General features: G+C 47.9%; 54 protein-coding genes, 1 tRNA gene, 1 other RNA gene, 2 pseudogenes and 1 riboswitch (1 of these 59 running past the window's edge). Of the genes and pseudogenes, 19 read left to right on the top strand and 39 right to left on the bottom strand.

What is annotated here, in order from left to right; all coding sequences use genetic code 11:
- From ffs to rpoE, 9 genes are all read right to left on the bottom strand, one after another.
- An RNA gene (gene ffs / locus ABIA61_RS25865) (signal recognition particle sRNA large type) lies at positions 1-187 on the bottom strand (it extends 80 nt beyond the left edge of the window).
- A gap of 107 nt (positions 188-294) precedes the next feature.
- A complete protein-coding gene (rpmE, locus tag ABIA61_RS25860) occupies positions 295-492 on the bottom strand; it encodes a 50S ribosomal protein L31 (protein WP_044646880.1) in 198 nt (65 codons plus the stop codon).
- A 157-nt stretch (positions 493-649) separates the two neighbouring features.
- Positions 650-1,921, bottom strand: coding sequence for a radical SAM family protein (locus ABIA61_RS25855; protein ID WP_283654122.1), 1,272 nt, complete (start codon positions 1,919-1,921; stop codon positions 650-652).
- A gap of 150 nt (positions 1,922-2,071) precedes the next feature.
- Positions 2,072-3,406: a transcription termination factor Rho gene (gene rho, locus ABIA61_RS25850; RefSeq protein ID WP_044646878.1), complete on the bottom strand. Its 1,335-nt coding sequence runs from the start codon at positions 3,404-3,406 to the stop codon at positions 2,072-2,074.
- A gap of 257 nt (positions 3,407-3,663) precedes the next feature.
- Positions 3,664-4,917 (bottom strand): UDP-N-acetylglucosamine 1-carboxyvinyltransferase, encoded by a 1,254-nt coding sequence (locus tag ABIA61_RS25845; protein WP_025683194.1) that lies wholly within the window; start codon positions 4,915-4,917, stop codon positions 3,664-3,666.
- A gap of 208 nt (positions 4,918-5,125) precedes the next feature.
- Positions 5,126-5,980, bottom strand: coding sequence for a class II fructose-1,6-bisphosphate aldolase (gene fba / locus ABIA61_RS25840; RefSeq protein ID WP_404521611.1), 855 nt, complete (start codon positions 5,978-5,980; stop codon positions 5,126-5,128).
- A gap of 229 nt (positions 5,981-6,209) precedes the next feature.
- A complete protein-coding gene (locus ABIA61_RS25835) occupies positions 6,210-6,596 on the bottom strand; it encodes a response regulator (RefSeq protein ID WP_283654121.1) in 387 nt (128 codons plus the stop codon).
- A gap of 213 nt (positions 6,597-6,809) precedes the next feature.
- On the bottom strand, positions 6,810-8,411 hold the full coding sequence (locus tag ABIA61_RS25830) for a CTP synthase (protein WP_014279132.1): 1,602 nt from the start codon (positions 8,409-8,411) through the stop codon (positions 6,810-6,812).
- A gap of 401 nt (positions 8,412-8,812) precedes the next feature.
- Positions 8,813-9,361: a DNA-directed RNA polymerase subunit delta gene (gene rpoE / locus ABIA61_RS25825; RefSeq protein WP_044646873.1), complete on the bottom strand. Its 549-nt coding sequence runs from the start codon at positions 9,359-9,361 to the stop codon at positions 8,813-8,815.
- A gap of 405 nt (positions 9,362-9,766) precedes the next feature.
- On the opposite strand from rpoE, the gene ABIA61_RS25820 reads away from it, so the two are divergent.
- On the top strand, positions 9,767-10,927 hold the full coding sequence (locus ABIA61_RS25820; protein WP_283654120.1) for a S8 family peptidase: 1,161 nt from the start codon (positions 9,767-9,769) through the stop codon (positions 10,925-10,927).
- A 23-nt stretch (positions 10,928-10,950) separates the two neighbouring features.
- Here the strand turns inward: ABIA61_RS25820 and ABIA61_RS25815 are convergent, their stop codons facing one another.
- Genes ABIA61_RS25815 through ABIA61_RS25800 form a run of 4 tightly spaced genes read right to left on the bottom strand, consistent with a single transcriptional unit; the run spans position 10,951 to position 16,131 of the window.
- Positions 10,951-12,363 carry an MBL fold metallo-hydrolase gene (locus tag ABIA61_RS25815; protein ID WP_404521608.1) on the bottom strand — a complete coding sequence of 471 codons (1,413 nt, stop codon included), beginning with the start codon at positions 12,361-12,363 and terminating at the stop codon, positions 10,951-10,953.
- On the bottom strand, positions 12,360-14,030 hold the full coding sequence (locus ABIA61_RS25810) for an ABC transporter permease (RefSeq protein WP_404521606.1): 1,671 nt from the start codon (positions 14,028-14,030) through the stop codon (positions 12,360-12,362). The genes ABIA61_RS25815 and ABIA61_RS25810 overlap by 4 nt, the downstream gene beginning before the upstream one ends.
- 4 nt (positions 14,031-14,034) lie before the next feature.
- Complete coding sequence (locus ABIA61_RS25805; RefSeq protein ID WP_404521604.1) at positions 14,035-15,105, bottom strand: ABC transporter substrate-binding protein; 1,071 nt, start codon at positions 15,103-15,105, stop codon at positions 14,035-14,037.
- Positions 15,106-15,126: 21 nt separating this feature from the next.
- Positions 15,127-16,131 (bottom strand): ABC transporter ATP-binding protein, encoded by a 1,005-nt coding sequence (locus ABIA61_RS25800; RefSeq protein ID WP_404521602.1) that lies wholly within the window; start codon positions 16,129-16,131, stop codon positions 15,127-15,129.
- 201 nt (positions 16,132-16,332) lie between these two features.
- Between ABIA61_RS25800 and ABIA61_RS25795 the strand changes: the two genes are divergently transcribed.
- Positions 16,333-17,226, top strand: coding sequence for a LysR family transcriptional regulator (locus tag ABIA61_RS25795; protein WP_404521600.1), 894 nt, complete (start codon positions 16,333-16,335; stop codon positions 17,224-17,226).
- A gap of 127 nt (positions 17,227-17,353) precedes the next feature.
- Positions 17,354-18,214 (top strand): hypothetical protein, encoded by an 861-nt coding sequence (locus tag ABIA61_RS25790; RefSeq protein WP_283654114.1) that lies wholly within the window; start codon positions 17,354-17,356, stop codon positions 18,212-18,214.
- An 84-nt stretch (positions 18,215-18,298) separates the two neighbouring features.
- On the opposite strand, the gene argS is transcribed toward ABIA61_RS25790, so the two are convergent.
- The 3 genes from argS to ABIA61_RS25775 form a co-directional block, all read right to left on the bottom strand.
- On the bottom strand, positions 18,299-19,978 hold the full coding sequence (gene argS, locus ABIA61_RS25785; RefSeq protein ID WP_283654113.1) for an arginine--tRNA ligase: 1,680 nt from the start codon (positions 19,976-19,978) through the stop codon (positions 18,299-18,301).
- Positions 19,975-20,415 carry a YwiB family protein gene (locus ABIA61_RS25780; RefSeq protein ID WP_014279122.1) on the bottom strand — a complete coding sequence of 147 codons (441 nt, stop codon included), beginning with the start codon at positions 20,413-20,415 and terminating at the stop codon, positions 19,975-19,977. Before ABIA61_RS25780 ends, argS begins: the two co-directional genes overlap by 4 nt.
- Before the next feature lie 94 nt (positions 20,416-20,509).
- The gene (locus ABIA61_RS25775) at positions 20,510-21,400 is read right to left on the bottom strand and encodes a LysR family transcriptional regulator (protein ID WP_404521598.1); all 891 of its coding nucleotides are present in this window, start codon (positions 21,398-21,400) and stop codon (positions 20,510-20,512) included.
- A gap of 150 nt (positions 21,401-21,550) precedes the next feature.
- Between ABIA61_RS25775 and ABIA61_RS25770 the strand changes: the two genes are divergently transcribed.
- The 4 genes from ABIA61_RS25770 (at position 21,551) to ABIA61_RS25755 (ending at position 26,396) form a co-directional block, all read left to right on the top strand.
- Positions 21,551-23,296: an ABC transporter ATP-binding protein gene (locus ABIA61_RS25770; RefSeq protein ID WP_283654112.1), complete on the top strand. Its 1,746-nt coding sequence runs from the start codon at positions 21,551-21,553 to the stop codon at positions 23,294-23,296.
- Positions 23,293-25,032, top strand: a complete 1,740-nt coding sequence (locus tag ABIA61_RS25765; RefSeq protein ID WP_283654111.1) for an ABC transporter ATP-binding protein — start codon at positions 23,293-23,295, stop codon at positions 25,030-25,032. Before ABIA61_RS25770 ends, ABIA61_RS25765 begins: the two co-directional genes overlap by 4 nt.
- A 455-nt stretch (positions 25,033-25,487) precedes the next feature.
- Entirely contained in the window at positions 25,488-25,802 is a 315-nt protein-coding gene (locus tag ABIA61_RS25760) for a MazG nucleotide pyrophosphohydrolase domain-containing protein (RefSeq protein WP_014279118.1), read from the top strand.
- A gap of 12 nt (positions 25,803-25,814) precedes the next feature.
- Positions 25,815-26,396, top strand: coding sequence for an LOG family protein (locus ABIA61_RS25755; RefSeq protein WP_283654110.1), 582 nt, complete (start codon positions 25,815-25,817; stop codon positions 26,394-26,396).
- Positions 26,397-26,576: 180 nt separating this feature from the next.
- Here the strand turns inward: ABIA61_RS25755 and ABIA61_RS25750 are convergent, their stop codons facing one another.
- Together ABIA61_RS25750 and speE are read right to left on the bottom strand one after the other, a co-directional pair.
- On the bottom strand, positions 26,577-27,869 hold the full coding sequence (locus ABIA61_RS25750; protein WP_283654109.1) for an MFS transporter: 1,293 nt from the start codon (positions 27,867-27,869) through the stop codon (positions 26,577-26,579).
- A gap of 334 nt (positions 27,870-28,203) precedes the next feature.
- Positions 28,204-29,031, bottom strand: coding sequence for a polyamine aminopropyltransferase (gene speE, locus ABIA61_RS25745; RefSeq protein WP_404521619.1), 828 nt, complete (start codon positions 29,029-29,031; stop codon positions 28,204-28,206).
- A gap of 317 nt (positions 29,032-29,348) precedes the next feature.
- Here speE and ABIA61_RS25740 point away from each other — a divergent pair, with 317 nt between their 5' ends.
- A complete protein-coding gene (locus ABIA61_RS25740) occupies positions 29,349-31,406 on the top strand; it encodes a transglycosylase domain-containing protein (protein ID WP_404521594.1) in 2,058 nt (685 codons plus the stop codon).
- A 145-nt stretch (positions 31,407-31,551) separates the two neighbouring features.
- Here the strand turns inward: ABIA61_RS25740 and ABIA61_RS25735 are convergent, their stop codons facing one another.
- The 3 genes from ABIA61_RS25735 to ABIA61_RS25725 form a co-directional block, all read right to left on the bottom strand.
- Positions 31,552-32,049 carry a transporter gene (locus ABIA61_RS25735; RefSeq protein WP_404521592.1) on the bottom strand — a complete coding sequence of 166 codons (498 nt, stop codon included), beginning with the start codon at positions 32,047-32,049 and terminating at the stop codon, positions 31,552-31,554.
- A gap of 132 nt (positions 32,050-32,181) precedes the next feature.
- Positions 32,182-32,304, bottom strand: coding sequence for a hypothetical protein (locus ABIA61_RS25730; protein WP_404529721.1), 123 nt, complete (start codon positions 32,302-32,304; stop codon positions 32,182-32,184).
- A gap of 102 nt (positions 32,305-32,406) precedes the next feature.
- Positions 32,407-32,541, bottom strand: a complete 135-nt coding sequence (locus ABIA61_RS25725) for a hypothetical protein (protein WP_283654106.1) — start codon at positions 32,539-32,541, stop codon at positions 32,407-32,409.
- 122 nt (positions 32,542-32,663) lie between these two features.
- On the opposite strand from ABIA61_RS25725, the gene ABIA61_RS25720 reads away from it, so the two are divergent.
- Both ABIA61_RS25720 and ABIA61_RS25715 read left to right on the top strand, forming a co-directional pair.
- Complete coding sequence (locus tag ABIA61_RS25720; protein WP_283654105.1) at positions 32,664-33,056, top strand: VOC family protein; 393 nt, start codon at positions 32,664-32,666, stop codon at positions 33,054-33,056.
- A 1-nt stretch (position 33,057) separates the two neighbouring features.
- Positions 33,058-33,372 (top strand): annotated as a pseudogene (locus tag ABIA61_RS25715) (WYL domain-containing protein); the annotation flags it as partial.
- Between the two features lie 36 nt (positions 33,373-33,408).
- Here the strand turns inward: ABIA61_RS25715 and ABIA61_RS25710 are convergent.
- On the bottom strand, positions 33,409-33,954 hold the full coding sequence (locus ABIA61_RS25710) for a histidine phosphatase family protein (protein WP_404521590.1): 546 nt from the start codon (positions 33,952-33,954) through the stop codon (positions 33,409-33,411).
- A 225-nt stretch (positions 33,955-34,179) separates the two neighbouring features.
- On the opposite strand from ABIA61_RS25710, the gene ABIA61_RS25705 reads away from it, so the two are divergent.
- Positions 34,180-34,929: an MBL fold metallo-hydrolase gene (locus ABIA61_RS25705; RefSeq protein WP_404521588.1), complete on the top strand. Its 750-nt coding sequence runs from the start codon at positions 34,180-34,182 to the stop codon at positions 34,927-34,929.
- Positions 34,930-35,047: 118 nt separating this feature from the next.
- Here ABIA61_RS25705 and ABIA61_RS25700 read toward each other — a convergent pair whose 3' ends face one another.
- From ABIA61_RS25700 to ABIA61_RS25690, 3 genes and pseudogenes are all read right to left on the bottom strand, one after another.
- Positions 35,048-35,554, bottom strand: a complete 507-nt coding sequence (locus ABIA61_RS25700; RefSeq protein ID WP_404521586.1) for a PTS sugar transporter subunit IIA — start codon at positions 35,552-35,554, stop codon at positions 35,048-35,050.
- Positions 35,555-36,054: 500 nt separating this feature from the next.
- A pseudogene (locus ABIA61_RS25695) lies at positions 36,055-36,231 on the bottom strand (helix-turn-helix domain-containing protein); the annotation flags it as partial.
- A 7-nt stretch (positions 36,232-36,238) separates the two neighbouring features.
- A complete protein-coding gene (locus ABIA61_RS25690) occupies positions 36,239-36,745 on the bottom strand; it encodes a YwhD family protein (protein ID WP_283654101.1) in 507 nt (168 codons plus the stop codon).
- A 124-nt stretch (positions 36,746-36,869) separates the two neighbouring features.
- Here ABIA61_RS25690 and ABIA61_RS25685 point away from each other — a divergent pair, with 124 nt between their 5' ends.
- The 4 genes from ABIA61_RS25685 to ABIA61_RS25670 all read left to right on the top strand — a co-directional run bounded on the left by ABIA61_RS25685 (position 36,870) and on the right by ABIA61_RS25670 (position 41,460).
- On the top strand, positions 36,870-38,882 hold the full coding sequence (locus ABIA61_RS25685; RefSeq protein WP_404521584.1) for a M1 family metallopeptidase: 2,013 nt from the start codon (positions 36,870-36,872) through the stop codon (positions 38,880-38,882).
- Positions 38,883-38,893: 11 nt separating this feature from the next.
- The gene (locus ABIA61_RS25680; RefSeq protein WP_283654099.1) at positions 38,894-39,721 is read left to right on the top strand and encodes a hypothetical protein; all 828 of its coding nucleotides are present in this window, start codon (positions 38,894-38,896) and stop codon (positions 39,719-39,721) included.
- A 285-nt stretch (positions 39,722-40,006) separates the two neighbouring features.
- Positions 40,007-40,144, top strand: a riboswitch (cyclic di-AMP (ydaO/yuaA leader).
- Between the two features lie 4 nt (positions 40,145-40,148).
- Entirely contained in the window at positions 40,149-40,649 is a 501-nt protein-coding gene (locus ABIA61_RS25675) for a C40 family peptidase (RefSeq protein WP_044646841.1), read from the top strand.
- Positions 40,650-40,953: 304 nt separating this feature from the next.
- Positions 40,954-41,460 carry a GNAT family N-acetyltransferase gene (locus tag ABIA61_RS25670; RefSeq protein WP_283654098.1) on the top strand — a complete coding sequence of 169 codons (507 nt, stop codon included), beginning with the start codon at positions 40,954-40,956 and terminating at the stop codon, positions 41,458-41,460.
- Between the two features lie 75 nt (positions 41,461-41,535).
- Here ABIA61_RS25670 and ABIA61_RS25665 read toward each other — a convergent pair whose 3' ends face one another.
- Both ABIA61_RS25665 and ABIA61_RS25660 read right to left on the bottom strand, forming a co-directional pair.
- Entirely contained in the window at positions 41,536-41,835 is a 300-nt protein-coding gene (locus ABIA61_RS25665) for a 4a-hydroxytetrahydrobiopterin dehydratase (RefSeq protein ID WP_007428083.1), read from the bottom strand.
- A 118-nt stretch (positions 41,836-41,953) separates the two neighbouring features.
- Positions 41,954-42,247, bottom strand: a complete 294-nt coding sequence (locus tag ABIA61_RS25660) for a hypothetical protein (RefSeq protein WP_404521617.1) — start codon at positions 42,245-42,247, stop codon at positions 41,954-41,956.
- A 187-nt stretch (positions 42,248-42,434) separates the two neighbouring features.
- On the opposite strand from ABIA61_RS25660, the gene motA reads away from it, so the two are divergent.
- Both motA and motB read left to right on the top strand, forming a co-directional pair.
- Positions 42,435-43,229: a flagellar motor stator protein MotA gene (motA, locus tag ABIA61_RS25655; protein WP_044646838.1), complete on the top strand. Its 795-nt coding sequence runs from the start codon at positions 42,435-42,437 to the stop codon at positions 43,227-43,229.
- A complete protein-coding gene (gene motB, locus ABIA61_RS25650; protein WP_283654097.1) occupies positions 43,222-44,049 on the top strand; it encodes a flagellar motor protein MotB in 828 nt (275 codons plus the stop codon). The genes motA and motB overlap by 8 nt, the downstream gene beginning before the upstream one ends.
- A 134-nt stretch (positions 44,050-44,183) precedes the next feature.
- On the opposite strand, the gene rluF is transcribed toward motB, so the two are convergent.
- On the bottom strand, positions 44,184-44,885 hold the full coding sequence (rluF, locus tag ABIA61_RS25645) for a 23S rRNA pseudouridine(2604) synthase RluF (protein WP_044646836.1): 702 nt from the start codon (positions 44,883-44,885) through the stop codon (positions 44,184-44,186).
- Positions 44,886-44,909: 24 nt separating this feature from the next.
- Positions 44,910-47,213, bottom strand: coding sequence for a PAS domain S-box protein (locus ABIA61_RS25640; RefSeq protein ID WP_404521580.1), 2,304 nt, complete (start codon positions 47,211-47,213; stop codon positions 44,910-44,912).
- 328 nt (positions 47,214-47,541) lie between these two features.
- Between ABIA61_RS25640 and tadA the strand changes: the two genes are divergently transcribed.
- The gene (tadA, locus tag ABIA61_RS25635) at positions 47,542-48,042 is read left to right on the top strand and encodes a tRNA adenosine(34) deaminase TadA (RefSeq protein WP_283654094.1); all 501 of its coding nucleotides are present in this window, start codon (positions 47,542-47,544) and stop codon (positions 48,040-48,042) included.
- Positions 48,043-48,133: 91 nt separating this feature from the next.
- The gene (locus ABIA61_RS25630) at positions 48,134-48,733 is read left to right on the top strand and encodes a GNAT family N-acetyltransferase (protein WP_283654093.1); all 600 of its coding nucleotides are present in this window, start codon (positions 48,134-48,136) and stop codon (positions 48,731-48,733) included.
- Between the two features lie 86 nt (positions 48,734-48,819).
- Here the strand turns inward: ABIA61_RS25630 and ABIA61_RS25625 are convergent, their stop codons facing one another.
- The 10 genes from ABIA61_RS25625 to guaB form a co-directional block, all read right to left on the bottom strand.
- Positions 48,820-49,896 carry a hypothetical protein gene (locus ABIA61_RS25625; protein WP_283654092.1) on the bottom strand — a complete coding sequence of 359 codons (1,077 nt, stop codon included), beginning with the start codon at positions 49,894-49,896 and terminating at the stop codon, positions 48,820-48,822.
- 197 nt (positions 49,897-50,093) lie between these two features.
- Entirely contained in the window at positions 50,094-50,249 is a 156-nt protein-coding gene (locus ABIA61_RS25620; protein ID WP_137061028.1) for a small acid-soluble spore protein P, read from the bottom strand.
- A 71-nt stretch (positions 50,250-50,320) separates the two neighbouring features.
- Positions 50,321-50,491 (bottom strand): hypothetical protein, encoded by a 171-nt coding sequence (locus ABIA61_RS25615; protein ID WP_283654091.1) that lies wholly within the window; start codon positions 50,489-50,491, stop codon positions 50,321-50,323.
- Between the two features lie 27 nt (positions 50,492-50,518).
- Complete coding sequence (locus ABIA61_RS25610) at positions 50,519-50,860, bottom strand: hypothetical protein (RefSeq protein ID WP_283654090.1); 342 nt, start codon at positions 50,858-50,860, stop codon at positions 50,519-50,521.
- Positions 50,861-51,005: 145 nt separating this feature from the next.
- Positions 51,006-51,094: transfer RNA gene (locus ABIA61_RS25605), tRNA-Ser, on the bottom strand.
- 90 nt (positions 51,095-51,184) lie between these two features.
- Positions 51,185-52,468 carry a serine--tRNA ligase gene (gene serS, locus ABIA61_RS25600; RefSeq protein WP_149096305.1) on the bottom strand — a complete coding sequence of 428 codons (1,284 nt, stop codon included), beginning with the start codon at positions 52,466-52,468 and terminating at the stop codon, positions 51,185-51,187.
- A 36-nt stretch (positions 52,469-52,504) separates the two neighbouring features.
- Complete coding sequence (gene pdxT / locus ABIA61_RS25595) at positions 52,505-53,071, bottom strand: pyridoxal 5'-phosphate synthase glutaminase subunit PdxT (RefSeq protein WP_283654089.1); 567 nt, start codon at positions 53,069-53,071, stop codon at positions 52,505-52,507.
- A gap of 16 nt (positions 53,072-53,087) precedes the next feature.
- Positions 53,088-53,969 (bottom strand): pyridoxal 5'-phosphate synthase lyase subunit PdxS, encoded by an 882-nt coding sequence (pdxS, locus tag ABIA61_RS25590; protein WP_014279080.1) that lies wholly within the window; start codon positions 53,967-53,969, stop codon positions 53,088-53,090.
- A gap of 142 nt (positions 53,970-54,111) precedes the next feature.
- Positions 54,112-55,500, bottom strand: coding sequence for a D-alanyl-D-alanine carboxypeptidase family protein (locus ABIA61_RS25585; protein ID WP_283654088.1), 1,389 nt, complete (start codon positions 55,498-55,500; stop codon positions 54,112-54,114).
- Between the two features lie 319 nt (positions 55,501-55,819).
- The gene (gene guaB / locus ABIA61_RS25580; RefSeq protein ID WP_283654087.1) at positions 55,820-57,277 is read right to left on the bottom strand and encodes an IMP dehydrogenase; all 1,458 of its coding nucleotides are present in this window, start codon (positions 57,275-57,277) and stop codon (positions 55,820-55,822) included.
- Positions 57,278-57,671 lie beyond the last annotated feature (394 nt).

The following is a 57,671-nucleotide window of genomic DNA, read 5'->3' as shown; positions in this document are numbered from 1 at the left end:
AGTGCTCTTGCTTATGGCTGCTTCCTTCCGGACCTGACCAGGTTCACAAGTACTCATTGCGGAGGACCCAACCGTCAACATTGTGCGCAGGGACCAGCCTCACATCAACAACACCTCTAACAGGAATTCAACCTCGCTATAGCGGATTGCGAGTTACAGGGCACCGCTACCTCCCCATCTAGCACGGTGAAAATAAGTATATCTCAAGGCCGCACAAAAAGCAAACATCCACAACAAAAAGAGCCCTCTGCAATAGCAGAAGGCTCTAATAACTTTATAACCTGCGGTAATCGATTAGATACCGTATTTCTTCTTGAAACGATCTACACGGCCGCCAACATCAAGGAATTTCTGCTTCCCTGTGAAGAATGGGTGGCAAGCGGAGCAAATCTCCACGCGCAGAGAACCTTTCACAGAACCGGTTTCGAACGTATTTCCGCAAGCACAAGTGACATTAGTTACGTTAAATTTCGGTTGAATAGCTTGTTGCATTGAACTTTCACCTCTTTCCGCCCTGAACATCCTATCAGCCCAGAGTTGTATGAACACATGTTCACATTATAGCACCTGGATATGAGCGTTTCAACAACTCTTTTGTGTATCCAAAAATGGTGTAAAACAGGTGCAGTTCAACCCACTATTGACCGTTCTAGGCCTTGGCAAATTTGGGACGCGCCAGCCCTTGGGGCGGTACGTGGGTGTAAGACCCGATAACGACATCAGGCAGTTCCTCACGGTAAATCTCAAGCATTTGCTTCATGCCAAGGAGCTCCCCTTGGGCAGGTGGAATCAGCTCCAGATAGCTTTCAGGATCAATATTCAGGTTGCGCATCTGAATAAGCTTGAGCTTTGTGCGTTTGGCAAACTCAATCATCGCTTCGATTTCTTCCTCGCGGTCTGTCACGCCCGGAAAAATCAAATAGTTAATCGACGTATATACTCCCTGCTCGGAAGCATAACGAAGTGATTTTTCCACATTGGCTAACGTGTAACCACGCGGCTTGTAATAAGCATTGTAATGGTCGTCCAGCGCGCTAATCGTGCTGACCCGCATCAGATCAAGTCCAGCATCTACGATTCCCCGGATATGATCGTTCAAACCTGCATTCGTATTAATATTGATGTATCCCATATCTGTAACGGAACGGACCTCTTTGATCGAATCTATAATCAATTTGGCCTGAGTAGAAGGCTCACCTTCACACCCTTGACCAAAACTAATGATGGACTCCGGTGTTTTCAAATGCTCCAACATGACTTCCACAATCTCATCGACACGAGGACGGAAGTTCATTCTCGTCTGAGGGGATACAAAACCACTGTCATCCGGCTGTTCCGATATGCAACCAAAGCATCCGGCATTACAAGAATAAGATACCGGAACTCCGCCCTCCCAGCGATTCAGGAACGTGTTCGAGGAAGTAAGACACTCATAGCCTAATGCACAGTTGGACAAATGTTGGTACAGCCGATTTTCCGGGTACTGCTCTGTCATCCGCTGCACGCCCTGCTTTACCTCGTGGCGGTCACAGTTTTCCGGATTCCATTTGGACGGATTATCACTCCGCTCTGCCGTTACATAGAAAGCTCCATCTTTCCAGACCACGGCCGAATAGCCGAACAAGGGGAGCTTATACTCCTTATCGGTCTTCACATACCCTGGCAGGCACAAGCGTGTAAAGCCTTGAGGTAACAAAGCCCCCACTGCCTGCATATCGCCTGGCAAGGAAACCATTTCTCCGGATTCAGGGTTCATACCGACCGGGCGTGTGTTGGGCAGACTTACCAGCGTAGCTCCTTCCGGTAGCGGAATAAGCTCATCTTCCATGATTTCGACAATCATGTCTGCACTGCGGGCAAGCCCATACAAAGAAGCATGATCGTATACATTGCCTTTTTCGTCGGCATACACCAAATACATTGTGGAGCTCCTTTCGTTCCGTCAAGCGCACGCCTTAAACCAATCGAACCTTGACGGCTGCGTGCTTGAGGAACAGATAAATACCTATCATGGAAATGACGATTATCCATAGGCTGATCATTGTTATTCAGGGTAGCTATACTGCTGTTTTTAGTTGGTTGAAGCTGGAACCGATGCTGCGGTGGAACGCGTGGTTCTCCGTTGCGGAGTGCTTGAAGTGCTTTGTGACCCGCCGGACGGTGCCGTTGTATCAAACGAGGCCAAAAACTCTGCGTTATTGCTGCTGTTCCGCAATTTCTTTAGGAAGCCTTCCACAAAATCGTGGCTTTCCGTCATATTTTTACGAATAGCCCAAATGGTATCCAATTCTTCCTTGCCTAACAACATTTCCTCACGCCGGGTACCGGAGCGACGAATATCAATAGCCGGGAATATGCGGCGTTCCGCAAGCTTGCGGTCCAAATGAAGCTCCATATTGCCTGTACTTTTAAACTCTTCATAGATAATGTCATCCATCCGCGATCCTGTATCAATGAGCGCTGTGGCCAAAATAGTAAGACTTCCGCCCTCTTCCACATTCCGCGCCGCACCAAAAAAGCGTTTCGGACGGTGGAAGGCCCCTGGATCAATCCCCCCACTAAGCGTACGACCAGATGCTGGAATAACCAAGTTGTAGGCACGTGCAAGACGAGTAATGCTATCCAGCAGAATAACCACGTCTTTTTTATGCTCTACAAGGCGAAGGGCACGCTCTAGAACCAATTCCACTACCTTGATATGGTTCTCAGGCAGTTCATCAAAAGTGGAAGCAACAACTTCACCTTTAACAGAACGCTGCATGTCAGTCACTTCTTCCGGACGTTCATCAATCAGCAAGACAAACAGCTCAATCTCGGGATTGTTGGTAGAAATGCTATTGGCAATTTCTTTGAGGAGAAGTGTTTTACCAGCTTTGGGAGGTGCCACAATGAGTCCACGCTGTCCAAGTCCGACAGGGGCCAATATATCCATTATTCTCGTAGACAAATTATTGGGGGTAGTTTCAAGGACTAATTTAGTTTGCGGATACAGTGGAGTCAGTGCTGGAAAGTGTAGCCGCTCAGCAGCTTGTTCAGGACTTCTTCCATTGACAGCGTTAACTTGAAGCAATCCAAAATATCGTTCATTCTCTTTCGGAGTCCGGCATTTACCGGATACTAGATCGCCTGTTCTCAAGTCAAACTTGCGGATTTGTGAAGCAGAGATGTAAATATCTTCGGTACTCGGGAGGTAATTGATCGGCCTCAGAAAGCCGTAACCTTCAGGAAGTATTTCCAGAACGCCCTGCATAAACATCAATCCGCTCTTCTCGGCTTGTGCACGCAGGATGGCAAAAATTAATTCTTTTTTCTTGAGCGTTCCGTAGTACGGGATCTGGTATTGCTTGGCCAGCTTGTACAGATCGGTCAGCTTCATTTCTTCCAGATCGGAAATTTGCAGATCCATATAATAACCACCTATTCAATTATTAAGTCCATTCAAAACTAAATGATAGACAATGATATCATAAACGCCATCAACATAATTTTAACCAAAACAAATAAAGTTATGCAGCCATCTGCTTGGATTATACCGAATTATTCCGGTTTTCCGATAAAAGATTGTTAGGTATGGACCTATATCTTGTATCATGCAGCGGCTGCATAGAGCCTATCCATTCTATTGTTCATCCGTTCCGGGAGTCCCAAAATGTACGAAGTTTGTTATTCTGTCTGCCGCCATACGTCCGCGCCCAAAAGACGCAGATTGGAGACGAGATGGTCATAACCACGGTCGATGTATTCGACACCTGACACCTCGGTTACGCCTTCACTTACTGTAAGTCCGGCAATGACAAGCGCTGCACCAGCACGCAGATCGGCCGCTTTGACTTTAGCCGCATTTAGCTTGCCACCTTCAATAATAGCCGAACGACCTTCCACGCGGATTTTAGCCCCCATTCGCACAAGTTCCGGGACGTGTTTAAAACGATTGCTATAAACAAAATCGCTCAGTACACTAACCCCTTGCGCCTGAGTAAGCAAACTGGTCATAGGAGATTGCAAGTCTGTGGCGAATCCGGGGTAAATTAAGGCTTTAACATCAACATGCTCATATGAAGGTGAACCCAGAACACGAATACTTTCGTCATATTCCTCTATACCAATACCCATTTCCTGCATTTTTGCAGTCAGGGCCTCCATATGCTTGGGAATTACGTTGTCAATCAAAACATTACCACGAGTAGCCGCAGCAGCAATCATATATGTGCCCGCTTGTATGCGGTCAGGTATGATGGAGTGACGGCAGCCATGCAGCTCGGACACACCTTCAATCCGGATCGTTTCCGTTCCGGCCCCCTTAATAATGGCCCCCATGGAGTTTAACAAGGTTGCTACATCTATAATCTCAGGCTCTTTAGCCGCATTTTCGATAATTGTGGCGCCTTTGGCACGTGCGGCCGCCAGCATAATGTTAATCGTAGCTCCTACACTGCTGACATCCAAATAAATCTTGGTACCACGCAGCTCTTTGGCATGCAAATGAATAGCACCGTGCTCGTTCGTAACCGTAGCACCCAGTGCTTCAAAACCTTTGATATGCTGATCAATGGGCCGAGGTTCAAAATTACACCCTCCTGGCAAACCGATGATCGCTTCCTTGAAGCGGCCTAGCATGGCTCCCATCATATAATAGGATGCTCGTAATTTCTTAACAGGTCCATTCGGCATGGGAATGGATTTAATGGAGGATGGATCTATTCTCATCTGGCTGCCTTCCCAGGCAACGGTTGCACCAAGCTCCTCCAGTATTTCGGAATACACCGCCACATCACTCAACAGCGGCAAATTGTCCAAAATGACTTCCGACTCTGCCAGAATGGCGGCGGGAATCAAGGCGATGGCACTGTTTTTGGCACCGCTGATGGAAACTGTACCTTGAAGCGGCCGTCCACCGGTGATCATCAATTTTTCCATAAGCTTGAGGGTCCCCCTACTTGTTTTGCAGTCGGTCAAATAATAAACTTTCAACTTTTTGGTGGTTAAAATGGAAAGACACCGGCTAAGCGGTGTGCTTTCCAAGTCAAACTATTCAACTGAACAGATTCAAATCTTCTGTGCAGAACTACTATTACAATCAAGAGATACATTGAACCATGCAGACGCACGGTACATCAACTTATTCTTATGCTTGGTTGTTGGAACCGAACTCACGGATTTTACCGATAACGGTTTGTTTAATCGCTTCACGACCTGGAGCGATAAATGTACGTGGGTCATAAGCATCCGGTTTCTCAGCAAGCACTTCACGAACCACTTTCGCGAACACGATTTGGTTCTCTGTGTTTACATTGATTTTGGAAGTTCCCAGCGAGATTGCTTTTTTGATATCATGCGTTGGGATACCAGTACCACCATGCAGAACGAGTGGAAGTTTGATTGCAGCGCAGATCTCTTCCATTTCTTTGAATCCGAGGTTTGGCTCGCCTTTGTAAGGTCCGTGAACGGAACCCAGTGCAGGAGCCAATGTGTCGATACCTGTTTCGTTAACGATACGCAGACAGTCGTCAAGCTTCGCGTACATTACGTCACCTACAACATCATCCTCTTGACCGCCAACCATTCCAACTTCAGCTTCAACGGAAACGCCTTTGGAATGTGCATAATCAACAACTTTTTTCGTTGTTGCAATGTTCGTGTCGATCGGGCTGTGGGAATCATCGATCATAACAGATGTGAAACCAGCATCGATAGCTTCTTTACATTTTTCAAAGCTGGAACCGTGATCCAAATGGATCGCAACCGGAACCGTAATTTTCATATCATGAATAAGACCTTCTACCATTTTAACAACAGTGTAGAAACCGCCCATGTGGCGTGCTGCACCTTCAGATACGCCCAGGATTACCGGGGATTTTTCTTCTTCAGCAGCGCCCAGAATAGCTTGAGTCCACTCCAGGTTATTAATGTTGTATTGACCTACCGCGTATTTTCCTTCAAGTGCTTTGTTCAACATGTCTGTCATAGATACCAATGGCATGGTTACAGTCCTCCTAAGGGTGTTTGGGTTTGTCTATATTTTAGCCGACATCACATACGGGCTTATTATACCACAACCCATGTTAAATACTAAACAAGCTTTTGCACATCAACACATACGAAAATCACGCCCAGGACGCCGTTTTTTCATAGAATTGTATAAGGAGAGGATTTACTTTCAGTATTTCCCATAAACACAAACAAAAAACCCTGTTGTGTTAACAGAGTTTTCAACTAAAGTGATTCGCTTCGTCACTCCTGAGTTGCTTGTTTACGGCGATTCGCATTTCATCAATATCAAAGGGCTTGGTAAAGTGCATGAGTGCTCCCAGCTCCGTCGCCTCTTTAATCATGTCCAGTTCTCCATAAGCTGTCATCATAATAACCTTGATATCGGGATTCATGGTCTTTAGATGCTTCAAGATTTCAAGTCCGTCCATACCCGGAATTTTCATATCGAGCAGAACCAGATCAGGCGGTTCCTTTTCAACAATTTCAAGTGCAATTTTTCCGTTTGCTGCCTGAAAGGTCTCGTAACCCTCACTTCCGAACACTTCCATCAGCAAAATTCGTATTCCATTCTGGTCATCGACGATTAACACTTTTTTCTTTTCCAATGTTTTAACCTCCTAAGATCTTAAAACGAGGATCATGCAGCTATTGCCATAACAGCGTCCGATGACGTACAATATCCGTCCCATACCCTAAACTATATTCGCTCCTGCAAAAAGAAAATCCTTCTCTTATACATAATTGTGGAATATTCTTTCATAATCAGGAAGCGTGGAATAAAAAAAGACCTCCCTGAGGAGGTCTTACAGGCCACAGCATTAGCCTTGAAGCTGCAATGCCGCCTTAACAAATTCACGGAACAACGGCTGTGGACGGTTCGGACGGGAAGTGAATTCCGGATGGAATTGTACCGCCAGGAACCATGGATGCTCAGGCAGTTCCACAATTTCCACCAAACGTCCGTCCGGTGAAGTACCGGAAATGCGAAGACCTGCCTTTTCAATAACTTCACGATATTCGTTATTGAATTCATACCGATGACGGTGTCTTTCATATACCAGCTCATCGTTGTAACAAGCCGAAGCCAGCGAGCCTTCCGTCAGCTTGCACGGATACAATCCGAGACGCATGGTGCCGCCCATATCTTCGATGTCCTTTTGATCAGGCAGCAAGTCGATGACCGGGTAATCCGTAGCCGGATTGATCTCCGAGCTGTTGGCTCCATCCAGACCAGCCAGGGAACGGGCAATCTCAATGACAGATACCTGCATACCAAGGCAAATACCAAAGAACGGGATTTTCTGTTCGCGAGCATAACGGATGGTGCTGATTTTACCTTCAATTCCGCGATCGCCGAAGCCGCCCGGTACGAGAATACCACCAATGCCGCCCAGCATGTCTGCTACGTTCTCGTCCGTTACTTCTTCTGCGTTCACCCAACGGATTTTCACATCCGCATTGGCGTCAAATCCGGCGTGCGAAAGGGATTCGACCACACTTAAATAAGCATCATGCAGTGCAACGTATTTACCAACAATGGCGATTTCAACCGTTTTATCCAGCTTTCTGATCCGTTCAACAAGCCCTTCCCACTCCGTCATATCCGGTGCAGGTGTTGTCAGCTTGAGGTGATTGACTACGATCTCGTCCAAGCCTTCTTCACGCAGATTCAATGGAACCTCGTACAAAGTCGAAGCATCGCGGCATTCTACTACTGCGTTAGCATCAATATCGCAGAACAGCGCGATTTTGGCCTTCATATCGGAGGAAAGTTCATGCTCTGTACGGCAAACAATGACATTCGGTTGAATGCCGATGCTGCGCAGTTCTTTTACACTGTGCTGAGTTGGTTTGGTTTTAACCTCACCAGCAGCTTTAATATAAGGAATGAGGGTTACGTGAATGTACATTACATTCTCGCGTCCAACCTCACTTTTGAGCTGACGGATCGCTTCCAAAAATGGCAAGCTCTCGATATCGCCCACGGTACCGCCGATTTCTGTGATAATTACGTCCGAACCCGCTTCACGGCCTGCACGATATACGCGCTCCTTGATTTCATTCGTAATATGAGGAATGACCTGCACCGTACCGCCCAAATACTCTCCGCGACGCTCTTTACTGATTACGCTGGAGTATACCTTGCCTGTCGTGACATTGCTGTTCTTGGACAGATTAATATCAATAAAGCGCTCATAGTGTCCCAAGTCGAGATCCGTTTCCGCACCGTCATCCGTTACAAACACTTCACCGTGCTGGTAAGGGCTCATGGTCCCCGGATCGACATTAAGGTAAGGGTCAAATTTTTGAATCGTTACCTTCAGTCCCCTGTTCTTCAGAAGCCTTCCCAGTGAAGCTGCCGTAATCCCTTTGCCCAAGGAAGACACAACCCCGCCTGTCACAAAAATATACTTTGTCACTGTTTAAAACCCTCCTAAATAAAGTCCAAAATTCAGGCGACATTATGATGTTATCGTAACCCGTTTACACGGATTATCATCCATGAAGAAGGCAGCGGAATCATTTTCCATGCCCGCCGCCCTTAGCCCTCTTTCATGAGTGGAAACACCCTATAAAAAAACAAAAAAGCACTCCCGTAGTACGGGGCACTTTTATACAAAAAGCAAACATATAAGTGAATCAATCATAAGCCCAAGCAATAGTTTACCCCGTGTCCAATCCGCTGTCAAGGAAGTTATCTGTGTTAATTTGCCCATTGAACAAGATTGGAGGGAATCCACATAAAAGCTTCAAATCAGAAGGAGTTTCAAGAAAATGGTCATGAAAAAGGGGAGAATACATCTCCCCTTGCAGCCTGATCTTAACGAAGCGAATCATCGTCTTCTTCCGTCGACTCGTCGTCATTTTCATCTTCAGTGTCTTCCTCATCACTGAGGTCTTCATCGTCTATAACCACGTCTTCATCACTATCATCATCTTCGCCGTCGAACAGCTCTTCTTCGCCATCCTCGTCTTCACTGTCTGCATCGAAGTCGTCATCGGCGCTGTAAGTTTCTTCTTCCTCATGATAGTCCTCTTCGTCGTCATCATCTTCGTCATTAATGATACGAGGACGTTTGGCGCCTGTCAGAGTATCTTCGGATTTATCCACTGGATACCAACGTTTCAAGCCCCACAGATTCGTACCGACACAGGCGAAACGCCCGTCAATGTTGATTTCAGTATATAGCTGAGCGATAACGTCATTAATGTCTTCGTCGGACATGCCGCGCAATTTGGCGACTTCATTCATCAGGTCACGGTAATAATATGGAGTATTGGCCGCTTTCAATACCATAAATGCCAAATCCACCATTGGAGTCTCGTGGACTTTCTCCGGGTCAATCTTCAAGTTGAGTGGGGTACTCACCTAGGGACACTTCCTCTCACACGTAATTCACAAGAACATGTTTCAGAGCATACACGATACATGCAATACTAACATATCCATTATCAAAACTAAGTAAAACCTATTTGGAAGCAAATTGCAAGTTAAACATGGGTATCCGTACAATTTGCAGTAGTATGCCTTGAACAAGGCGGCGCACGTTAAAAAGACGGGGTCCCCCCCGTCTTTCGACTGTACCCGCTCCGGGAGAAGTCCCCAAAGTTGTTGCACAAGAGCTTATGCCCTCCATGTATCGTATGTGTCCACGATCACTTTGACACGACAAGCAGGCCTATTTCAATAAAAAAGGGGCAGGTTTCCCATGCCGCTGCTGACGCTTGCTCATACAATACCTCAGCATGGCTCATCGGAGGGGGACTGTCTCAAATGGACTATCCGGGTTTTTTGCAGCGTTTGCACGAGGGCATTTCGGAGCCGTCCGGCAGTGGACGGCACAAACATATCATTACGTTCGATAAGCCTCACCAATACCGGGAATGCCTGTCCTATCTCAGGAAGCTGAAACCAGAGCTTGCGGGATTACGGCAAGTACAACCGGCGCGTCTGATTCGCGCTCTGATCGCCCCGCTTTCAGGGGGAGACAGGCTGGGCAAATATCACAACGGTGTTACCGTTGAAGAAGATACGCGCATGAGGATACATGGAGGAGCGGCCCACATGCCGAGGACGGAGAAAAACCTGCCCATGCCGTGGGGGGTCAAACAGGTACGCGCATACAAGGCTTGGCCTTCCTCTACAGGAAACCGAATCAGGATTGGTGTGATCGACACAGGAGCGGATTTTCAACATCCTGATCTACGGCATTCTCTTGCCAGAGGCATCAATCTGCTTAATCGGACCATGCTGCCCTATGACGATAACGGTCACGGCACTCATATTGCCGGTACCATCGCGGCATCCAACTATGACGAGGGTATGGTTGGTGTAGCACCACAGGCGCTAATTCATCCTGTAAAAGCGTTTGACCATAACGGGGCCGCCTACGTCTCGGATATTATTCTTGGCATCGACTGGTGTGTATTGAATCGTGTCGATATCATCAATATGAGCTTCGGCATGAAATCACGCAGTAAAGCGCTGCTTGATATGGTAAACAAGGCGTACCAAAACGGTATCGTGATCGTAGCTTCCTCAGGAAACGAGGGTAAGCGTCGGAGTATTGACTACCCCGCCCGTTATTCCCAGACCATTTCGGTCGGAGCTACTGATAAATACAGACGCATCGCGCCTTTCAGCAACCGGGGACAATTTGTAGACGTGTACGCACCGGGTGAAAAGATCATTTCCTCATGGATACACGGCAAGCATCACGAAATGAGCGGCACGTCTATGGCTACTTCCCACGTGACTGGAAGTATTGCCCTGCTCCTTTCACTAAGACCGGAAATGGAGCCTGGAGAAATCAAAGCACTGCTCAAGCGTACCGCTACGCCGCTGCGCCTTCGTAAAAGCACCGGGCGCAACTCTATATCCACGAAACTTGGAGAAGTCGATGCCTTCCGACTGATGCAGGAGGGAACGAAATAACTGATGAAGTAAATGAATTACCTCTAAACGTTTAACGTTGCGCCCGGTCCCAAAGAGTGAATGGCTTTTATAGAGCTTTCCTGTTCGGTCCAGCCTTCTCTTATCAGCTCGTCACGCACAAGATCGGTCTGCGGCTTGGGCGCATGAACGAGCACAACCTGTTTACCAGGCAACTCCTTCAACATTTGCCTCACATCCGATACCCCCTGATGCACCTTGTAAATCAAATGCCGAACTATACAACAGTCATTCTGGTCTGTTTTCTGACGCGTTTTTTGATTCGTACAATCCAGCAGATGTTTACCAAAAGAACCGCTTGAAGCATGTCCCGTCAAAATAACACCGTTATGATTACTTTTTCCGCTAGCTTCACCATCCCCCGCACTCGGCGGATGATCTGATAAATACTGATAGTACCACCGCGCCCGTGGCGAATCCATCATGCCATCCCCGGTTACGATCACAGCCGAAGCATTCTGTTCCAGCAGCCGTACTCGCTCCGCAGTATCACGAGGCACAAAGATCCTGCCACTGTGCAGCACATGTTCTATCCGCACAGGTGCTTCCAGGCGCAGCCATTCTTTCAAACGGCTCAAACGCTGTAATCCCTGCCATATGTCCGGCTCTACAATCATTGCTTGTTCCGGGAACTGCTCGCTGACCCACACGATCAAATCCTGTCCCCGGCCAAAGGCGGGTACCGGAAGCAGCACATGACCACCAGAAGACAATATCTGTTCCATACCGGCCCGCAGCCGCTCCAGCTTCACAGGTTGCGGGTCTATATCCATGCCATAGGCATTATCCATAATGGAGATATCCACTAACTCGGACTCCAGCATCCATTCAGGCAGGTCATGCGCACCTCCCCAAACGGCCAAGCCCGGTACGTCGGCAGCGAGCAGCTCGGATTCGCGGCTGTAGTCTCCCGAAAAGAATAACCGCTTCCCTTCCATTTCTACCACGTACCACACTGCGCCAGCCAAATGCCCACTGCGTCCCCACATGATCCGTATATCCGGACAAGCCTCCTGCCACACCCCTAACGGCGCTTCATCCTCCAGATAACGGTAAGCAATAGATTCGATATCTCGTTCGTCGTATGGCAATTTGCCGCCTCTTGATTCTACATAAGTATGCCAGGAGCGAAAATAGGAACCTAACTGTTCCGCAGTGGCCTTTGTCGTCCAGACCTCTCCCCGGTATCCATTTTTGTACAGTAAGGGGAGCGCCATTGAATGATCTTCATGTGCATGAGACAGCAATACAGCAGTCAGCCTCTCCGCCTCCTGCGGCGGAAAAACCGGATACTGCCCGGTTCCTTCCTTTTTCACACCACAATCCAGCATGATGCGACGCTGCTTTCCTTCAAAAACATAGCAGGAACGGCCATGTTCGCCCGCTCCGCCCCAAATTCGAAGCTTGGTCATCATCATTTCCACTTTCTTTGCGAGTTTAAGCTTTCCATTAAGATCAGCAGCAGCGTGGTCAAACCGACCGATATGACCGCCATTGCCATACCAAGCGACACCTGCCCCTGTTCGAACTGGGCAAATATGTAGGTTGCAGACGTCTGGACGGATGGCGGCAAAATCAGCAATGAGCCGACCAGTTCGCGCGAAGCAATGGTAAAGGTCATCATCCAGCCTGCCAGCATCCCCGGTAAAATCAGCGGCAGCACAATCCGGCAGAATACATAAGACGGGCGACCGCCAAACACCTGTCCTGCCTGAAAAAGAGCGGTGTCTACCTGCGTAAAGGCGCTTTTGACATACTGGACTGTATAAGGAACAAACAAGACAACATACGTCAGAATGACCATACCGTACGTGTTATACAACGGAATCGGCATCCACGGCGAGTTCCACCATAAAATAAGGCCGACTACCATAACAATCCCCGGAACCGTGTTCGGAAGCAAGCTGAATGCATCCACTGTCCGCTGGAGCCTCGTACGTGAGCCGCCAATAACGAGCGCAAACCATGTGCCCAGCACAACGGCAATCGTCGATGCACCCAAAGAGAGAAATACGCTGTTCAGCAGCGCCTCCATGCTCTCTGAGCCCCAAGACAGCAGTTCCTTGTAATAATCGAGCGTAAAGTTATCCCAAGCCAAGCCGATCCCCCGCAGCTTCATGGTGGAAGCAGCGATAATTGAAAAATAAGGGATACCGATGGACGCCATTAGCAACAATAGGATAAATGTGACACTTAATCCCGTAGTCCAGCCAGATACACGAAGACGGGAAGGACGAGAACCTTTACCACCTACCAGCCTGTATGTGTACTTACGGTTGATTACCGATTGCACATACCATACGAGCAGACAGGCGGTTAAAAGCACCGAGGCCATTGACGTCGCCTTGCCAAAATCAATCGGCCAACTGGAAATGTATTTGTGAATTTCCGATGTCATGACTTCATACCCGATACGTCGTCCAAAGGTGGCGGGGGTTCCAAACTCTGCAATCGTTTTGACGAAAATAAGCAGTGCGCCCATTCCGTAAGCCGACAGCAGCAGTGGTAAAATGATCCGGCGGAACCTGTACAGAAAGCCGCCGCCCATAACGGATCCGGCCTCTTCCAGACTGCCGCCAATCCTAACCAGCGCACCGCGCAGCAGCAGGTACAGGAACGGAAACAGATGTAGACTCATGATCATCACCATGCCGCCAAAGCTGAAAAAGAACGGGGTCAAGAAATGCAGGCTCGGAAACAACTGCTCCAGATACCCGTTTTTTTGCATAAACAAAATCCAACCCATGGACCCGATATAGGGCGGGGTCATAAACGGAATCAATAGCACCACGTCCAACCAGCGCCAGCTAGCGAGACGCGTGTTGGACATGATCCACGCGAGCGGAAGTGCAAGCACCGTCGTTCCGGCAATAACACAGATGCCCAGCCAGATTGAGCCGAACAGCACACCCGCAAATCGGGATGCAGCCAACGTCTGGAAAGGCGCAGACCATTGTAATCGTCCATCTACATACACACTTTGGATGAAAATTTGTAGTAACGGTAGCACGATCAGTAAAGCAAGCGCGATCAGAGCGAGCGTCAGACACCACGCTCTGATCTGTTTGACGGATAAGACCCCCATCCGCTTACTTGAACATTTGCGTGAACTTCTCCGTCACGTCAGGCCCGTGCTCGCCCATCCATTCCCAATTGGTTTTCAGCAACGGAATCTCATCCAGATTGGCGCGCTTATCTGCTTTGACATCCGTGCGGCCCGGAAGCAAGGAAGCGTCCGCTACCAGCTTCTGTGCCTCGTCCGACAGCAGATAGTCAATGAATGCCTTGGCATTCTGCTCATGCTGTGTCGATTTGAGAATCGCCGCAGGGCGCGGGCTGATGACTGTTCCTTCCTTCGGATAAACAATGTCGATTGGCTCGCCTTTGGCTTTGGCCTTGTAGGTCATGTAATCAACCGCAGCAGCGACCATGCTTTTGGCTCCGGTAATGACCGGGTCCAGCGCTTCCTGATTGGCTCCAGCCATCGCTACGCCGTTAGCCTTGTACTGCTCGAACAACGTCCAGCCCCCATCGCCATTGGCACTCAGGTAGCCTGTCATAAAATCCAGCGCCGAACCAGACAGCGACGGATCAGGAATGTTAATTTGGTCCTTGTACTCTGGCTTCGCGAGATCGGCCCATGAAGTCGGCGGTGTCTTCACCAGCTTCGTGTTGTACGCGATACCTAATGCGGAAGCACTGGTGCTGAAGTAGTTGCCTTCTTTGTCGGACCAATCGGGATTCAGCTTGTCCGCGTTTTTGGCATCCGGGTAAGGGAGCGTGAGACCGTCTTTTTTCAAGCCTTGCACGGACGGAAGAGATGCCAGTACCACCACGTCTGCTACCGGATTCGCCTTCTCAGCTTCCATCCGGGCCAAAATTTTACCTGTCGTTCCCTGGAACAGCTCGACCTTCACTCCGCTTTGCGCCTCATACCCCGCTACCAGCTTTTTTGCCAGCCCGTCAGGGCCTGCGCTGTAGACAACCAGCTTCTGATCTGTCGATGCCGCTCCGGCTTGTCCTGCTGATCCGGTGGCTTGCGCTCCATCCTTGGATGGTGTATCCGTTCCACAGCCTGCGACAGCCAGTCCAAAGGTCAATGTTAATGCGAGCATTGCACCCTTTTTCCAACCTGTACGAAAAACGTGCTTGTTCATCATCTTGTGTTATACCCCTTTTCCCTATGAAACGAGTTGGTGGATGTGTTGCGGTGATACCCAAATTTGCTTTTGTTCCCCGATAGGCAAGCGAGTGGAATGATATGCAGTCCATAGCTCGCCGTTCTCTGCCAGTATGCGGATTTCATAACGGTCCCCAACATAGCTGATATGACGAATCTCCACTGTAAAAGAGCGCTGATCCACTTGATCCTGTTCCCAGCGGACATGCTCGGGACGGAATAGTGTTCGTTCCGGCTCCAGCCAGTTCGATTTGCCAATGAACCTAGCCACCTCTGGATGAGATGGGCGACCGTAGATCATCTCCGGTGTTCCGGTCTGCAAAATATGTCCGCTTCTCATGACGACCACTTCATCGGACATTGACATGGCCTCGATCTGATCATGGGTGACGTACAGGGCAGTCAGCCCCAGATCGCGCACCAGCGACAGCATTTCGATGCGCATCTCTTCGCGAAGCACCGCGTCCAGCGCACTGAGCGGCTCGTCAAACAAGACAAGCCTCGGCCGAATGGCGACCGCGCGGGCAAAAGCGACCCGCTGCTGCTGGCCACCAGACAGCTGATGAGGATACCGATCCTCCATCCCCGACAGTCTGACTTTGTCCAGCGCCTCCAATACTGCTGTTCGCAGCTCCTTGCCACGCACGCTACCAGAACCGGGGCCTTTTCCATGCTTGTTCGCACGCAGGCCGAAGGCCACGTTTTCAAACACCGTCATATGCGGCCACAGCGCGAAATCCTGAAACACCATGCCGAAATGACGAAGATGCGCGGGAATATCCTTTTTGCGTTCAGCCGAAAAAAGAACTTCCTCTCCCATCGTGATCGTGCCGGTATCGGGCGTCTCCAGCCCTGCGATCATGCGCAGAAGCGTTGTTTTCCCGCAACCGGACGGACCGAGCAGTGTCGTGAATTGTCCCCGCCGTACGACCAGATTCGTCTCGTGCAATGCGGTCATATGGCCGAAGGTTTTACTCAACCCGTGAATATACAAATCCTGATTCATCGCATTACCTGCCTGTTCTTATGACTGACCCCAGTGTAAAGCTTGAATTCGCAGCCTGTGTTATTGGAAAGTTAAAACAAAATTAATTATTTCAATGAATTGTGTTAATACTCATAGATTTAATCTATATAGAGGGGATTGATACCGCCGCGCATGGAGCGGGCATGAGTTTCCGATCAACCTGAAAGCGAGGTATTCCAAGTGAATTTAAGTCTTTTGAAGCTGCATATTGTTGAGTTGCTGGACAAGCACCATAAAATTACCACAGTAGCCGAGCTTCTCGGCCTGAAACAACCGACCATTACCTTTCATATGAGAAATCTGGAGCGGGATTTGGGGGTGAAGCTGTTCGACACGCGTATGGGCAAAATCATCCTGACGGATGCCGGGCACGCGCTGCTCCACTATGCCGGCAAGATTAATGCGCTCGCCGCCGAGGCGGAGCGGGTTGTATGCGAGTTCGACACACTCCAGCGGGGGAGCATTCGAATCGGCGCAAGCTATGTACCAGCTACCTACGTGCTTCCTGCGGTGCTGCACCGTTTTGCCCGTGAACATCCGGGAATTCATATTGCCTTGTCCGTGAAAACTGCTCCGGTGATCAAGGACATGCTTGCCCGTCACGAAATCGACCTTGGCGTTATTTCAACAGAGCCGTTTCAAGTGCCCACGCTGGTATCGGAATCCTTGGGCGAGGATGAGCTGGTACTGATCTGCGCACCTGATCACCCGCTCGCAAGCGAAACCGATTTAATACCTGAGCGAATCGCTTCTTCCTCTTTCGTGCTGCACGGCAAGGATTCTAGCACACGCCAAATGACCGACAAATGGCTGGAGCATGGCGGACGCCGCCTCCCCTCCTATTTGGAGCTGGATTCGCTGGAGGCGATCAAACAGGCGGTCATGCTGGGAGAGCACGTCTCTTTCGTCTCCCGCATAGCTGTGCAGTCCGAGGTTGAACGCGGGATGCTGGTCATACGGCCCATTCCGGGTCAACGTGGGGAGCGGTACATTTATATGGTTAGCAATAAGGACCGCCACCGCTCGGCCCTAATCCGCCAATTTGCTGAATATTTGTTAGGGAACCAAGAATAAATCTTACCTGTCATATAGAAATTATGTTATTTTTTAACCGGAGTACCAGCTTGCCTTGACATACGACTGACATTACACCCGTAAAGTGTAGCGTGTACCCCCATTCGGACGAACAGGAGATGATTGAATGAAAACTGGTCTTCGTATCACAAAGGCTTTGTCGGTATTCACCTTAAGTGCAGTGCTGCTTGTAACGGGATGGAAAGGTGCCGAGCCTGCACAGGCTGCCGCCAATGCCACACCAAGCTATGAGGTAAAGCTGCTGCTGGATACAGCTCAGGTGCTCAATGCGGACGGCTCTTTGAAAAGCAGCGTAGCCAACGAATTTCAAATTAGCGAAGCTGCGCAACGATTGAGCGTCGAATATTTTGACACGGATCAACTGCAATTGAACAACGAGGGCTGGAATGTCAGATTTCGCAAAAAAGAAGATAAAAAGAATTATGAATTAACCTACAAGAAGCGGTACACGGTCACGAACGGAGATATCAACGCGGCTCTCAACCAAGCGAATAAAGAAGGCTTCAGTGCATCCGACGATAACTACGATGCTGAGGTGGATTGGGGTTATAGCAAGCAGACGCTGAGCTTTTCCAATGATAAAAAAACGAACGCTTCCAAAGGATTAACTCTTCCTTACCCGGACCAGGCGTTAAAGCAACTATTGGACAATCTTCCGGGCAAGCTGCAAAACTGGAAAACCAGCAATTGGGGCAAACAAACCCTGGCAGACTCCAGAGTACGCGGTCCTGTACAGGTCAGCAAATATGGAGGAAGCTTTCAAGGATTGGATACCGACGTTGAAGTCTGGCCTATCCGCAGTGCGAACGGATCAGGTACAGATACCATCATTGAAATCTCCTTCAAAACCTCGGACTACAGCGTTGCCGCCAGCAATCGTACCAAGCTGATCAATCTGCTGCAATCCAAAGGATGGCTGGTTCCTGCCGATTCCCTGAAAACGAATTTGGTGCTGGAACGCTACTAAGCTGCTCGAACCAAAAAAGGAACCGAACGTGCCACCCTGCTGGGGATGGTACGGACGGTTCCTTTTATCGTTAAAGTGGTTTGCTTACATGCGTTCCGGTGCAGACACGCCTACCAGCTTCAGCACATTGGCAATGGTGGTGCGGACCGCGCCAAACAGCGCCAAGCGGGCCTGCGTTTGAGCGGCATCCTCAGTGATAACGCGCTCTGCTTTATAGTAGCTGTGGAACAACGATGCCAGCTCGTAGACGTAGCGAATCATACGGTGTGGCGCAAAGCTCGCAGCCGCTACCGATACTTCCTCCGGCAGCTCGCCGATTTTGCGCAACAGGTCGTACTCATGCTCAGCCGTCAGTTTGGACAGATCAACCTCTGCCAACGGCAGTACGGCAATTCCTTGCTCCTCGGCTTGACGGTATACGCTGCACGCCCGCGCGTGGGCATATTGCACGTAGAATACCGGATTTTCATTGGAAGTGGAAATCGCCAAATCCATGTCAAAATCCAAATGTGAATCCATGCTGCGCATCGTGAAGAAGTAACGGATCGCGTCTACGCCCACTTCTTCCATCAGGTCTTCCATCGTCACGGCCTTGCCGGTACGCTTGGACATTTTTACCTTTTCCCCGTTTTGGAACAGGCTGACCATTTGGGCAATCAGCACTTTGAGCTTATCCGGGTCGTTGCCCAGTGCTTCCATAGCTGCTTTCATCCGTGGAATGTAGCCGTGGTGATCCGCTCCCCAAATGTTGATGATTGTGTCATACCCACGGGCATATTTGTCGCGATGGTAAGCGATATCCGGGGTCAGGTACGTGTATGTACCGTCATTTTTGATTAAGACACGGTCTTTATCGTCGCCGTACTTGGTTGTGTTCAGCCATGTGGCTCCGTCCTTCTCGTAAATCTCCTCACGGTCACGCAGCTCGTTCAGCGCTTTAAGCACTTCACCGTTCTCATACAGCGATGTTTCGCTGAACCAGGAGTCAAAAGGTACACGGAACAGTTCCAGATCGCGCTTGATCTTGTTCAGTTCCTTTTCCAGACCATAGTCACGGAAATAAGCTGCGCGGTCGCCTGGTGTCAAAGACAGCAGGGAATCGCCCTTCTCGGCCACCAGTTCCTTGGCAAAGCCGATGATGTCCTCACCGTGATACCCGTCCTCCGGCATCTCCGCAGGCTGTCCCAGCTCTTGCAAATAACGCGCCTCAATTGAGCGGCTCATGTTGTAAATCTGGTTACCCGCATCATTAATGTAGTATTCACGAGTTACTTTGTATCCAGCAAAATCAAGCACATTGCAGAGGGCATCCCCTACTGCCGCACCGCGCGCATGGCCCAAGTGCAGGCTACCTGTCGGGTTCGCACTGACGAACTCGATTTGTACCTTTTTGCCTGCACCTTCCTGCACACGTCCGTAATCTGCTCCCTGCTCCTGCACCTGTTTAATGACATCATACAGATAGCTCTTGTTCAGGCGGAAGTTAATAAAGCCCGGTCCGGCAATTTCCGCGCTTTCAATTGAAGCGGCAGCCAAGTCCATATTTGCGATCAAATCTTCTGCAATTTGACGCGGGTTTTTCTTCGCAATGCGGGTGAGCTGCATCGCAGCGTTTGTAGCCAAATCACCGTGCGACTTGTCCTTCGGCACCTCCAGCGTAATCGTCGGCAGCTCTTCGCGGCTCACGATTCCGGCAGCCAGTACCGCTACCTCGATAGCTGAGGTCACCTTTAGATTAATGAGTTCCAGTGGATTGCTTGTCATGATTGTTGCTCCTCCTGTATATGCAAACTGATGGCAAAATGCCCCGAGAAATCCTCAAATACGTACAGATCATAAGTCCAGCTCACATGTCCGGTAAACCCGTCCATTCGAATATCGAGCTTCTGCGTATGCGCAGACATGTTCAGGCTTAAATAAGGCGATCGGTAAAATCCAGGCAATCTTCGTCCCAGAGCAAACGACTGCTCTGATTGCACTTCGCCGTGACGGATCAGCTTCAACTCATCCGGTCCGATTTTGACCGTGTTCCGTGTCGTTCCGCCCTCAGGTCCCTCTTGGGGCTCATCGTACCTTATATATAGATGCTTCCCACGCATGATGGCTTCTCCGGGAAGCTCCTGCACCACATCTTCTCCGTCGTGATGACTATGAAGACGGATTTGGACCTTTGCATTGTGTGGCATGTGTTCAAACTCCATTCTATCGCTATCCTACTGTACTACTATATCCAGTTCCCGTTTGCAATTCAAATGAGATTTTACAAAAAGATGCTTTCATCCACAAAAAAAACAGCTACTGTGGAGTGACTCCATCGGGTGCTTGGCTAAAGCTTTCGATAAATCGGGAAGCCAGAGAAGACATGTACTTATCCTTGAGCCAGACAGCCGCCACACGAGTATGCAATTCTTCACACATAATTTCCTTCACAATTAACTGGTTATTGCTGCCTAGAGACAGCGCGGACCGCGAAATCATACCGATACCCAGTCCTTCATTAGCCCAGTGAAGCGTAGTGCGGGCATCATCGTTTTTGCAAAAGAAATTCGGCTCAAAGCCATGCTTCATGCAGGCATCGTGGATCAATTGCTCAAAGCGGCGGTATATGATTAGCGGTCTGTTTTTCAAGTCAGACAGTGGAATCGTCTTCTGGTCAGGGTTCCAGTCATGCTCTTCTTTCATCACCGCGACCATCGGCTCGGAGGCTGCATATCTGCACCCCAGATCGGTGGTGTTGAACGGCGTTCTGACGATACCGACCTCTACAATCCCCTTGTTCAACAGATCGAGGATCATGAACGTGTTTCCCTCATGAATTTCAAATTTTACGCCCGCATAGGTTTTGTGAAATTCGGAAAGCCTGTCTTTCATCAGAGCTGCGCCGGAAGAAGAGACGGTTCCAATCGTGAGCGTTCCCTTCATACCCATAGCAAAATCGTTTATTTCCCTCGTCGTGGCATCCGTCAGCTCCAAAATCTGCTTGGCCCTGTTCTGCAAAATGATTCCGGCCTCTGTCAGATGAATGCTTCGCGAGCCTCGATGCATGAGCTTTACACCAAGCTCCTCCTCCAGCTGCATGAGCTGCTGACTGAGGGGAGGTTGTGCGATTTGCAGCTTTTTAGCTGCCGCTGTGATTTGTCCCGCCTCTGCAATCGCCAAAAAATACTTGAGATGTCTCAATTCCATCATGGACCTCCGGTACTGATATATGTAAAACCTATACCTCTAATATATATTAAATATTATTCATATGGTTTGGGATATGCCATAATCATATTCAGTTATCAGATTGGGTCAACGGGCTTTATACAATATTCAGGTTAGGTGATGGTTTATTTGCTGAAATTTGCTGTTTTTTTGAAGCCTTATAAGAAGGAAAGTATTCTTGGACCTCTGTTTAAACTGATTGAGGCGATTTTGGAATTATTGCTGCCCACCATGGTAGCCCTAATGATCAATCATGGTGTTGGCAAAGGAGATACCCATTATGTTTGGCAGATGGGTCTTTTGATGTTGCTTATGACCGTGCTGGGCTTTGGCAGTTCAATGGTGTGCCAGTTCTACGCAGCCCGGGCCTCTCAAGGATTCGGAACGACGCTGCGCAATACGATGTTTAAGCACATTTCATCGTTCTCTTATGCCGATCTGGATAAGTTTGGTACACCCTCACTCATCAATCGGATCACGAACGATGTGAATCAGCTCCAGACGGCTGTGGCGATGCTGATTCGTCTGGTCATTCGCGCTCCTTTTATTTGCATTGGGGCTATTATCATGTCGATGATCCTGGACTTTCGCCTCGCTTTGGTACTGTTAGCGGCTACGCCAATTCTGGCTTTGATCCTGTATCTGGTGATCACGAAGGCTTCGCCCCTGTACCGCCAGTATCAGAAAAAGCTGGACAACATCGCTCTTGTGCTAAGCGAAAATCTTACAGGGGTAAGAGTCATACGAGCCTTTGCCAAAAGAGGAACCGAACGGGTCAAGTTCAATACAGCCTCGGATGACCTGACCCAAACCGCCATCCGTGTTGGGCGCATTTCCGCTTTGCTCAGCCCCGCCACACTGCTGGTGGTCAACGGAGCCATTATTGCGATTCTGTGGGTCGGCGGCATTCATATTCAATATGGATCTCTTACTCAAGGGGAGATTATTGCTTTTATTAATTATATCACGCAGATCTTGCTGGCTCTGATCGTGGTGACCAATCTAATTATTCTGTTCACCAAGGCTGCAACCTCGGCTGCACGGATTCAGGAGGTTCTGGATACACAAGCTTCGATCTCCGATGTGACTACGGCTACAGGCCGGGCTGGTTCAGATGAGCAGGGCACCGTACCGGCCATCGCTTTTGATCACGTCTCCTTCGGATACAACCAAACGGGACAATTGGCGCTGAGCGATGTTACCGTAGACATCTTCCCCGGTGAAACGGTCGGTATCATCGGAGCGACGGGTTCGGGGAAATCTACATTTGGGAATCTCATTCCCCGGTTCTATGATGCGGTGAAGGGGCATGTTCAGGTCGATGGCATCGATGTTCGCCAATATAAGCTTGAGCAATTGCGGCAGAAAATCGGGATTGTTCCACAGAAGGCGCTGCTGTTTACCGGCACCATAGCGGATAATATTCGTTGGGGTCATGAACACGCCACCGATGAGGAAGTCGCCCGAGCCGCAGCCATCGCGCAAGCGGATGAGTTCATTTCCAATCTGCCCGAAAAATACGATGCTCCGATTGCCCGGGGGGGCCTTAATCTGTCGGGAGGTCAAAAGCAACGTCTAACCATTGCCAGAGCTATTGCAGGGAATCCGCAAATCCTCATTTTGGATGATTCATCAAGTGCACTCGATTTTGCAACCGATGCCGCCTTGCGTAAATCGTTACGGGAAAATAGCAGCAGCATGACCGTCCTGCTTGTCTCGCAACGGGTCAGCAGCGTACAGCATGCTGATAAAATTATTGTGTTTGATGAAGGGCGGATTGTCGGTGTCGGCACACACGAACAGTTGATGAGCAGCTCAGATGTATATCAGGAAATTAACCATTCCCAGCTCTCAACGCAGGAGGTAGACCAATGAGCGGTAAAGAAACCTGGAGAAGATTGTTAACCTATGTGGGTCAATATAAAAAATCAGCATTTTGGGTCATTGTCAGCGCAATTCTCAGCGTGCTTGCCAGTCTGATCGGTCCCTATATGATCGGTCAGGCCATCGACCATATGGTAGATAAGGGAGTGGTGGATTTTAGAGGAATTGCGCACATTCTTGCCGGATTAGGCATGGTGTATACCGTAGGCAGCTTGTTTAGCTGGCTGCTCACCTATTTAACGAACCGTATTGCTTATCAGACGGTCAATGATATGCGGCGGGAGTTATTTGATCATTTTAATATCCTGCCGTTAAGCTTCCACGACAATCACCCGCAAGGTGACAGCATCAGCCGTTTTGTGAACGATATGGACGCTGTGTCAGATGGATTGCTGCAAGGCTTCTCTACTTTGATTACCGGGGTTATTACGATTATAGGCTCGATTGTGCTCATGCTGTATATCAGTCCGATCATGACGCTGGTCGTGCTGGTGTCAGCCCCGGTTACGTATGGCGTGGCACGGTTTATTACCACACGATCCCAACGCATGTTCCGCGAACAGGCCCAAATTTTAGGGAGTCTGAATGGTTATGTGGAGGAAATGATTGGCGGACAGCGGGTGGTTACAGCCTTTCATTATGAAAACCGTTCGTTTGAGGAGTTCGCCGCCAGAAATGACCAATTGTATCAAGCCGGGGTGAAATCACAGTTTTATGGATCATTGTCCAATCCCTCCACCCGGCTGGTGAACAACATGACCTTCTCGGTCACGGCGATGATCGGTTGTATATCCATCATTTTGGGTGTGATTTCGGTAGGGGGATTATCAAGTTTTCTGATCTATACGAATCTGTTTGCCAAGCCTTTTAATGAAATTACGGGTGTGCTGACCCAATTCCAAGCGGCTACGGCTTCTGCCCAGCGCATATTCGCTATTTTGGACTCACCCCCTGAGCAGCCGCAAAAATCGAACGCCGTACAATTGGAACGCAGCAAAGGCACAATTCTTTTTGATCATGTCAAATTCTCCTATACCTCGGAGCGTACGCTCATTACGAACTTTAGTCTGGAGGTTAAGCCGGGTACCCGTGTTGCGATTGTCGGGCAGACCGGAGCTGGTAAAACAACGCTCGTTAACCTGCTCATGCGCTTTTATGATGTGGACAGCGGTTCGATATCCATCGACGGGGTGAATATCAACGATATGAGCCGGGACAGCCTGCGGACTAATTTTGGCATGGTGCTTCAGGATACATGGCTGTTCAGCGGTACGATTCGGGACAATATCGCTTACGGAAAGCCGGAAGCGACCGAAGAAGAAATTATCGCGGCTGCGACGGCTGCCAATGCACATAGCTTCATCAAGCGGCTGCCACATGGCTACGATACGGTCATCAGCGGTTCAGGCGACAGCCTGTCGCAAGGTCAAAAGCAGTTGCTCACCATCGCTCGGGTAATCCTCGTCGATCCACCTATGCTCATTCTGGATGAAGCGACCAGCAGTATAGACACCCTGACAGAAGCGCGTATTCAGAAGGCGTTTATGAAAATGATTGCTGGACGCACCAGCTTTGTGATCGCCCACAGACTATCGACCATCCGCGAAGCGGATCTGATTTTATATATGAAAAACGGTGATGTCGTCGAAAGCGGAACCCATGAGGGCCTGCTTGCAAGCGGGGGGCATTATGCCTCGCTCTATAACAGCCAGTTCACTACGGCCTAGCAGACTGACCGGATGCGGTCCAGGTGAACTTAAACGCGAGGTTGGCTGAACGCCGTGAGGGCTACACACGAGCAAAAATTGCCCTTATCCAACGTATTGTCAACCTGGCTCGAATAGAACGGGGACTCCCTCTTCAAAAAGTATGAGACTAGTTGTGATGAACAGACCCGTTCCTCTCCTGATCAATTCCACTATTCTGCCCAATGGTTAAACAACGAAAAAGGAGCCAAATAAGCTTGTCTCCTTTTTGGCTCCTTAATAACTAATCCTCGTTAGTTTATTTTGAAGTACCTCTTTATAAGTTCCACGGTCGCTCCAAAAATATATTTTTCTTTGAAAAATACCCTTTCATATTATATAATAAAAAATACGAACAAACGTTTCGGTTTTATCTAAACCTTGAGGTTTTGTGTATAGCCGACACCTATACATTGGTTTATATTTGGAGGCTGGATATGGATATTAATGAATTTCAACAATGGGTAAAGCAGTATTACCAGGAGAGAAGCTGGTCGGATTTAGATATATTCGTCCGAATTGGTTTCTTGGCAGAAGAAACGGGAGAGGTTGCGAGAGCCATTCGCGCCCTGGAAATCGGCAGAGACCGTCCTGATGAGATCGATGGTTCATTCGAGGATAACAAGAAACATTTAACTGAAGAACTTGGAGACGTACTGGGTAATCTTATCGTGATCGCCAACAAGTATGACATCACCTTGGAAGACATATTTCGGACACACCAGCAAAAACTTGCAAAGAGATATTCATAAGGGGGATCTAATATGAAAAGCATTGCTGTTTTCTGCGGTTCCAGTGATGGAGCGTCTACGATTTATCGAGAGCATGCTATTGCTCTGGGCAAGGCACTTGCCGAACAAGAGATAAGCTTGGTTTATGGAGGAGCAAGCGTTGGTTTAATGGGTGCAGTAGCTGATGCGATACTTCATGCAGGAGGTCACGTCATCGGTGTGCTCCCTCACTTTTTGCAAAGCCGTGAAATCGCGCATAATAGCCTGAGCGAACTAATCATTGTTGATTCCATGCATGAACGAAAATCTAAAATGGCAGAGATTGCGGACGGGTTTATTGCTTTACCAGGTGGCCCAGGTACGATGGAAGAATATTTTGAAATTTTTACATGGGCACAATTAGGCTTGCACGAAAAGCCATGTGGTCTTTTAAACATTAACCATTATTACGATCCTCTTATTTCCTTGTTTGATCGTATGGCTGAGGAACAATTTATGCAGGAAAAATATCGTGCGATGGTACTTACGGATACTACTCCGCAAGGAATCCTGCGGCAATTTACCAATTACACTCCTCCTGCCGTCAAAACATATATCACGAGCAAACGGACCTGACATTAGAAGGGTACATATGGCTCAACAGACATACTGTCCCAAATGATATGAAGGGAACACCACCGTCAACATCATCCCAGTGGTGTTCCTGTGAAATTGAGAGAAATTACAGGTTATACACCTGCATTTAACTATGTAGTCATCCAATGAACGATGTCACGTCTAACGAGAACGCCAATTTTAAATACCAGCGCCCGTAGCGGTTGGATGATCAATTTGCTCACTTTCCTGAAAATCACGGCGATAGAACCAACCGATCAGAACGGCAATGGTTGTCATAGCCGCAGCCAGTAAATACACCTGCACCATGCCGAAACGGTCTGCATACCAGCCCAGGAATAACAAGGATAGGCCGAAAGCGAGATTCGTAAGCACATCAATACCCGCCATCACTTTAGGGAGCTGAGCGGCCGGGGCACTCGTTTGCAACAAGGTACGGCGAATAATTCCTGCCATTTGAACCGGTAAGCCGGATACAGCAAAAAGAACAAGCGCAGCGACTGGGATCGTATTGAGCGCAAACACCACCGTAATCAGCACATATACGAGCAACGCTCCGAGCATGTACAGAAAGCTGTTTCTTTGCAGCCGCTTGACCAAGCCAACGACGAGCAGTCCGCCCAGAATCGTACCAGAGAAAAAGGAGGCATTCATAAAGCCCCACCAGCTTGCATCCTGATGCAGCACCTGAGTAACATACGCCAGAATAAATACGCCAAGCCAGGAGGTTCCTCCAATGGTGTCCACACTATCCACGATCATCAAAGAACGAATGCGGCGGTTATGCCAAATGATCTGCCAGCCTTCCCCAAGCTCCTTCCAGTGAGAGCCTTTTTCCTTTGCTTTTGCTGTTTCTGACCCGCTCGTGGCAAACTCTGAAGATTCGGGGCTTAATTCCTTTTGATCCAGCGGATCACGAATGAATGAAGTAACAGTTACAGCCACCAAATAACAACAGGATGCGATCACAAGCGTATTCAGGGAACCGAGCCATGCCACAATAATTCCACTCAACGCCCAGCCTGCACATTTAACCACTTGATCACTGACCGCCACCATGCCGTTGGCACGCATCAGTCCTTCGCCGGTTGCCAATCGGGGTACAAGCGCATTACGTGCCGGGTTGGTCCAGCCATCCAGAAATGACATACCAAACACCATCACGAAAATGAACAGAAACGACCTCTGATCAGGCGTGATCCACAAATAAAGCAGCAACAGCGTAAAGATGACAAACTGCCCAAATTGGGAAAATAGCAAAATACGCGTCAGTCGAAATCGGCCGAGGACTATCGGTGCAACGAGCCCGCTAAGCACTTGGGCAGACAATCGGAAGAGCGGAATCAAAATGGTCGTCATTAAAGAATTACTTGAGCTGAACACCAATACCACTACACTCAACATGTAGATGATATCTGCTACGTTGGAGATCGTCTGAGACCCCCACAGGTAATAAAAAGAGCGTCTGATCAAAAAAATTTCCCCCTCTTTGGTACATCACCGAATTATGTATTGCCATAACCAGACCTCCCCTTGTTGATATTACAATTCTGTAAAATGTCTAGTTTTTTGTATATTCTACGCATAACCTTAAATTTCCTTCTTTTATCTTTATAGGAAATTCGGTGTCCAATATGCTTTCACGCCCATTTTCCAACCTTATCCAGAACAAAAAAGCGCCTACAGTGCTCTTTTCCACCCAAAAATAGGTGAAAAAGAGCACTGCGACGCTTCTTAAAATACAGTTACATTTATTTTATGTCATAACACGGTGATATTGGGATGTATATTTAGCTCGTTTTGCTCTCTACTTCGTTAAATCCTCCACAAATTTAGGCAATACAAACGCCGCTTTGTGTAAACGGGGACTGTAATACCGAGTATCCATCTCTGGAATTTGAGCCTCGTCTATTTCCAGCGGATCATACTTCTTGCTCCCCAGCGTGAATGTCCAGAGACCACTCGGATAGGTTGGAATATTCGCACCGTACACACGTACAATCGGGAAAATCTCCTTCACATCTTTGTTGACCTTCTGAATCAAGTCAGCCTTGAACCAAGGGTTGTCCGTCTGCGCCACGAAAATACCATCTTCCTTCAGCGCTTCAAAAATACCTTGGTAAAACCCGCGCTCGAACAACGGTGCTGCCGGACCGACCGGCTCTGTTGAATCGACCATAATCACGTCGTATTCATTTTTATGTTCAATAATGTGCATGTATCCATCATTAACCATTACTTCTACGTTGGGCTCATCCAGCTTCCCGGCGATTTCGGGCAAATATTGTTTGGAATATTCGATCACCTTGCCATCGATCTCAACCAGCACAGCCTTTTCCACCTCAGGATGCTTGATAACCTCACGAATAACTCCGCCATCGCCGCCGCCCACAACCAGAACCTTTTTCGGATTCGGATGGGTATTCAAAGCGGGATGTGCTACCATTTCGTGATATACGAATTCATCCTTCACGGTAGTCATTACCATACCATCCAGTACAAGCATGTTGCCGAATTCCTCTGTCTCGATCATCGCCAGATCCTGAAACTCCGTTTTCTCAGAGACATACGTTTGTTTGATTTTTGCTGTAATGCCGAAAGAGGGAGTTTGCTTCTCTGTAAACCACAAATCCATCATTTCAACCTTCTTTCTCATCAAATTATGTGTCCGACAATCCTTTTATCGTTCAGGCCGCGCCCTGGCGGTTCTGGTCGTGGCAATATAAACATTGACTTCCTTAATATCTGCAATACGCACACGCCGGATTTGCTATATTTATTGTACCAAACACACTGTACTTTCACACTTTTGCTTATAGGCGATACTTGGATAACCTGAAAAAGCCTTTTTAGACTCGATCTCGTATAAAATACACACGTACACGCATCTGATGAATAGACGCTTTCGGATTGACAATACTGAGAACATCAACCATGGAAGGAGGTGGCAAGATGGCCGCTACAACCGGGCAATTCCCCAAACGCAAGCCGCTCTGGCTTCGATGGTTTCAGGGACTGCTGTCACTCACCATTCTGACGGTCATCGCTGCCTGCATTCTGCTCGCCTATTTATATACCACCAGTCTCCCGCTCGCGGATACGGACCGGAATTCGCGTCTGCTCGATAGCCAGGGCCAAGTCATTGCCACCTTCTCTGCCGGAGGCAAGGAATCCATTCCTGTCCAGCTGGATCAAATTTCACCCGATCTGATTGCAGCTACGCTGGCTGTGGAAGACCGGAAGTTTTACGATCATTTTGGCTTTGATTTCAAAGGCCTGGGCAGGGCCGTGCTTGTCAATCTGACCCATTGGGATATGTCGCAAGGAGCCAGCACGCTGACTCAGCAGCTTGCACGCAATTTGTATCTATCTCATGAGAAAACATGGACACGTAAGGCCAAGGAAGCCATCTATACCGCGCAGCTTGAAATGAAGTACACCAAGAAAGAGCTGCTGCAAATGTATTTGAATGAAATCTATTATGGTCACGGTGCCTACGGCATTGAAGCGGCTTCGCAGATGTATTTCGGTAAGTCCGCAAAAGATCTGGATTTGGCTGAAAGCGCCCTGCTGGCAGGTATTCCGAAGGGACCGACCTATTATTCGCCGTATAATCATATGAAAAACGCCAAGGATCGGCAAAAAATTGTGTTGGATTCCTTGGCGCTCACCGGCAAAATTACTCCAGCCCAAGCTACCAAGGCCTATGAGGAAATGCTTGCCCTGCGGCCCGAGAGCCAGCGCCGGACGGTAGAAACAGCCCCCTGGTTCCGCGACTACATCCGCCAGCTTGCAACGAACCAGCTGGGAATTAGTGAAAGTGTGCTGGAGCATGGCGGCCTAAGCATTTATACCACGCTGGACATGCACATGCAGCAAGCAGCCGAGGCGGCTGTAGACGAGGGCATGAAGAACAGCAACGGACTGGAAACGGCGTTGATCTCCATTGACCCGCGCAGCGGGCATGTGAAGGCCATGGTTGGAGGGACCAACTATGTCGGCAATCAGTATAATCATGCGCTTGCCACAACCCGGCAGCCTGGCTCGTCCTTTAAGCCGATTATGTATCTGAGCGCACTGGATTCTGGCGAATTGACAAGTACGTCCAAGTTCGAAAGCCGACCGACGTTGTTCCACTACGACAACAACCGTAAAACCTACAAGCCCAAAAATTTTGGAGACAAATATTTGGGAGAAATCGATCTGCGGCGTGCGATTGCGGCGTCCGATAATATTTATGCTGTAAGCACCATTTTGAAGGTGGGGACAGACAAGATCATGGACCTCGCCCGCAAAATGGGTATTACGAGCGAGCTGAAGCCCGTGCCTTCCCTCGCGCTGGGCGTATCGCCTGTCAGCCCGTTCGAGATGGCCTCGGCCTTCTCGGTCATCGGCAGCGGCGGGCAAAAGGTCGCACCGGTGGCGGTGCTGCGCATCACCGATGCGGCCGGGCGGTCGCTCTATGAAGCACCGCAGACCGCTCCGGTTCAGGTAGTGAAGCCCGCCTCTGCCTACGTCCTCACACGCCTTATGGAAGGCGTGTTCGAGGAAGGCGGCACCGGCAACCGGGTCGCGAAGCTGATCAAGCGCCCGGTTGCCGGGAAGAGCGGCACGACCAACACCGATGCGTGGATGGTTGGCTTCACACCCGAGCTGTCCACCGCCGTCTGGGTCGGCTATGACAAGGGCAAGGCCATCAGCACGCAGGATGCCCGGCGGGCGGCACCGATTTTTGCGCAATATACGGAGAAAGCGCTGGAGAATGTGCCGCCCAAAATCTTTCCCATCCCTGACGGTGTAGTCAGCGCCTATATTGATCCAGCCAGTGGCAAGCTGGCTGCGCCGGACAGTCCGGATAAGCGGCTGGAGGTATTCGTCAGCGGCACGGAGCCGAAAGAAACGCTGTCAGGACGGAATAACCCACCGACAGCGACACAGACTGACCAATCGGAGCGGCAGGCAGAAAAGAAATCATGGTGGAGCAATTTCAAGCGATGGTGGATGGAGTAACAACAAAAAAGACTGAAGGAACGCTATAAGCGCTTCTCTCAGTCCTTTTTTACTTCATTTTATTTCCTCATATGTCCCATGTATCTCTCTTGCCACGATTATCCGCAGCTTCCCCTTCCGGTACGCTTTTCCCCCAAAGGTTTGCTTACCAAAAGCAGCTAAACGACTCGATACGGTTGGTGTCTACACCATAATAAGTCCAGAAACGACCATTCCACCGAAATCCCGCTACGGATGTTCTGCCTACAAAGACGGGATACAGCCAGAAGCGCTCGCCATTCGTCAGCCATACAAACGTGTTGCGGAACAAACACCCGGAGATGGCTAAAGGGTCAATAGCATAGGCCGTGACCAGTGGCTTTGGTGGCGTAAATTGCGGTGGTGGGGCTGTTGGCGCTTGAGCTTGGGGTCCGAGTGAACCTTGGGATCCCGGTCCTATAGGGCCAAGCGGTCCTGGCCCTGATGGTGGGCCAAAAGGCCCCTGCGGCGGTGGCGAAAAAGACCCTCCCCCGGGTGGTGGTCCCATCGGTGACGGGAACGAACCCTGTGTGCCAGGAAATTGTGGAAGCGAGGGACCTGACGGTGTGAATGGGCCCGGAGTTCCCGGTTGCGTTCCGAAAGGGACCTGTGGCATTAAAGACATGTGTTTCACTCCTTGTGTTCTAGGCTGATGTATCCTATGCGGGACATCAGCCCGTGGACTGGGCGAATCCCCATACCGTCGCCGCATTCCGCTATTTCGTCCCTTTTCATCAAAAGTTCTATCCTGACCCAATTAACTCCCTGTCCGAACATGCGCCAGCTCGATTTCATGCACCATCTTAATCTCAACTCGTTTTCTCAGCTCATGATACTGATCCAGCAACCGATAAGCATATTGCTCCCCCCAATGTACCAATCGCGGAATGATATCTGCCTGAGTGCATTTAAAGCTTAATAAAGGTAAAAATTCATTGAAAAGCTTTGATCCATCGCTTTATCCAATTCGGCCGCCAGTTGTTCACGATACGATTCGCATGGAAGATGTACCAGTCCCATATTGGACAACCACATCCGTATAGGCGGAAATGATGCTGGCATCCAGCTTCTTGCCTGAACCGAACATTTCCACAAGCCTCTCTGTTGTGTCCATCATTCTGTTATCCTCCCTTCACATATATGTATATCCTCATGAAGTGCTTCTTTTATGGTTGAATATTTCTATTCGAAAAGCGGGAAAATATTAACATCTACCATCCAGTCCAAGGAGCTGATCTGATGCAAAATTACAACCCAAAAATTACAACATTTTTTATGTTCTCCGGTCAAGCAGAAGAAGCCATACAATTTTATACCTCTGTGTTTAAGCCGTCGGACATCATCAGCGTACTTCATCAGGAGAACGGAGCCGTGTTACATGCTGTATTCACCCTCAAAGGACAAACCTTCATGGCTATTGACCAAAATCATCAGGACAAGCACCCTTTTACCCCGGCCCTATCGCTATTCGTCACCTGTGATTCGGAAGAAGAAATTCACCAAGTGTTTGATCAGCTATCGCAGGAAGGTCAAGTTCTAATGCCCCTTGAGGCCTCGCCCGTAAGCCAACTATTTGGGTGGGTTGAAGACAGATACGGAGTTTCATGGCAATTGAATCTGGCAAAAGGGTAACATGCTTAAAGCTAATATACCAATTCGCAAAATTCGGAATTACAAATCTCTCCCCTTTAAAAACGAAGTGGATTCCGCATTGCACAAGTCCTTTCATTATCTATCCAGTGAACTTAAGCAAAAGATCGAACAATTGCAGCAGCGGTTTGTCTTCTGGATACCCCCGCATGACATAGAAGTGCCTTTCCTAAGAGAGCTACTGGAGAGTGCGCTGGAACAACGCGTCATTACAATTGTTTATGAAGCAGCCACGCGTCGAGAAAGGATGATCCAGCCACTCGGTATTTATACAATGAACGGATTATGGTATTGCCAGGCTTATTGTTTCTATGGTAAACGCACTTCACTAATTTCACTCCGTAGTCCACACTCTGCGAATCTGGGCTTCTGCTTCTTTGGTTTCAAGCAAATATACGTCCGGATTCGAAAGTGTTTTCCACTCCTCAAACCCAAACTGCGAATCGTAATGTCGAATGAGAAGTGACAACAGAGCCCCATGAGTTACAATGATGATCGTTTTTTCTGTCCGTTCTATAAGCTCCTGAACAAGCTGTATTCCTCGATCTGTCGCTTCACGGGATGATTCCCCTCCCTCCAGCTTCAAATCCTCGTCCAGATAGGTCTGTTTCAGCACGTCCATCCAATGATCTAAATGCACACGGCTAAGCACCCGTTCCTGAAGACGTAGATCAGTATATACCTGCAACTGTTTCCGTTCAGCCAAAGGCTGAATGGTTCGCACGGCCCGTTCCCACGGGCTGGATACGATATATTCCACACCTACATTCTCCATAAAATCAGCCAATTGCTCAGCTTGTTGGATACCTTCATCGGTGAGTCGGGCATCTGGCTCCTGTCCTGTTGCTTTGGCATGTCTCGCAAAGTAAATCTTCTTCACGTAATCACTCCTAACCAGTAAAGTTAGTTACACTTCTCTACTTTCGTGAACCTCTGATTAAACCTGAATAAAATAAAAAAGCACTCTTTGCAAGAGTCATTGTCACACAAATTTAGAATTCTATATATTGACAAATAACTATTTTTATGTTATAATTAAGGTTTACATATTTTAATTTCGTGATACGATTCCTTTGTATTACATCAACTCTTTTAGGAGGATTCGATGCAATTGGACAAGGGAATACAGATACTTCAGGTTTCTTCTACCATCATGGGACGAACAGAGAGCATTCACCCCACCTTAATGTGGGACGAAGATAATATGATTTTAGTGGACACGACTTACCCCGGGCAATTACCGCTTTTACAAGAGGCTATTCTAAGTACCGGATTCACCATACATAAACTTACCTCCATATTCATTACACACCAGGACCTTGATCATATCGGCAGTTTGGCAGATGTAATTCGGACTTGTTCATCCCCAGTTCAGGTGTTTTCCAGTTCTATCGAAAAGCCCTATATACAGGGAGAAAAGCAGCTTATAAAGCTGACACCAGAAGCGATAACTCAAGCTGTAAACTCCATGCCCGAATCTGTCCCGGTAGAGTGGAGACATGCATTCCGGCGCACACTTGAAAATCCCCCGAAGGCTGCCGTAAACTCCACGATCGTTGCTGGGGAGGAATTGCCCTTTTGTGGAGGGATCGTAGTTATAGATACTGCTGGTCATACACCGGGACACCTAAGCTTCTATCATAAGACCAGTCAAACTTTGATTGCAGGAGATGCTCTGAACGTAGTGAGTGGCGAGCTACAGGGGCCAGATCCACAATACTGTCATGATTTTAACATAGCGAAAGATTCTCTTAAAAATCTGCTCCCCTATGATATTAAAAAAGTGATTTGCTTTCATGGAGGGCTTTACGGAGGCAATTGTAATCGGCGGATATCTGAAATATGCGGTTTGTGACTTACTTATCTAAAGAAAAGACTACCCTGAAATTCCAGTTAGTCTTATCCTACATATTTTACTGTTAAACCCCAAGAATTTACCTAATGATCTTACGCAGTAGGAAGCTGAATGCTGACTAGGCTTTCAAATAGACTCTCAATACAGGTGCATCAGGAGAAGCAGACGAGCCTTCCAATATTTCCACATGACTGATCATTTCTTGCCCGTCTGGAACAATTACCGGAGTAATTACCGGCAAGCCATCCTGTTGAATAGCGTCCAGATCAAACTCCATCAATAATTGCCCCGCTTTAACGTTATCTCCTGTTTGGACATGAGGGTTAAAGCCCTGCCCTTTGAGTGAGACGGTATTAATCCCGACATGTATCAAAACTTGTACACCACATTCATGTTCAATTACCAGGGCGTGCTTGCTTTTCTCCATCACATGAGCGACTTTCCCCGTAAAAGGAGCCGTGACCCTGCCTTCAGACGGATGAATAGCGATGCCTTCCCCCATAGCCTTCGTAGAGAACGCAGGATCTGGAACCTCTTCAAGGGAAACCACTTGTCCTTTAATTGGTGCTATCATGTCGAATTCTTCAATACGAGGAGCCGCCTTCTTTTTCAACCATTTAAACATAACGATGCCACCTTATCTACAGATTACATTCATAAACAGTGAACAGGACTTAACTACACTTTTTTAGGAACCGGTTCCACAAAAGATATAAATAAAAACCGGATTTTGGAACCGATTTCTATTTGAATTATAGTGAATGCCTTTCCAGGATGTCAAGGCGCTATCAGTCAAATAACCACATATATCAACAATTATGATTTTGTTACTTTGATATGCTCCAACAAATCATGGGTTAGATCCTTTTAAGAAATTCATTTTCTTTGATTATATTCAAAACATTTTAACATGTAACCCAATTTCACCGAAGGCAAATGTTATGCTCCTATGTAGTTACTATCGCTTGATGAACTATTTACTCGGTGCTATTTTTACAATTAATCGTTTTTGTTCTTATCATCTTTATGATTTCTTAATTCCATATCTGACTTCATACCTAATAGAATAGCCACAAGGCCTAATCCCCAAAATACAATAGCATCATTTATCTGCCTTAATCGGTATGAAAGCTTGCAATTGAAAGCATCACAAAGCTTAAACAAAGTTTCCAATTGGGTCGTTTCTATATTTGTCTCGCGATATAATTTATTGATTAAATTTCTGCTAAGTCCCGATAAACTCATCAGCTCCGTTAAAAAAGCAGTTCCTCCAAATACGGAGAAACTGCTTCTGTGGTTGATCTTCCGCTTACCCTTCCAGCGCCTGCTTCAATTCCTCAGGCGAAGCGTCCCACCATTCCTCATTATGAGAAATCAGCAGGCTTTTGAGTGCTGCTTTATCCTGACTGCCGAGATCCTCCAGCATGAAACGACGCTTGAGCGCGTAATCCATACGGTTGACGTGATCGGCGAGGATTTTCCAGCCGCGTTTGGCTTCGTCGTCAATCAGCATCTCACAGGCAGTCGCGCCGCCGTACACACGTCCTTCGGGTGTGCGGTCCACGGCTACCCATACCAGCCAAACCTGGCGTCCGTTTGGTACATCCTCTTTATTGGTAGAAAACTTAATCCCTCGTTCTACTTTACTTTTGGCATGCATAGCACCGACATCAATTTTGGCCTCGCCGCGGTCAATAATGACCGGGGACATGCTGTTCAGGTCGATTGAACCTGCGCCGAAGCCCTTATGTTTACTCTTGCCACTGACAATGTTCAGTGCAATCTGTTTTTTGCCGTCCGGCTGATTTTCACTCATGCGTCACTAAGCCTCCATTTTCCGTCTTGACACTCATTCTACACTATAAATATTTTAACTAATAATCTCCCGAAAGCAAACATATACATGCTGTAGATGCTTGTCAACGGGAGGTATCCATTGTATGACCCCAGCACGCACCAAAATCGTTTTATTGTCTACACTAGCCCTCGGTCTCCTCGTAGGGACGTTATGGTTTGCCTGGCAGCCTGAATCTAAGTCCGATCCGCAATCCTTGGGCAAACCGCCGTACGATTCCCAGTCGGAGTCTGCGCTTGCGCCAAACATGGGCAAGCCTCTGGGGGCAAACATCCTGCCTGACGTACCCCAAAGTCCTCCACAGCCTGCTTCGGAGATTCTTAGCAAGCGTGTGGTGGAATACCACATTGACGTGTCTCTGGAAGAAGGACAGGTTTTGCGGGGCACCGAGACGCTTACATGGAAGCATCCGGGCACCAAAACCGTGAACGATCTGTACCTGCATCTGTACCCCAATGCCTTCTCTTCCATGGAAACCACCTTCATGAAGGAATCCGGGGGCAAGCTGCGCGGCGACACCATGCCCAAGAACGGCTTTGGCTCCATGACACTAACTGAACTTAAAACGGAAGACGGTTTATCCCTCCTGCACCGGACTCAATACGTGCAGCCGGATGACGGTAACGTGAACGACCGCTCGCTCATGAAGGTACGTCTCCCCAAGCCAGTCCGAGGTGGTGAAAGCATTACATTATATATGAAGTTTGAGGTAAAGCTACCCGCCATCTTCGCACGTATGGGCGCAACAGATGATTTTGTCATGGCGGGTCAATGGTTTCCCAAACTTAGCGTCTACGAAACCGCAGGACAGCGTGGACGCGCCGAGGAAGGCTGGAATCTGCATCAGTATCATGGAAACTCCGAATTTTACGCCGATTTCGGAATTTACAGTGTGCGGATTCGAGTGCCTGAAACATACATCGTGGCTGCAACTGGATTCCCCACCCGTGGAGCAGTCCGGCAAAATGGGCAAAAAATATATCAATTCTATGCCGATGACGTGCACGACTTTGCATGGGCCGCTTCACCGAATTTTGTAGCCGCAGAAGAGCCATTTTCCTCTGCCGAGGTGCCGGGTGTCAAAATCAAACTGTATCTCGACCCATCGCACAAGGAGCTCAAGGGACGCTATATGAGCGCAGCCAAGGCCGCTCTTTCCTATTACAGCAAGTGGTACGGGCCTTATCCATATTCGACCCTGTCCATCGTTGTACCACCCAAAGCAGGCAGCGGCGCGGGCGGCATGGAATATCCCACACTCATTACGGCTGCAGCGGCTGATAACCTGAATCCAGGCTATAGTCTGGAGCGGACAGTCGTTCATGAGATTGGGCATCAATATTTCTATGGAATGGTGGCAAACAACGAATTCGAGGAACCATGGCTGGATGAAGGCTTTACCTCTTATGCAGAGGAACGGCTCATGGAGCAAGAGTACGGACTTATCCCCAACTTGCCGTTACAGTCTGGACAGGTATCTTCCCCGCAGCCGTTAAACCGTGAGTCCTGGAAGTACGGCTCAGCTATTAAATATGCACAAAATGCCTATTCTCGGGGTAAGCTGGTGCTGCGTGGCATTGAACGCCAGGTCGGCGTAAAAAAAATGGACCGAATTATGCGTACCTACGTCCAGACCTACCGATTCAAGCATCCATCCTCACAGGATTTTCAGCGTATCGTCGAAAGAGTCACCGGACGTTCGTGGAGCCACTATTTTGAACAATATGTATACGACGGCCAGATGGCGGATTTTTCAGTGGATCGCATTACGAACCGCAAGCTGGCCAACGGATACGAAGCAACCATCACACTCAGCAAAAAAGGGGCAGATTATCCCAAGGTCCCTGTTCAAGTTACCTTCAAGGACGGTACAACGATATTCAAGGCTTGGGACGGCATGGGCAAAAGCACCACCTATCGACTCAAAAGTGCATCTCCGGTCTCCCATGTGATTGTTGATCCACTGTACACGATTGCGCTGGAGAACAAGCATATCAATAACAGTCTGAAGGACGAACTGAACGAAAAAACCCAGACCCGTTGGAGCATAAGTGTAACCAAGCTGCTGGAGTCACTGCTTGGAAGTCTGTCATGGTGAGGTGTCTATAGATGCGTACCGTTATAAAAGAAGGCTGGGCGCTTGTGCGCATACAATTTTATATTGTCATCATTCTATTTTTGTATCGACTGCTATGGGGCGTTTTTCTCTATCGGGTGGTACAATCCGCCGTTATTCCCCTACTACTGCGCTACCCTGATCAGGGTCAAAATGAACTGGGGCAGACCTTGTTTTGGATGGAGAGCCAGATTGCCCTGACAGACAATCGGGAGGTTCATATGTATCTGTGGATACTACTGGGGGCAACGGTGCTGCGTATACTGATTACCCCCTTCATCCGGGCGGGAATATACCAAAGTCTGCACACCCATGCGACCGAGCCGCAAAGTCTGTCTTTTTTCCGTGGAATGAAACGTCATGGTTTATCATCGCTGATCTATTACGTCATCGAGCTTGGGCTCTTGCTGCTCCCTGCTTTCTGGGTGGTGCCGAGGCTCTACCCTATCGTAGCCGGGGCGCTGCAATCTCCCGCCTATCTGCTGCATGTGCTGCCCTATGCCATCGGTTGGATCGCTTATGGCTGGTTCATCCGCCAGTGCATCCTGTACATGCAGCTAGGCACCGTAGGTGGTCACGCCATACTGTCGTCGCTGCTCGCCTTCTTTCGCCAAATCCTTCCGGCTATCGGTATTTCGCTTCTGCTCGGCGCAGGTGTGCTGCTTGTCCTTGGCCTATTCGGCACGGTGGCGATGATTTGGACTGGCATGCTGGCACTCATTCTCCAGCAAACGTATCATTTTGTTACCAGTCTGGTCAGGCTATGGCACATCAGTTCACAGTACCGCCTATGGCATACCGATATCTCCGACAGAGGTTGAACCCCCACTCCGTTCCTCCTGAGCAATTTCTGGCTGTCGAAAGGCGACTATCTATATCCATTCCTATCCAAATAAACGGCACATAACTGAATACTCTTAACAAAATCTGTTCCCGCGATAAAGGGAGCAGATTTTTTTGTAATTTTTTGCGATGAAACATTTGCCAAAGCCAGCCAACTTTGTTACAATAATCGCAGTGAACTGATAGTAACAACTTTGTAATCTTTATTGTAACCTTTACCTTAAAAACATCGTTATCGTGAATACTGCTCTCCAAGGTGCACATCTTAAGTTAAGCCTAATTCCTGGCACCTAGGAAGCGGGGGAACCAGTTTGGGTGAATTGATCTCGCAACAGAGTGGTCATAGGGGAACCTTCTACCGAATCCTTAAGCTAACCTCGCAGGCATTGGAAGGGGTATTTTTTTTTGAAGAAGAAACTAACAATCGCAGCCATGGGTCTTGCCATTGCCTTTACATCTTTTACATTCGGTGGCGGCAGTGCATTTGCAGACTCCAAGATGGACCAGGTCATCCAAGATACCAAAGGAACGAGCTACAGAAGCGGAGGCACTACACTCGACGGATTCGATTGCTCCGGCTTCACAATGTATGTATATCAAAAACTGGGAATTAAACTGCCGCATCAATCCGGATCACAATTCAAAATGGGATCTTCCGTATCCCGCGATGAAATGAGACCTGGAGACCTGGTGTTCTTCAACACCACAGGTAGAGGCATTTCCCATGTAGGTATCTTCATGGGTGAAGGGAAATTTGCTCACTCCTCATCTTCACGTGGTGTAGTTGTTAGCTCACTGAACGAAAATTATTACGCTAACCGATATGTCGGTGCCAAAAGAATTATGAGCACAGATGCTTACCACGCTGTAGCTTCTGAAACTCCTGATGACGACAACGTAGAATAACTAACGAACAGCAAGCTAACCTGAGCCGCAATTTGATTCTGGCCGGAATCGAATTGCGGTTTTTTATGTCCGCAACATCAGAAACGTTATTTTTACTGACGAACTGACACCTCAAAAGGTTTCAGTTTTTGCGAACATCGTCGGTTTTACCGTCACGACGGGGGGGAGTATATGAGCAGTAAAGCCTTCTTATTGAATGTATACCCGACTTGGGTATGAAATAAACACGCTTGCCAATCCCCTGCAACTTGTCTACAATCTGTTGTTAATGGTTTAAGTACTTGTAAAAGGAGGATGGGAAGACATGCCGGCCTCAATATCTAACTACCGAATCGTGCCGATGGACGAGCAGCAGGCGGCTGCGATATGTGAGTGGCGCTATGATTCACCCTACAATATATACGGCTGGTTACCTTGGGAACAAATGAAGGCGCTTGAGGTCGAATTTGGAAACCCCTCGCTTCGCCAGGAGCAATATGTAGCCGTACTGGATGACGAGAACATACTAACCGGATTTGCTCAATATTTCCCGATGATTGGCGTGACCCGGCTAGGTCTGGGAATGCATCCCGGATTGTGTGGACATGGCAGAGGCGCCGAATTTGTCCGTGCAATTGCCGAGGAAGCCAGACGACGCAACCCTGAGAATGAAATTGATCTGGAGGTCCTGACTTGGAATGGGCGCGCCATCCGGGCTTACAAGGCAGCCGGATTTGAGCTTACGGATACCTATGAACGTCAGACTCCCGATGGCAAGAAGCCATTTCATTGTATGGTATATCATCCCGACCACCAGCCTCATGTTCTATGATAAAAGCGCCTTCGGCATACAACTGCATTGTTGTATATCGAAGGCGCTTTTATCATACGACAGACCACGATTAGCTCAATGACTGCTACGCATTTTCTCAAAAGCTTCATTATATTGTTGGGCTTCCTTAATATCCACGGCCATAATGCCACCGTCATCCCAGGAGGTTAAACGCAGGGTCACGGTCTTATAATCAATCGTAATAAATGGATGATGATTAAATGCTTCCGATATAGCAGCAACTTCATCCACGAATGCAATCCCTTTCATAAAACTGGAAAAATTATATTTCCGGACAATCCATCGTCCTTCCTCCAGTTCCCAGCCCTCCAGCTTCTCCAGATGTGCTTCAATCTCTTCTTGTGTAAAAGGCATGATACGACTCCTCCCTGTTTATACGGAAGCCTTTCAGCCGCTTGAATGCGACCAAAACTACGATATATTGGTGTCCATATTACCACGGCCCCGTTGATAAATCCATAAAACGGCCTGTTCAAATCAAAGGTACCGACGTCAGCTCCTCATCTCCAATGAGCACATAGATACGGTGCTGCTCCGGTTCATAGATGACAACGCCGCTGCCCACAGCGATAACGGGCTCTGTACCCAGTGCATAAAACAGATCTTCAGCCAGCGCTTCATTGACTTCCTGACGCCCTGCCGGGTCCAGTCTGTCCCAATCTTCTGCTTCCATTTCGAAAAATTCATAGCTATCTGGAATGCGTCCCACAGCCTCTGTCAAATCGTTCAAAATTTGTTCATACTCCCGTCCGTGCTTCACTCCCATGCCATTTCCTCCAATTCTTCCACCATTCATTACATAATCACCTTATTATACCGGAAATTCGTACTTAACAAAAAAGAGAGTTTTGTCGATAAATACTATAATCCGTCTTGTAATGACGTGCCTGGGGCAAGGACGACCCCGGCGGCATGAAAGGATTCAAAATCTATTCTCATGGATGAGGTGTATCATGCAAATTTCAACCATTATCGGACTTGTACTCGGGATTGTGTCATTGGTCGTCGGGATGATTCTCAAAGGCGCGCCAGTGATCAACTTGGTCAACAACCCCGCTGCTTACATGATTATTTTTGTCGGAACGGCAGCAAGTATTTTTATGGCCTTCCCGATGGAAGAAATCAAACGCATTCCGAAGCTGTTCAAGGTTATTTTCACGGAACAAAAGCTTTTGGACCGTAAAGAGCTCATCGGCACGTTTACCGAATGGGCATCCATTACCCGTCGCGAAGGTCTGCTTGCGCTGGAATCCAAGGTAGAGGAGATCGACGATCCCTTTATGCGTGGTGGTATGCGTATGATTATTGATGGTAATGATCAGGAATTCGTGCGAGATGTTCTAATGGAGGACATTAACGCTACCGAGGATCGACACCGCTCCGGCGCGCTGATTTTCTCTCAGGCTGGTATGTACGCTCCAACGCTCGGGGTACTCGGTGCCGTCGTAGGTCTGATTGCCGCTCTGGCCGATCTTAGTGACATGGCCAAGCTGTCTCATGCCATCGCGGCAGCCTTTATTGCGACGTTGCTTGGTATTTTTACAGGTTATGTCCTGTGGCATCCAATGTCCAATAAGCTGAAACGGTTATCCAAAAAAGAAGTGGAGCTTAAATTGATGATGGTCGAAGGCCTGCTCTCAATTCAATCAGGTATATCCACCATTGCGATCAGCCAGAAGCTGACGATATTCCTGACTCCAACCGAACGGGCTACCCTGACCAAGAAGGATGGGGATTCCGGTGAGTAAAAAAAGACATGAACCGCACGAGGAGCATGCCGACGAAAGCTGGCTGTTGCCCTATTCCGACTTGATGACCCTTCTGCTAGCTCTTTTCATCGTCTTATTCGGGATGAGTGCACTCGACGCCAAAAAATTTGAAACTATGGCTCAATCCATGAGTGCGGCTTTTAGTGGCGGCACTGGCATACTGGATCACTCTGCCGCCAATCCATCGTCACAATCCGCAGATATGGGCAAAAATAAAGAACAGGTAACACAACCTATAAAGTCTAAAGCCACTTCTACGGCTGAACTGCAAAAGCAACTCGCCCAGCGGGAAGAAGAGGATTTGAAAAAGCTCAAAAAGCAAATGGATCAGTATATTGAAAATAATGGCCTGACTCCGCTGCTCAATACAAAACTGAACCAATCCCAGCTCATGATAACTATTAGTGATAACGCCTTGTTTTCATCGGGTCAGGCTGAGGTAAAGCCGGAAGCGAGAAAGCTGGCCAAGTCCATCTCCAGCATGCTCCAGCAGTTTCCTGGCTATGATGTTATCGTATCAGGTCATACAGATAATGTGCCGATTTCCAATAGTCAGTTTCCGTCCAACTTTGATTTGAGTGCCAAACGATCTCTGAATTTCTTGCGCATTTTGCTACTCAATCCGCAGCTTGATCCAACCAAATTTGTATCCATCGGTTATGGTGAGTATCGTCCACTAGCAAGTAATCAGGATGGTCAAGGACGCTCCAAAAACCGCCGTGTCGAAATTTCCGTACTACGTAAATATCAGAACGGCACACAAGTTATCAGTCCTACCTCAAGCTCGAATGAAGGTTGATTATGTATATGTTATATAGACAAAGGCACCGCCGCATTTTTTATGCAGCTGGTGCCTTTTCATCGTGATATTCCACTCTGCCTCTTGTCCTATCCATTGCCCTGCCATCTATCAGCCGTGAGAAGCCCTCAGGTTTAGCTGAGTGTATAATTCAGCATCTCACCTAACTCCTGCTTCTCCGTCTCTGTCAGGTCACGCCAGGCGCCTCTCTGAAGCGACCCTAATCGAATATTCATAATCCGCAGACGTTGCAGCTTCTTCACCTCATAGCTGAAGGCAGCACACATGCGCCGGATCTGACGGTTTTTCCCTTCCGTCAATATGATGCGGAATACGTACTCAGATACACGCGTCACTTCGCAGGGGAGCGTCCGCTGACCGAGTATTTTTACACCTGTGGACATCCCCTGCACAAAAGATGGTGTGACGGGTCGATCCACCGTTACGATATATTCCTTCTCATGCTTGCCTTCCGCCCGTAAAATCTTATTCACAATATCTCCGTCATTGGTAAGTAAAATAAGACCCTCCGAATCTTTATCCAGACGTCCGATTGGAAAAATCCGCTGCGGGTGCCCCACAAAGTCGACAACATTCCCTTGAATGTGGCTCTCTGTCGTGCTTGTAATCCCCACCGGCTTGTTCAAAGCAATATATACGTGACCAGACTTCTCGCGGAGTGGCTTGCCGTTCACACGGACATCGTCGCCCTCCTCCGCCTGACTGCCCAGCACCGCCACCTCGCCGTTAATCGTCACGCGGCCGCTCTCTACCAGCTTGTCCGCCTCCCGGCGTGAGCAAAAACCGGTTTCGCTGATAAACTTGTTAATGCGCAACCTGTGTACCCTCCATTTCTACTGTCACGCTTCCTTCTGCTGCCCGTCCAGTTGCTCAGGCTCGGCAGTTGGAAGCTGCACAAGGGCTGTCGTTCCCTCTCCCTCTATGCTTTCAATATCCAGTGTGCCTTTATGACTCTGTATAATACGCTGGCTGACCATAAGTCCGAGTCCTGTACCTGTTTCTTTGTTTGTGAAAAAAGGTTCCCCCAGCTTGGACAGCATCTCTGCTGGAATGCCCGTCCCTTGGTCCCGTATGAAGATTTTAACGCTTTCTCCCTCCAAGAACAAATGAATCGTTATCGTACCACCCTTGCTCATGGCCTCCATACTATTTTTAAGCAAATTAATGAATACCTGTTTTAACTGATTTTCTTCGGCATATACGAAGGCAGGCTCCTCCGTTACTTCAAGATTGAACACAATGCCCAACAGATGCGCTTGACTATCAAGCAAAGAGATGACATCACTCACAATATAGCGCACATCTTTTTTCTGAAAATGTACAGCCTGCGGCTTCGCCAATATTAAAAATTCGCTAACGATCAGATTAATACGATCCAGCTCGGACAGCATAATATCGTTATGCTTCAGATTCAGCGCTTTATTTTGCTGCTGTAACTGGAGAAACCCGCGCAGCGTGGTCAGCGGATTACGAATTTCGTGCGCCACCCCTGCCGCCAGTTGTCCTACCGTCGTCAGCTTCTCCGATCTGCGCAGCAATTCCTCCATCCGGTTGCGGCCTGTAATATCCCGCGAGACGCTGATAAATCCCAGAATTTGGCCTTCTTCATCCAGAATGGGCGATGTACTCATACTAATCTCTACCGTACTTCCATCCTTACGCATTCGAATGGACTCAATAGACACCATACTCTCTCCCTGAAGCAATCTTTCCTTCTGAAATTCGTACTCTTCCTCTTGCTGTGGCGGTACGAACTGGAGTTTACGCCCGACCAATTCTTTTTTGGTCCAGCCGTACAAGGCTTCAAAAGCATGATTGACCCGGATGACACGCTCCTCCTGATCGGTCACATGAATCGCATCAGCGGTCTGATTAATGACAGACTCTAAATGCTCCTTAACAGAACGGTTCTCCTCATACATCTGTTCGAGTCTCCGTGTATACATCCCAAGGTTATAGGCCATCGCATTGATGCGCTCACCTAGTTGTGCAAGCTCATGACCACCCTTAACTTGTAGCCGTGTGTCAAAATGGCCGTCGGCCATCTCGTTCACTTTTCCCAATATCGACTGAATTGGACGGACAAACAGGCTTGCCAGCACATAACTGCCAATGATCACAACCTCTAGTAAAACAATAGAAATGGCAATCAGACTGATTAATTGCTTATAAATAACGGAAGAGATCGTATCATAATTCATAACAATTCGAATGACATAGGCATCACGGTTAGCCGGATAAAATGGTATGTAACTGACGAGGACCCGTTGGCCTTTAATATAGCAGTCCTGTACAATACTCTCCCCGGAGAAAATCGCCTTGGAAACAGCCAAACGATCCTCCTGCACCCTCGCTAGTTGATAAGTGCCGAATCGGATAGGCTTATTGTACATGTAATAATATTTTCGGTCGTTTCCATGATTGTCCATCGTAGCGCCACCGAAGGTTGTGGGGTTAATTCCTGTTATCTCCATGATGCGGTAATCCACTTGTTGGGTTTGCTTTACGATTTCATCGGGGTTGATAATCGGTATAAAATTTTGCACTTCACTGTCCTGAAAGGAGATTCGGATCATATAGTTGCGCTTCTGGTCATAATAAAATCCCCACTTGTTAATATGGGTGGCATCTGAGCCTGTATAGTCAAATGCTCCAGTCCAAAAATGTTCCAGATGTTGACCATGCACCAATCCAGCCTGTCCATGCTCATATAATTGATCAACTGCATTTTTCCAATAGCTGGTCAACGGATCGCCAGATATGCTCTCTTTCGGATTCGACGATTTGGCGACCTTATACCCCTTTCCATCACGCACCATCAAGGAAATATCAATATCCCCGCTGCGCTTGGTCATCTGTTCGAGTTGCTCCTGCGTAATATGATCGATATCAGGATCTAGCTTGCTGGCAGCCAGCGTGGCAAAGAGCCACAAATTATATCCAAGCTGCTTGTCGACAGCCTCCCAGCTTTGTTGAGCTTGTTCAATGGCACCTCCAATAGTCTTGGCCGTCAGAACCATTTTCGTTTCGCTGTCACTTCTTAAATTTTCGTGGGTCGTGTAATAGTTGAGTGCAATATTTAACAAAAGGATGAACAGAACGGACCCCGACAAAATGATCGTAATTTTGATTTTTATCGACACACTGATTTCTCACCTCTTGCCGTATGCTGGCGATTACTGGCAATTGCTAACTCAATGATACCGTAATACCGCCTGTGATACCAGCATTTACATTTCCCGGATAAACATAAATACACACAGCTTGTATACAGTTGTCAATATGCGAACGTTTGCCTACAATATAATAAGATAATCATCCACAAGTCATCCACAAATACACAACTTTTATTATGAACTGTGGATAAACCTGTGGATAAGTGTCGTGTTATCCACAAAATTATTCACATCATGTTAACAACGGAATATTTGTTCGTTGGATAATTCGCATTTGAAAGGAGCATTTTTACCAGTGACCACGATAGATCACGCTTATTGGATGAAAGAAGCTATTCAAGAAGCGTATAAGGCAGAAGCGTTGGGTGAAGTGCCCATCGGAGCTGTCATCGTAAAAGATAATGAAATCATAGGACGCGGTTACAACTTGCGTGAGACGAACACTGACCCGACAGCACATGCCGAAATGGTCGCTATTCGTCAGGCCAGCGAGCATCTGGGGGCCTGGCGCCTGCTGGATTGCAGGCTGTATGTCACTCTGGAGCCGTGTCCCATGTGCGCCGGAGCCATTGTACAATCACGGGTTCCCTATTTGATCTACGGCACCACCGATCCGAAAGCAGGCTGTGCGGGCACGCTGATGAATCTCCTACAGGAGCCTCGATTCAATCATTGCACTGAGGTGATCAGCGGCGTTCTTCAAGAGGAATGCGCCTCGCTGCTGACGGATTTTTTCCGTCAGCTCCGGCAAAAAAGAGCCGCTGCCAAGCTACCTTCTCCACCGTCTTCATCCTGAGGAGGGGAGCTAGATCGCTTACTTATACACAATCAGTGGTCAGCCGTTATTTACGTCTCATTGCTAATTTCCCATGGAAGGAGATCAGCTCATGCCTATGAGCCTGTACAACACGCCTCAAGGTATCTTGTTGCGACCATTTAGCCTGACGGATAGTGAAGCCTTACTTGCCCTCAGGCTTACAAATAGGGAGTCTCATGCGCCGTACGAGCCACTTCACGGCGACTCATTTTTCACGCTGGAAGAACAGCAGGAATATATCCGTCAGAAATTGCGTCAAGCAGAGGAGGATCGGGGATATTCGTTCGGTATCTTTCTCTTGGAGGACGAGCGTCTCATCGGGTATATCTCTATTTCTAATCTTGTGCGCGGCGTGGGACAATTCGCCGATATCGGCTACATGGTAGACCAGCACGAACAAGGCAAAGGGCATATGACCGCAGCTTTGAAGCTGGCCATACAATTTGCCTTCCGCGCCCTATCGCTTCACCGTCTTCAGGCCGGTACCCTACTGCATAACGAGCGCTCACAGCGTGTACTGCAAAAGTGCGGCTTTCAGCCTGAAGGTATTGCTCGCAAGCTGGTACAAATTCAAGGGACATGGCAGGATCATCGAATGTTCGGACTTTTAGCCGAGGATAACGTGTGGCAGACCTGGACCGCTACACCATCTGCTCAGAGCCATATATGACAAAAAACCGCCCGGCTCTAAGCCAAGCGGTTTTTTTCACATCGCATCATATGGATAATGCCTTTACAATCACGTCATTCCTTTACTTAAGGAGCAACAGTTTGCATTTTTTGTTGAAATTGTTCGATCGTCAGGACTTGGTCCCCTGTTGGAATACCCACTTTAAATGTTGCTTTTTCATTGATTTTGCTGTATTGCGTGTAGCCAGTCACAGACAATTTTACGTTATCTTTTGTGGTCGGATCATTCATTTCTACATTCGCATTCAGGTCTTGATACACAGGAATATCATCCTTGTTCAAGGCTGTGTTAATGTCAAACTGTTTCACAGTCAAATAGTTTTTTAACTCATCCAGCTTTTTGCTAACTTCGCTGGTGTTGGATTGCAGTTCTTTCTTCGCTTCAGCCAACTCTTCTTTTTTCACTTGCAGCATACCAGCATACTCATCTTTAGACATCACATCAAGGACTTTAGGAAGCGCCTTAGTGATAAATGTATTCGTCGCTTGCTTCACATTGTCGTTCGTTATTTTAAACTGAACCACTTGTTTAGCTTTAATGCCTTGTGGCAATTTAGCATCCTTAGGATCAATATCAAAGAAGTACGTTGCTTGATCATACTCACCCAGAATAGCAGCAATGACTTCATTCGCAAATTTCTGCGATTTTTCCTGATCCATTGATGCAGGGTTAAATTCTTGTCCAGACTGTTTAGCCAGTTCCTGCGGATCAATGATCAGGAATTTGCCTATAACGTCCTGTGGAAGCGGGTAAAATGGAACGTTCGGAATTTTAACGTACAATTTATCCTTGGTCATAACCATTGGAATCGTGAAGCTGGTGGAAAGGTCACCTTTCAAATGAATGCCCAGCGTCATTTCAGATTGTAAAGGTTCTTTTTGATATACACCATCCAGCGTAATGTCTGCATTTTTCAGCATACTGGTTACCATTGCACTTTGCTCGCTTGGAACAGAAGCAGATGTGATCGTCAGATCTTTAACCGTAAATTGACTTTTGGATTCATAAGAAGTCAGTTTCATTGCATTAGCCGTACCGTTCGTAACAGCTTCCTTCGGTTCTAACTTCTTGCTACAGCCTACCAGGGCTACCGTCAAAAGCAACACCATAGTGAGTACCAAAACGGATAACTTTTTACTCATTGTGTAGATTCTCTCCTCTCGTAATTAACCCCTTTTATAATACTAACAAAAAAATACACACCCCCTATTTTACCGCATACTCACATTCAATGAAACACTTATTGGAAAATTTTCTTACAATAAGCACAAAGACACCCTGGTTCTTTAACCAGGGTGTCCTGTACTTCACTATATTTTTAGGCAAAAAGTCTAACTGCTTATGATCCTTCTCTGTTGTGATGGTCTACGTGATTCCGCTGCTTCACCTTTTTGGAACCAGATAGTGGCTCCTGTTGATGATTGCGCTCACGCTTTTCGTTTCCTTCACCGGCATCCTGTGCCTCGGGAACAGGAATGGCTTTAGGCTTGCTCATTTATGCATCCTCCGTTCTCAGACTATATTTAAATACTTCAGTAAATCCGTTTATTACCATTTAAAGTAGGACTATTGATGGTGCAGGTCTTCTGTTTTATCATGGTTAAGTGCATCCTGATGACGGCGGTCATTACGATCCTGCTGCACTTGCTGTGCCTGATGACTGTTAACCGGACGCTGCTCCAAATCATCCACAATGTTAGACAGGTTTTTATCCAGTCCGTTTTTGGCTTTTTTCATGTAGCTTCCCCCCTCATTCCTTCATGACTACGAATGCGTCAATGACTGTAACGTCTGAGCACACTGGTGAATATGTCGAGTGTAATCGGACACCAGTTGCTGAATGATATCTGTTCGTTCATCCACAGACTGTCCGTCCCGTTCTACATCGACCAAGCTAACCTGCACTTCCCGAGAATCTACATAAGTACATGCAAAATCAAAGGAGTACATTTGTCGGCCCTCTACCTCAATATGGATTCGTATAGTCCGGTTGTCTGCTTCATCTGCTTGTACCTGTGATTTATCCCCTGAATTCAAAAGGCTCGGCAGTTGTTCCTGCCAGGCTTCTACCAGCTTTTGCTGATCTACTGTCATTTCTCGATTCATGCCAGCACCTCCACATCTGATAACGTGTGAAAAAAACAGGCTTTTTATACAACAAAAAAGCCATTCTTTACGATCTCTAATCATCAGCACATAAAGGCTAATGAATCAGCTATCGTATTCGAATGGCTTGGCTCATTTATAATAATGGCGGAGAGGATGGGATTCGAACCCATGTGAGCTTGCACTCTAACGGTTTTCAAGACCGCCCCGTTATGACCGCTTCGGTACCTCTCCAGGTGGTAATTGGATAAATTTGCTTCCCATTTAAAATAAACTCAGGCGCAACAAAATTATTTTACCACAGACTTTAAACGAATGCAATGCTTACTGTTTGGGAGCAATAACTTCTGCGCCTCGCATGTATGAACGCAGCACTTCCGGGATTACAACGCTTCCGTCCTCCTGCTGATAATTCTCCAAAATAGCAGCCACTGTGCGTCCTACAGCCAATCCTGAACCGTTCAGTGTATGTACAAATTCAGGCTTTGCTTTCGGCTCCGGCCGAAACCGGATGTTAGCACGACGCGCCTGGAAGTCCTCTGTATTGGAACAAGAAGAAATCTCACGGTACATGCCGCTTTCAGGCAGCCACACTTCCAGATCATACGTTTTGGCAGACGTGAAGCCCATATCCCCAGTGCACAGTGCCAGCACACGATATGGAAGTCCAAGCAGTTGCAAAACACGCTCTGCATTGTTCGTCATTTTCTCCAGTTCCTCATAGGAGGTGTCCGGGTGAACCAGCTTAAGCATCTCTACCTTATTGAACTGATGCTGGCGGATCAAGCCACGTGTATCCCTTCCTGCCGATCCTGCCTCAGAGCGGAAGCAAGAGCTGTATGCTACATAATTTTTTGGAAGCTGATCCGCGTTCATAATCTCTTCGCGGTGATAGTTCGTTACCGGAACTTCAGCCGTAGGAATGAGATAATACTCGGTATCGCGCAGCTTGAACAAATCCTCTTCAAACTTCGGAAGCTGTCCCGTGCCATACAGGCTATCCCGATTCACAATGTAAGGAGGCAGCATTTCCTCATAACCATGCTCACTGCTATGCAGATCCATCATAAAGTTAATCAGCGCACGCTCCAGACGTGCCCCCAGTCCTTTGTAGAACGTAAAACGGGAACCCGTCACCTTTGCTGCCGCCTCAAAATCGAGAATATCCAGCTCCTGTGCCAGCTCCCAATGTGCTTTTGGCGTAAAAGAAAACTCGCGTGGCTCCGACCAGCGACGAATCTCTACATTATCCTCCTCCGAAGCACCTACAGGCACCGACTCATTGGGGATATTCGGAATGGACATTACCAGTTCGTCGATCTGGACCTCCAGCTCGCGCACTTGCTCATCCAATTCTTTAATACGGTCGGAAACCTGACGCATCTCAGCAATAAGATCATCCGCATTTTCTTTATTCTTCTTCAACTTGGCTACTTCACCGGATACGACATTTCGGCGATTTTTGAGCGCTTCACTTTCCTGAAGCAACTCACGACGACGCACATCCAAATCCGTAAAGCCATTTATCAGATCCAGAGATTTGCCCCTATTTTGCAAAGCTTTTTCAACCCGACCAAGCTCATTACGTAAAATCTTTATATCTAACACAGGTAACCCCTCCTACACTACAAACCTGACTTTCCGCTATTCGCGGACCATATCCACAAAATACTGATGCAATCGGTAATCGTCCGTTAATTCCGGATGGAAGGATGAAGCCAGCAAATGACCCTGACGGGCCGCCACGATCTCGCCGTTATACTCAGACAGCACTTCTACTCCCGTTCCAACAGACTGTATTAATGGCGCGCGTATAAACACAGCACGAACTGGTTCCTCAATCCCTTTAATGTCCAAGTCTGTTTCAAAGCTTTCCCGCTGGCGACCAAAAGCATTACGTGACACCGTAATATCCATCAGCCCCAGATGCGCTTCTTCCTGTCCTTGAACCGTTTTGGCCAGCACGATCAACCCCGCACAGGTGCCGAAGATAGGCTTGCCTTGATCGGAAAACTGGCGTATAGCATCAATAAAGTCATACTTGCGCATCAGCTTGCCTATCGTCGTACTTTCACCGCCGGGAATGATAAGACCGGACAGCTCATCGAGCTGCTCGATCTTTTTCACCGCCACACCTTCTGCACCCGCACGTTCAACGCTTCGTATATGCTCAGCCACAGCGCCTTGCAGCGACAGAACTCCTATTTTCATGCCTGTCCCTTCCTTCTTACCAACCACGATCCTGCATGCGTTCATGCGGTGCCAGCTTGGAAATTTCAATGCCCTTCATTGGAGCGCCTAGATTCTTGGACACTTCTGCAATCAGCTTGTAGTCCGTATAATGAGTAGTCGCTTCCACGATGGCACGTGCAAATTTCTCAGGGCTATCGGATTTGAAGATACCAGAACCGACGAAGACACCATCAGCGCCCAAATGCATCATCAATGCCGCATCGGCAGGTGTTGCTACACCGCCCGCAGCAAAGTTGACCACTGGCAGCTTGCCGTGCTCATGCACTTCCAGCAACAATTCGTAAGCAACGCCAAGGTTTTTCGCTTCTGCATACAGCTCGTCCTTCGACAGGTTTTGCACCTTGCGAATTTGGCCATTAATAAAACGCATATGACGAACAGCTTCGACAATATTTCCGGTTCCAGGCTCACCCTTTGTACGAATCATGGACGCCCCTTCGCCGATGCGACGCAGTGCTTCTCCCAGATCCTTGGCTCCGCAAACGAATGGAACGGTAAACTCCCGCTTATCGATATGGAAAACTTCATCCGCAGGCGTCAGCACTTCGCTCTCGTCGAGATAGTCAACACCCAGAGATTCCAGCACCTTCGCCTCCACAAAATGGCCGATACGAGCCTTAGCCATAACGGGAATAGAGACCACCTTCATGACCTCTTCCACAATCGTTGGGTCAGCCATACGGGCAACCCCGCCAGCTGCACGGATATCTGAAGGCACCCGTTCAAGAGCCATTACCGCTGTAGCTCCTGCCGCCTCTGCAATTTTAGCCTGTTCAGCGTTCATGACATCCATGATTACGCCGCCTTTTTGCATCTCTGCCATACCTCTTTTTACACGTGAAGTTCCCGTTTCCATGTCGTTTCCTCCTGTAAGGGTTACGTTTAGATTCTAACTTAATATTTTACCGCACAGACGCCAAATACACAATCATTTCAATCAGCAAAATACGTAAGGCAGAGCAAGAATCCTCAGCTCTATCGGTCTGGTAATCAGACGATTAGAACAGGTTTTTAATGCCCTGGAACAAATCACCGAAGAAGTTACCAATTGCCCGGAAAAGCATACGGAACCAGCCAGCCTCTTCTACAGCCGTCGTAGTTACCAGGTCAACGGTTTTCACCTGACCTTTTTCCACACCATCCGTTTTGTACGTATAGCTAATCGTTCCGACTTTTGCCCCTTGCTTCAAAGGCGCTACGAGCGAGCTTTCCGGTGTAATATTGGTTGTAAACGTCACTTTAGGATTGCCCGCACCCTTAGGTACGACAAAGCTTACCGCATCTTTGGTCACAACAGGTACTTCAGTTTCTGTGCCTTTGGAGACAGGCACATTTTCGGCACCCTTAACTACCGTCTTTGGAGCCACAACCTGCTTCACTTCAAAATTATCAAAACCATAGTTCAATACTTTAGCAGTCTCTGTAAAACGGTGCGCATCGGAGTCAGCCCCCATAACTACACTAATGAGACGCATTCCGTTGCGTTCAGCTGTTCCAGTAAAGCAGTTGCCTGCATTAGCCGTATGACCTGTTTTCATTCCATCCAGACCAGGATAAGCAAACTTTTTAAAATTGGTTATATTCTTGTTTGCTTCTAACATCCAGTTGTAGTTAATAATCGGCGCCTTGTCCGTCGGGCGGAACTTGTACGATTGAATTGTCGTAAACCGTGTATAGTCTGGGTGATCCTTAATAATGTTACCAGCCAGTGTAGCCGCATCTCTCGCTGTCATTACGGTTTCACGATCGGTATCCGGTTGAAACCCTTTAGGCATATCGCCACGGTCTAAGCCTGTAGAGTTGATGAAATACGTATTTTTCATGCCCATTTTCTGAGCTGTTTCATTCATCAATTTTACAAAGTCCTGCTCGGTTCCAGACACACGCTCGGCAAGAGCTACCGTTGCATCATTAGCAGAGCCTACCGCCATGGCAATATACAGCTCTTCTACCGTATGTTGATCACCCTGAGCTAGAAAAATACGTGATCCGATGCTCTTGGCAGCATTCTCTTGAACCGTAACCTTATCCGTCCATTTGAGTTTCCCTTGCTTGACCTGCTCCGCTACGAGGTACTCTGTCATCATTTTGGTCATACTTGCTGGTGGGAGCGGCTCATCCGGGTTCATAGACAGCAATACCTGCCCTGTGGAAGGCTCAATCAAGATAGCCGAGCGCAGCGCCAGACTAGGTGGCTTAACAGAGCCTGTCCCCGTAATATTGACCGCCTCTGTTGTCGCTCCGGCGGCAAACGTAGCTACAGACGGATCAAGATTGCCCACAACCGGCAATGCTGACATGTACATCATATTAAGCACCATGACTGCTGTTACGCTCTTTTTCATCATGCTGCGTTTCTTATTTTGTTTATGATTGTTCGCTTTCAAATGAATACAAACTCCTCTCGTACCTCAACCCGATCCGCTATATATAACGAAACGGTGGATAAAGCCTCTACTAGGCCAATGTAATTAATGTATTGAATTTCCGCTTTGTTTCGTCAGTTGGAGCCAATGATCAACATTCTCTGCTCTTATCCTGGAATGAGCAGGTACTAAGTAAGCCTTATGTCCTAAGGTGTCCTTACTTCATCAACCCATTTGTAAAAGGCAGACACTTGTCTATTCTATCACAGGGGTATCTCTAAAAAAAGACAGGCAGAGCGAAATACGCCCTGCCTGTCGTCAAGTCTGCTACAGTCGAACTTTATAATGAATAGTTTGGTGCTTCTTTCGTAATTTGCACATCATGCGGATGGCTTTCACGTAGGCCTGCACCCGTAATACGGATAAAGCTCGTATCATTACGAAGCTCCTCGATATTAGCAGTACCGCAATATCCCATACCGGAACGAAGACCGCCCAACAGCTGATGAACTGTATCGGAAAGTGGCCCTTTATAAGCGACACGTCCTTCAATGCCTTCCGGTACCAATTTCTTATCATCATCTTGGAAATAACGATCCTTACTTCCTTGCTTCATCGCAGCCATGGAACCCATACCACGATATACTTTAAAACGACGTCCTTGATAAATCTCGGATTCGCCTGGACTTTCTTCCGTACCAGCAAAAAGACTACCCAGCATTACCGCAGAAGCTCCCGCCGCAATGGCCTTCGTAATTTCACCGGAATATTTAATGCCACCGTCTGCAATAATCGGAATATTATATTCCCGTGCTACTGTCGCACAATCATAAATAGCTGTTACTTGCGGAACACCGATTCCGGCGATCACGCGCGTTGTACAGATAGAGCCTGGACCAATGCCGACTTTTACAACCGAAGCCCCCGCTTCAATCAGTTCACGCGTTCCGTCACCAGTAGCCACATTACCTGCTACAATTGTCAGATCAGGATAAGCATCACGCAATTTGCGAACCGCTTCAATAATGTTAATATGATGACCGTGAGCAGAATCCACAACAATCAGATCCACACCTGCATTTACGAGTGCTTCAGTCCGATCAAACGTATCTTTGGAAATACCTACAGCCGCACCGACCAGAAGACGCCCTTGTGCATCTTTCGCTGCGTTTGGAAATTGAATAGCCTTCTCAATATCTTTAATAGTGATAAGCCCTTTGAGGTAATTTTCATCATCGACCAAAGGAAGCTTTTCAATTTTATGCTTTTGCAAAATGCCTTCAGCTTCCTGCAAGGTCGTACCTACAGGTGCAGTTACCAGATTTTCCTTCGTCATAACTTCACTAATTTTAAGATTAAAATCGTGAATAAAACGAAGATCGCGGTTCGTAATAATACCCACCAGCTTATTTTCCTCGTTTACAACAGGTACGCCAGAAATACGATATTTACCCATAACAGCTTCAGCATCGGATACCAAGTGATCTGGAGTCAATGAAAATGGATTGGTGATAACACCGCTCTCTGAACGTTTTACTCTATCTACCTCTACTGCTTGCTGTTCGATCGACATATTCTTATGAATAATACCGATACCGCCTTCACGAGCCATAGCAATTGCCAAAACTGCCTCAGTAACAGTATCCATACCAGCACTCATCAAAGGAATATTCAGCTTTACGTTATCACTCAAACGGGTCGCTACACTTACTTCTTTCGGCAGAACCACCGACTTGCGAGGTACCAGCAAAACATCGTCAAAGGTAAGGCCTTCCTTACCGAATTTATCTTCCCACACCAAGATGATCCTCCTTCAAATTGTTTAGTCTGTATTGGTCTTGTTGTCTGTCCGACATGGACAAATCAAGGCTCTCTGAAAATATATTATTGCAATCTTAGCAAAGCGGTATAGGGGTGTCAAGCCTTCCTCAGCAGCCATAACTTTTAGTATTCCCCTGTACAAACAAGTGTACTCGCAGGGAGGACATCCTTTATAATTAAGCGTTTCCAGAAATGAAGTCGACCCTTTTATAAAAAATAACCCGCTTGGAAAATAGCAGATTAGAGATTACATATAAGGTTCTGGAACGTAATATACAAAAAAAGAACCACAATCTCAAGGAGATCATGGTCCTTCTTTCTTTTGCTTGGCGACGTCCTACTCTCCCAGGACCCTGCGGTCCAAGTACCAT

It is taken from the genome of Paenibacillus sp. RC21 (assembly GCF_044907935.1).
GTDB lineage: Bacteria > Bacillota > Bacilli > Paenibacillales > Paenibacillaceae > Paenibacillus > Paenibacillus terrae_A.
The sequence above is the reverse complement of the archived record's forward strand: the minus strand, read 5'-3'. Positions and strand labels throughout refer to the sequence as shown.

Coding starts and splice junctions, on each gene's coding strand:
- rpmE (WP_044646880.1), bottom strand. CDS start 492: ATGCAACAAGCTATTCAACCGAAATTTAACGTAACTAATGTCACTTGT.
- ABIA61_RS25855 (WP_283654122.1), bottom strand. CDS start 1,921: ATGTATTTGGTGTATGCCGACGAAAAAGGCAATGTATACGATCATGCT.
- rho (WP_044646878.1), bottom strand. CDS start 3,406: ATGGATCTGCAAATTTCCGATCTGGAAGAAATGAAGCTGACCGATCTG.
- ABIA61_RS25845 (WP_025683194.1), bottom strand. CDS start 4,917: ATGGAAAAATTGATGATCACCGGTGGACGGCCGCTTCAAGGTACAGTT.
- fba (WP_404521611.1), bottom strand. CDS start 5,980: ATGCCATTGGTATCTATGACAGACATGTTGAACAAAGCACTTGAAGGA.
- ABIA61_RS25820 (WP_283654120.1), top strand. CDS start 9,767: ATGGACTATCCGGGTTTTTTGCAGCGTTTGCACGAGGGCATTTCGGAG.
- ABIA61_RS25815 (WP_404521608.1), bottom strand. CDS start 12,363: ATGATGATGACCAAGCTTCGAATTTGGGGCGGAGCGGGCGAACATGGC.
- ABIA61_RS25810 (WP_404521606.1), bottom strand. CDS start 14,030: ATGGGGGTCTTATCCGTCAAACAGATCAGAGCGTGGTGTCTGACGCTC.
- ABIA61_RS25805 (WP_404521604.1), bottom strand. CDS start 15,105: ATGATGAACAAGCACGTTTTTCGTACAGGTTGGAAAAAGGGTGCAATG.
- ABIA61_RS25800 (WP_404521602.1), bottom strand. CDS start 16,131: ATGAATCAGGATTTGTATATTCACGGGTTGAGTAAAACCTTCGGCCAT.
- ABIA61_RS25790 (WP_283654114.1), top strand. CDS start 17,354: ATGAAAACTGGTCTTCGTATCACAAAGGCTTTGTCGGTATTCACCTTA.
- argS (WP_283654113.1), bottom strand. CDS start 19,978: ATGACAAGCAATCCACTGGAACTCATTAATCTAAAGGTGACCTCAGCT.
- ABIA61_RS25780 (WP_014279122.1), bottom strand. CDS start 20,415: ATGGAGTTTGAACACATGCCACACAATGCAAAGGTCCAAATCCGTCTT.
- ABIA61_RS25775 (WP_404521598.1), bottom strand. CDS start 21,400: ATGGAATTGAGACATCTCAAGTATTTTTTGGCGATTGCAGAGGCGGGA.
- ABIA61_RS25765 (WP_283654111.1), top strand. CDS start 23,293: ATGAGCGGTAAAGAAACCTGGAGAAGATTGTTAACCTATGTGGGTCAA.
- ABIA61_RS25760 (WP_014279118.1), top strand. CDS start 25,488: ATGGATATTAATGAATTTCAACAATGGGTAAAGCAGTATTACCAGGAG.
- ABIA61_RS25755 (WP_283654110.1), top strand. CDS start 25,815: ATGAAAAGCATTGCTGTTTTCTGCGGTTCCAGTGATGGAGCGTCTACG.
- speE (WP_404521619.1), bottom strand. CDS start 29,031: ATGGATTTGTGGTTTACAGAGAAGCAAACTCCCTCTTTCGGCATTACA.
- ABIA61_RS25740 (WP_404521594.1), top strand. CDS start 29,349: ATGGCCGCTACAACCGGGCAATTCCCCAAACGCAAGCCGCTCTGGCTT.
- ABIA61_RS25735 (WP_404521592.1), bottom strand. CDS start 32,049: ATGTCTTTAATGCCACAGGTCCCTTTCGGAACGCAACCGGGAACTCCG.
- ABIA61_RS25725 (WP_283654106.1), bottom strand. CDS start 32,541: ATGATGGACACAACAGAGAGGCTTGTGGAAATGTTCGGTTCAGGCAAG.
- ABIA61_RS25720 (WP_283654105.1), top strand. CDS start 32,664: ATGCAAAATTACAACCCAAAAATTACAACATTTTTTATGTTCTCCGGT.
- ABIA61_RS25705 (WP_404521588.1), top strand. CDS start 34,180: ATGCAATTGGACAAGGGAATACAGATACTTCAGGTTTCTTCTACCATC.
- ABIA61_RS25700 (WP_404521586.1), bottom strand. CDS start 35,554: ATGTTTAAATGGTTGAAAAAGAAGGCGGCTCCTCGTATTGAAGAATTC.
- ABIA61_RS25690 (WP_283654101.1), bottom strand. CDS start 36,745: ATGAGTGAAAATCAGCCGGACGGCAAAAAACAGATTGCACTGAACATT.
- ABIA61_RS25685 (WP_404521584.1), top strand. CDS start 36,870: ATGACCCCAGCACGCACCAAAATCGTTTTATTGTCTACACTAGCCCTC.
- ABIA61_RS25680 (WP_283654099.1), top strand. CDS start 38,894: ATGCGTACCGTTATAAAAGAAGGCTGGGCGCTTGTGCGCATACAATTT.
- ABIA61_RS25670 (WP_283654098.1), top strand. CDS start 40,954: ATGCCGGCCTCAATATCTAACTACCGAATCGTGCCGATGGACGAGCAG.
- ABIA61_RS25665 (WP_007428083.1), bottom strand. CDS start 41,835: ATGCCTTTTACACAAGAAGAGATTGAAGCACATCTGGAGAAGCTGGAG.
- ABIA61_RS25660 (WP_404521617.1), bottom strand. CDS start 42,247: ATGGGAGTGAAGCACGGACGGGAGTATGAACAAATTTTGAACGATTTG.
- motA (WP_044646838.1), top strand. CDS start 42,435: ATGCAAATTTCAACCATTATCGGACTTGTACTCGGGATTGTGTCATTG.
- ABIA61_RS25630 (WP_283654093.1), top strand. CDS start 48,134: ATGCCTATGAGCCTGTACAACACGCCTCAAGGTATCTTGTTGCGACCA.
- ABIA61_RS25625 (WP_283654092.1), bottom strand. CDS start 49,896: ATGAGTAAAAAGTTATCCGTTTTGGTACTCACTATGGTGTTGCTTTTG.
- ABIA61_RS25620 (WP_137061028.1), bottom strand. CDS start 50,249: ATGAGCAAGCCTAAAGCCATTCCTGTTCCCGAGGCACAGGATGCCGGT.
- ABIA61_RS25615 (WP_283654091.1), bottom strand. CDS start 50,491: ATGAAAAAAGCCAAAAACGGACTGGATAAAAACCTGTCTAACATTGTG.
- ABIA61_RS25610 (WP_283654090.1), bottom strand. CDS start 50,860: ATGAATCGAGAAATGACAGTAGATCAGCAAAAGCTGGTAGAAGCCTGG.
- pdxT (WP_283654089.1), bottom strand. CDS start 53,071: ATGAAAATAGGAGTTCTGTCGCTGCAAGGCGCTGTGGCTGAGCATATA.
- pdxS (WP_014279080.1), bottom strand. CDS start 53,969: ATGGAAACGGGAACTTCACGTGTAAAAAGAGGTATGGCAGAGATGCAA.